Annotated in this window: 52 protein-coding genes and 1 pseudogene (2 of these 53 running past the window's edge); 19 read left to right on the forward strand and 34 right to left on the reverse strand. The window is 63.8% G+C overall.

The genetic code is table 11. The features are described from left to right. The 4 genes in view from AC1RQP_RS06385 to AC1RQP_RS06400 are tightly spaced (at most 54 nt apart) and all read left to right on the forward strand, a layout consistent with a single transcriptional unit that may run on beyond the window. Positions 1-545: the 3' portion of an NAD(P)H-dependent oxidoreductase gene (locus tag AC1RQP_RS06385; RefSeq protein WP_239623032.1), read on the forward strand. It extends 4 nt beyond the left edge of the window; only the last 545 of its 549 coding nucleotides appear in the window; its start codon lies off the left edge, out of view; its stop codon occupies positions 543-545. A gap of 54 nt (positions 546-599) precedes the next feature. Beyond that, entirely contained in the window at positions 600-1,397 is a 798-nt protein-coding gene (locus AC1RQP_RS06390) for an alpha/beta fold hydrolase (RefSeq protein ID WP_492936282.1), read from the forward strand. A gap of 25 nt (positions 1,398-1,422) precedes the next feature. After that, positions 1,423-1,866 carry a cupin domain-containing protein gene (locus tag AC1RQP_RS06395; protein WP_492936283.1) on the forward strand — a complete coding sequence of 148 codons (444 nt, stop codon included), beginning with the start codon at positions 1,423-1,425 and terminating at the stop codon, positions 1,864-1,866. Between the two features lie 48 nt (positions 1,867-1,914). Further along, complete coding sequence (locus AC1RQP_RS06400; RefSeq protein WP_492936284.1) at positions 1,915-3,192, forward strand: MFS transporter; 1,278 nt, start codon at positions 1,915-1,917, stop codon at positions 3,190-3,192. A 90-nt stretch (positions 3,193-3,282) separates the two neighbouring features. Here the strand turns inward: AC1RQP_RS06400 and AC1RQP_RS06405 are convergent, their stop codons facing one another. Genes AC1RQP_RS06405 through AC1RQP_RS06420 form a run of 4 tightly spaced genes read right to left on the reverse strand, consistent with a single transcriptional unit; the run spans position 3,283 to position 5,372 of the window. Then, on the reverse strand, positions 3,283-3,867 hold the full coding sequence (locus AC1RQP_RS06405; protein ID WP_239623028.1) for a TIGR00645 family protein: 585 nt from the start codon (positions 3,865-3,867) through the stop codon (positions 3,283-3,285). A 31-nt stretch (positions 3,868-3,898) separates the two neighbouring features. Beyond that, positions 3,899-4,537, reverse strand: a complete 639-nt coding sequence (locus AC1RQP_RS06410) for a TerC family protein (RefSeq protein WP_239623027.1) — start codon at positions 4,535-4,537, stop codon at positions 3,899-3,901. Beyond that, positions 4,534-4,896 carry a hypothetical protein gene (locus AC1RQP_RS06415; protein ID WP_492936285.1) on the reverse strand — a complete coding sequence of 121 codons (363 nt, stop codon included), beginning with the start codon at positions 4,894-4,896 and terminating at the stop codon, positions 4,534-4,536. The genes AC1RQP_RS06410 and AC1RQP_RS06415 overlap by 4 nt, the downstream gene beginning before the upstream one ends. A gap of 2 nt (positions 4,897-4,898) precedes the next feature. Next, complete coding sequence (locus AC1RQP_RS06420) at positions 4,899-5,372, reverse strand: TerB family tellurite resistance protein (RefSeq protein ID WP_131873294.1); 474 nt, start codon at positions 5,370-5,372, stop codon at positions 4,899-4,901. A gap of 197 nt (positions 5,373-5,569) precedes the next feature. Here AC1RQP_RS06420 and AC1RQP_RS06425 point away from each other — a divergent pair, with 197 nt between their 5' ends. Both AC1RQP_RS06425 and AC1RQP_RS06430 read left to right on the forward strand, forming a co-directional pair. Then, positions 5,570-6,046 carry a hypothetical protein gene (locus tag AC1RQP_RS06425; RefSeq protein WP_492936286.1) on the forward strand — a complete coding sequence of 159 codons (477 nt, stop codon included), beginning with the start codon at positions 5,570-5,572 and terminating at the stop codon, positions 6,044-6,046. Between the two features lie 351 nt (positions 6,047-6,397). Continuing rightward, positions 6,398-7,537 (forward strand): hypothetical protein, encoded by a 1,140-nt coding sequence (locus AC1RQP_RS06430; protein WP_492936287.1) that lies wholly within the window; start codon positions 6,398-6,400, stop codon positions 7,535-7,537. A gap of 9 nt (positions 7,538-7,546) precedes the next feature. On the opposite strand, the gene gor is transcribed toward AC1RQP_RS06430, so the two are convergent. The 3 genes from gor to rpiA are packed head-to-tail and all read right to left on the reverse strand — an operon-like array spanning position 7,547 to position 10,246. Next, entirely contained in the window at positions 7,547-8,935 is a 1,389-nt protein-coding gene (gene gor, locus AC1RQP_RS06435) for a glutathione-disulfide reductase (protein WP_492936288.1), read from the reverse strand. Positions 8,936-8,981: 46 nt separating this feature from the next. Beyond that, on the reverse strand, positions 8,982-9,530 hold the full coding sequence (locus tag AC1RQP_RS06440) for a DUF2059 domain-containing protein (protein ID WP_239623022.1): 549 nt from the start codon (positions 9,528-9,530) through the stop codon (positions 8,982-8,984). Further along, positions 9,527-10,246, reverse strand: coding sequence for a ribose-5-phosphate isomerase RpiA (rpiA, locus tag AC1RQP_RS06445; RefSeq protein WP_492936289.1), 720 nt, complete (start codon positions 10,244-10,246; stop codon positions 9,527-9,529). Before rpiA ends, AC1RQP_RS06440 begins: the two co-directional genes overlap by 4 nt. Before the next feature lie 155 nt (positions 10,247-10,401). Here rpiA and AC1RQP_RS06450 point away from each other — a divergent pair, with 155 nt between their 5' ends. The 5 genes from AC1RQP_RS06450 to AC1RQP_RS06470 all read left to right on the forward strand — a co-directional run bounded on the left by AC1RQP_RS06450 (position 10,402) and on the right by AC1RQP_RS06470 (position 15,281). Then, positions 10,402-11,094, forward strand: coding sequence for an HAD family hydrolase (locus AC1RQP_RS06450; RefSeq protein WP_492936290.1), 693 nt, complete (start codon positions 10,402-10,404; stop codon positions 11,092-11,094). Between the two features lie 138 nt (positions 11,095-11,232). Continuing rightward, positions 11,233-11,703 (forward strand): hypothetical protein, encoded by a 471-nt coding sequence (locus AC1RQP_RS06455; protein ID WP_239623020.1) that lies wholly within the window; start codon positions 11,233-11,235, stop codon positions 11,701-11,703. Between the two features lie 108 nt (positions 11,704-11,811). After that, positions 11,812-12,846, forward strand: a complete 1,035-nt coding sequence (moaA, locus tag AC1RQP_RS06460) for a GTP 3',8-cyclase MoaA (RefSeq protein WP_028179687.1) — start codon at positions 11,812-11,814, stop codon at positions 12,844-12,846. A 171-nt stretch (positions 12,847-13,017) separates the two neighbouring features. Then, the gene (locus AC1RQP_RS06465; protein WP_239623019.1) at positions 13,018-13,599 is read left to right on the forward strand and encodes a TRAP transporter small permease subunit; all 582 of its coding nucleotides are present in this window, start codon (positions 13,018-13,020) and stop codon (positions 13,597-13,599) included. Positions 13,600-13,625: 26 nt separating this feature from the next. Beyond that, the gene (locus AC1RQP_RS06470; protein WP_239623018.1) at positions 13,626-15,281 is read left to right on the forward strand and encodes a TRAP transporter large permease; all 1,656 of its coding nucleotides are present in this window, start codon (positions 13,626-13,628) and stop codon (positions 15,279-15,281) included. Positions 15,282-15,553: 272 nt separating this feature from the next. On the opposite strand, the gene AC1RQP_RS06475 is transcribed toward AC1RQP_RS06470, so the two are convergent. From AC1RQP_RS06475 to AC1RQP_RS06495, 5 genes are all read right to left on the reverse strand, one after another. Beyond that, entirely contained in the window at positions 15,554-16,939 is a 1,386-nt protein-coding gene (locus AC1RQP_RS06475) for a sensor histidine kinase (RefSeq protein ID WP_492936291.1), read from the reverse strand. 1 nt (position 16,940) lies between these two features. Further along, positions 16,941-17,615 (reverse strand): response regulator, encoded by a 675-nt coding sequence (locus AC1RQP_RS06480; protein WP_239623016.1) that lies wholly within the window; start codon positions 17,613-17,615, stop codon positions 16,941-16,943. Positions 17,616-17,818: 203 nt separating this feature from the next. Beyond that, positions 17,819-21,160: a DUF7379 domain-containing protein gene (locus AC1RQP_RS06485; protein ID WP_492936292.1), complete on the reverse strand. Its 3,342-nt coding sequence runs from the start codon at positions 21,158-21,160 to the stop codon at positions 17,819-17,821. Positions 21,161-21,240: 80 nt separating this feature from the next. Continuing rightward, a complete protein-coding gene (locus tag AC1RQP_RS06490; RefSeq protein WP_492936293.1) occupies positions 21,241-22,860 on the reverse strand; it encodes a hypothetical protein in 1,620 nt (539 codons plus the stop codon). Positions 22,861-22,873: 13 nt separating this feature from the next. After that, the gene (locus AC1RQP_RS06495) at positions 22,874-24,100 is read right to left on the reverse strand and encodes a CHAT domain-containing protein (protein WP_492936294.1); all 1,227 of its coding nucleotides are present in this window, start codon (positions 24,098-24,100) and stop codon (positions 22,874-22,876) included. A gap of 608 nt (positions 24,101-24,708) precedes the next feature. Here AC1RQP_RS06495 and AC1RQP_RS06500 point away from each other — a divergent pair. Beyond that, on the forward strand, positions 24,709-24,918 hold the full coding sequence (locus tag AC1RQP_RS06500; RefSeq protein WP_492936295.1) for a hypothetical protein: 210 nt from the start codon (positions 24,709-24,711) through the stop codon (positions 24,916-24,918). A gap of 68 nt (positions 24,919-24,986) precedes the next feature. On the opposite strand, the gene AC1RQP_RS06505 is transcribed toward AC1RQP_RS06500, so the two are convergent. From AC1RQP_RS06505 to AC1RQP_RS06525, 5 genes are all read right to left on the reverse strand, one after another. Beyond that, positions 24,987-25,445, reverse strand: coding sequence for a YunG family protein (locus tag AC1RQP_RS06505; protein WP_492936296.1), 459 nt, complete (start codon positions 25,443-25,445; stop codon positions 24,987-24,989). A gap of 153 nt (positions 25,446-25,598) precedes the next feature. Then, positions 25,599-26,687, reverse strand: a complete 1,089-nt coding sequence (locus AC1RQP_RS06510) for a TRAP transporter substrate-binding protein (RefSeq protein ID WP_239623011.1) — start codon at positions 26,685-26,687, stop codon at positions 25,599-25,601. Between the two features lie 166 nt (positions 26,688-26,853). Further along, complete coding sequence (locus AC1RQP_RS06515) at positions 26,854-27,942, reverse strand: TRAP transporter substrate-binding protein (RefSeq protein WP_239623010.1); 1,089 nt, start codon at positions 27,940-27,942, stop codon at positions 26,854-26,856. 203 nt (positions 27,943-28,145) lie between these two features. Further along, entirely contained in the window at positions 28,146-29,282 is a 1,137-nt protein-coding gene (locus AC1RQP_RS06520) for an Mrp/NBP35 family ATP-binding protein (protein ID WP_492936297.1), read from the reverse strand. Positions 29,283-29,411: 129 nt separating this feature from the next. Next, complete coding sequence (locus AC1RQP_RS06525) at positions 29,412-29,849, reverse strand: VOC family protein (protein WP_492936298.1); 438 nt, start codon at positions 29,847-29,849, stop codon at positions 29,412-29,414. Positions 29,850-30,034: 185 nt separating this feature from the next. On the opposite strand from AC1RQP_RS06525, the gene AC1RQP_RS06530 reads away from it, so the two are divergent. From AC1RQP_RS06530 to AC1RQP_RS06550, 5 genes are all read left to right on the forward strand, one after another. After that, positions 30,035-30,907: an NAD(P)-dependent oxidoreductase gene (locus AC1RQP_RS06530; protein WP_492936299.1), complete on the forward strand. Its 873-nt coding sequence runs from the start codon at positions 30,035-30,037 to the stop codon at positions 30,905-30,907. A gap of 239 nt (positions 30,908-31,146) precedes the next feature. Next, entirely contained in the window at positions 31,147-32,538 is a 1,392-nt protein-coding gene (locus AC1RQP_RS06535) for a sodium:proton antiporter (RefSeq protein ID WP_492936394.1), read from the forward strand. Positions 32,539-32,699: 161 nt separating this feature from the next. Next, entirely contained in the window at positions 32,700-34,295 is a 1,596-nt protein-coding gene (locus tag AC1RQP_RS06540; protein WP_492936300.1) for a sensor histidine kinase, read from the forward strand. A gap of 44 nt (positions 34,296-34,339) precedes the next feature. Further along, on the forward strand, positions 34,340-34,543 hold the full coding sequence (locus AC1RQP_RS06545; RefSeq protein WP_239623005.1) for a DUF1289 domain-containing protein: 204 nt from the start codon (positions 34,340-34,342) through the stop codon (positions 34,541-34,543). A gap of 28 nt (positions 34,544-34,571) precedes the next feature. Further along, the gene (locus tag AC1RQP_RS06550; RefSeq protein WP_239623004.1) at positions 34,572-35,126 is read left to right on the forward strand and encodes a TIGR02281 family clan AA aspartic protease; all 555 of its coding nucleotides are present in this window, start codon (positions 34,572-34,574) and stop codon (positions 35,124-35,126) included. 5 nt (positions 35,127-35,131) lie between these two features. Here the strand turns inward: AC1RQP_RS06550 and dusA are convergent, their stop codons facing one another. Next, positions 35,132-36,124, reverse strand: coding sequence for a tRNA dihydrouridine(20/20a) synthase DusA (gene dusA, locus AC1RQP_RS06555; RefSeq protein WP_492936301.1), 993 nt, complete (start codon positions 36,122-36,124; stop codon positions 35,132-35,134). Between the two features lie 149 nt (positions 36,125-36,273). Here dusA and AC1RQP_RS06560 point away from each other — a divergent pair, with 149 nt between their 5' ends. Continuing rightward, positions 36,274-37,371 (forward strand): site-specific integrase, encoded by a 1,098-nt coding sequence (locus tag AC1RQP_RS06560; protein ID WP_492936302.1) that lies wholly within the window; start codon positions 36,274-36,276, stop codon positions 37,369-37,371. 45 nt (positions 37,372-37,416) lie between these two features. Here AC1RQP_RS06560 and AC1RQP_RS06565 read toward each other — a convergent pair whose 3' ends face one another. The 7 genes and pseudogenes from AC1RQP_RS06565 to mdeB form a co-directional block, all read right to left on the reverse strand. Beyond that, the gene (locus tag AC1RQP_RS06565) at positions 37,417-37,641 is read right to left on the reverse strand and encodes a hypothetical protein (RefSeq protein WP_492936303.1); all 225 of its coding nucleotides are present in this window, start codon (positions 37,639-37,641) and stop codon (positions 37,417-37,419) included. Between the two features lie 33 nt (positions 37,642-37,674). Beyond that, positions 37,675-38,051 (reverse strand): annotated as a pseudogene (locus AC1RQP_RS06570) (methylmalonyl-CoA mutase family protein); the annotation flags it as partial. Positions 38,052-38,114: 63 nt separating this feature from the next. Next, on the reverse strand, positions 38,115-40,130 hold the full coding sequence (locus AC1RQP_RS06575) for an acetyl-CoA carboxylase biotin carboxylase subunit (RefSeq protein WP_492936304.1): 2,016 nt from the start codon (positions 40,128-40,130) through the stop codon (positions 38,115-38,117). An 8-nt stretch (positions 40,131-40,138) separates the two neighbouring features. Next, complete coding sequence (locus AC1RQP_RS06580; protein WP_492936305.1) at positions 40,139-41,668, reverse strand: acyl-CoA carboxylase subunit beta; 1,530 nt, start codon at positions 41,666-41,668, stop codon at positions 40,139-40,141. A 17-nt stretch (positions 41,669-41,685) separates the two neighbouring features. Then, on the reverse strand, positions 41,686-43,401 hold the full coding sequence (gene lpdA / locus AC1RQP_RS06585) for a dihydrolipoyl dehydrogenase (RefSeq protein WP_492936306.1): 1,716 nt from the start codon (positions 43,399-43,401) through the stop codon (positions 41,686-41,688). Between the two features lie 8 nt (positions 43,402-43,409). Next, entirely contained in the window at positions 43,410-44,690 is a 1,281-nt protein-coding gene (locus AC1RQP_RS06590; RefSeq protein WP_492936307.1) for a 2-oxo acid dehydrogenase subunit E2, read from the reverse strand. A gap of 8 nt (positions 44,691-44,698) precedes the next feature. Then, complete coding sequence (mdeB, locus tag AC1RQP_RS06595; protein WP_492936308.1) at positions 44,699-47,377, reverse strand: alpha-ketoglutarate dehydrogenase; 2,679 nt, start codon at positions 47,375-47,377, stop codon at positions 44,699-44,701. A gap of 371 nt (positions 47,378-47,748) precedes the next feature. Between mdeB and AC1RQP_RS06600 the strand changes: the two genes are divergently transcribed. After that, on the forward strand, positions 47,749-48,609 hold the full coding sequence (locus AC1RQP_RS06600; RefSeq protein WP_492936309.1) for an AraC family transcriptional regulator: 861 nt from the start codon (positions 47,749-47,751) through the stop codon (positions 48,607-48,609). A 72-nt stretch (positions 48,610-48,681) separates the two neighbouring features. Here AC1RQP_RS06600 and AC1RQP_RS06605 read toward each other — a convergent pair whose 3' ends face one another. The 9 genes from AC1RQP_RS06605 to AC1RQP_RS06645 form a co-directional block, all read right to left on the reverse strand. After that, a complete protein-coding gene (locus AC1RQP_RS06605) occupies positions 48,682-49,905 on the reverse strand; it encodes an ABC transporter substrate-binding protein (protein WP_036008561.1) in 1,224 nt (407 codons plus the stop codon). Between the two features lie 76 nt (positions 49,906-49,981). Beyond that, positions 49,982-51,847, reverse strand: a complete 1,866-nt coding sequence (locus tag AC1RQP_RS06610; protein ID WP_492936310.1) for an AMP-dependent synthetase/ligase — start codon at positions 51,845-51,847, stop codon at positions 49,982-49,984. Position 51,848: 1 nt separating this feature from the next. Then, the gene (locus AC1RQP_RS06615; RefSeq protein ID WP_492936311.1) at positions 51,849-52,628 is read right to left on the reverse strand and encodes an enoyl-CoA hydratase/isomerase family protein; all 780 of its coding nucleotides are present in this window, start codon (positions 52,626-52,628) and stop codon (positions 51,849-51,851) included. A gap of 16 nt (positions 52,629-52,644) precedes the next feature. Continuing rightward, complete coding sequence (locus AC1RQP_RS06620) at positions 52,645-53,778, reverse strand: LLM class flavin-dependent oxidoreductase (protein ID WP_492936312.1); 1,134 nt, start codon at positions 53,776-53,778, stop codon at positions 52,645-52,647. A 168-nt stretch (positions 53,779-53,946) separates the two neighbouring features. Continuing rightward, positions 53,947-54,741, reverse strand: a complete 795-nt coding sequence (locus tag AC1RQP_RS06625) for a creatininase family protein (protein ID WP_492936313.1) — start codon at positions 54,739-54,741, stop codon at positions 53,947-53,949. Next, positions 54,742-55,506 carry an enoyl-CoA hydratase/isomerase family protein gene (locus tag AC1RQP_RS06630; protein ID WP_492936314.1) on the reverse strand — a complete coding sequence of 255 codons (765 nt, stop codon included), beginning with the start codon at positions 55,504-55,506 and terminating at the stop codon, positions 54,742-54,744. A 104-nt stretch (positions 55,507-55,610) separates the two neighbouring features. Beyond that, positions 55,611-56,330 (reverse strand): ABC transporter ATP-binding protein, encoded by a 720-nt coding sequence (locus AC1RQP_RS06635; protein WP_492936315.1) that lies wholly within the window; start codon positions 56,328-56,330, stop codon positions 55,611-55,613. Beyond that, positions 56,323-57,048, reverse strand: a complete 726-nt coding sequence (locus AC1RQP_RS06640; RefSeq protein ID WP_492936316.1) for an ABC transporter ATP-binding protein — start codon at positions 57,046-57,048, stop codon at positions 56,323-56,325. Before AC1RQP_RS06640 ends, AC1RQP_RS06635 begins: the two co-directional genes overlap by 8 nt. After that, positions 57,045-57,671: the 3' portion of a branched-chain amino acid ABC transporter permease gene (locus tag AC1RQP_RS06645; protein WP_492936317.1), read on the reverse strand. 405 nt of this gene lie beyond the right edge of the window; 627 of the gene's 1,032 nt are visible here — the last part of the coding sequence; its start codon lies off the right edge, out of view; it ends in the stop codon at positions 57,045-57,047. The genes AC1RQP_RS06640 and AC1RQP_RS06645 overlap by 4 nt, the downstream gene beginning before the upstream one ends.

The following is a 57,671-nucleotide window of genomic DNA, read 5'->3' on the forward strand; positions in this document are numbered from 1 at the left end:
ACGGATCCCGCATCGTTGGCTTCTGCGGCAACAGCTGGCGCCCGGCAAAATCGCGCGTGCTCGTTGAAGCCGTTGCGGCCGATCTCCTGACACAACACGCGCTCAAGACCGACATCCTCGACCTCGTCGATGCCGGCCAAGGCATCGCCGCGTTTACCCGCAACGGGCTCGACGACCGCGCGCGCGACCTCGTCGAGGCGATCGAGCATGCCGATGGCCTGGTGATCGGTTGCCCGGTGTTCCAGGGCTCGTATCCCGGCTTGTTCAAGCATGTCTTTGACCTGATCAAGCCCGGCGTGCTGCGCAATCGCCCGGTGCTGCTGACAGCGGTCGGCGGCGGACTGCGCCACTCGCTGGTGGTCGAGCATCAGCTGCGTCCATTGTTCGGGTTCTTCGAGGCCTGCACGGTGTCGACCGCGATCTATGCGAGCAGCGACGAACTGGCGTCGGACAGACCCCTGGCGCCGATGATTGCCGCTCGCCTCGCCAACGCCGTGGAACAATTCGCAGCGCTCGTCGGCGACCGCCGGGCCAACGCCGCATGACCCCTCTTCCGCTGCGGTGCCCAGACAGGCTGCCTTCAACCGGAGACATCCATCATGCTTGAGACCGCCAAACCCTCGCCCGACCTCACCGGCTTTGCTCGCGCGGAATACGACATCAACGGCGTGCGCACCGTCGTTCACACCATCGGAAGCGGCCCCCCGCTGGTGTTCCTGCACGGTACCGGAACGTTTACCGGCTTTGAGATGGCGCGCGACTGGGCGAAGCGGCACACCGTCATCATTCCCTATCAGGCCGGTTTCGGCGACTCCGGCGATGCGGTCTGGATCGATACGATCGAGGATCATGTCCTCCAGACCACGGACTTGCTCGACAAGCTGGGACTGGCGACGTTCGATCTTGCCGGATTTTCGCTCGGCGGGTGGCTCGCCGCCGAGTTCGCCATCCGCCAGCCGCATCGCGTCCGCAAGCTGGTGCTGGTCGCGCCCGCCGGCCTTGTGGTTGCGAGCGCGCCGGCCCCTGGCCTGTTCGAAATCGCGCCACAGGATCTGCCGGCCTATCTCGCGAACGATCCTTCAAACGCGCTCCGTTACTTTCCCAAGTCGCCGGATCCTGCATTCGATGCCCGCCTCGGGCGCGAAGTGACCGGCTTCGCCAAGCTGATCCGCAACGATCCACAAGGAAATCCGAAGCTCGCGCACTGGCTGCACCGGATCACAATGCCGACGCTCGTCTTGTGGGGCGCCTCGGATCGCCTGCGACCAACGGCGCAAGCCGAAGCCTGGAAGGCGGGGCTGCCCGATGCGCGCGTGACGCTGGTGCCGGATACCGGACATCTTGTGTTCGAGGAAACGCCCTCCGCTGCGCACCACGTCACCGATTTTCTTGCCTAGTAGCTCAGACACAGAGGACACCACCATGATCGAGATGCCGCCGGGCGTAACCCCTACCAAGGACGGTTTTGGGAACATCGTCTGGAACATTCTGGGCCAGACATACACGCTCAAGCAGCACTCCGAGGCGTCGATGGCCTGGCATGCCGTGTTCCCCCGCGGCACCTTCGTGCCGCCGCACGTTCATCCGACCCAGGACGAGTTCGTCTACGTGCTGAGCGGCCGCTACGATCTCTGGCTCGACGGCAAGGACTTGGTGGCGACCGCCGGGGACCTCGTGCGCATGCCCAAAGGCATTCCCCACGGCATCTTCAACAAGTCCGGCGAAACCGCGACCAGCCTGTTCTGGGTTGCGCCGACGCGATCGCTCAAGGAGCTGTTCGAGCGCATCCACAACCTGCCCGATCCGCAGGAAGTCGTTCGGCGTGCCGCCGAGCACGAGGTCAATTTCCTGCCGCCCCCGGCCTGATGCTCGTCTCCCGCCGAAAGCCGAAAGCTCCAACCGCGAGGATCGATCGTGACGACCAACTGGACGACCATTTCCGAGAGCGACCGCCGACGGATTGCCGCCTGGCAAAAGGGCATGCTGGCTCTTGCCATTTTCTGCGAGATATTCCTCGCGGCCGACTGGTACGCCTTCGCGGCCGTGCTGCCGTTCGTCTCCGATAGCCTGAAACTCAATCCCGCCGAGGCAGGTCTGGCGCAGGGTATCTTCGCACTGACCTATGGCGTCGGCATGGTGGTGTGGTCACCGGTGAGCCGCTCCATGACGGCGCGCAACATGCTGCTGATTGGCCTTGCCGGCACCGGTCTCGGGATGATGCTTCAGGTGTTCGTCCAGACCTATACCCAGCTCGTGCTGCTGCGGCTCCTCATCGGCTTCTTCGACGCCGGCATTTTCATCGGCAACATGAAGCTGATCTTCGGCTGGTTTCCGCAGAGCCGGCGCGGCTCTGTGGTCGGAATCATCCTTGCGGCCTACAGCCTCGCCATCACATTGGATTTCGCACTCGGCATTCCCCTGACCATTGCGACCGGATGGCGGACCTTCTTCGCAGTACTGGCGGTCGGCACCTTGATCGTCGCCGCGATCGACGCCCTCGTCGTTCGCAATAGCCCGCGCGAGATCGGCATCGCCGACTTCACCTGGGGCAATGAGACGCCTCAGAAGCACCTGCCTCTTGGCGAAATCTTCCGCTCGAAATGGATCGCGGTCGGTGGTTTCGGCATCGTGGCCTGTACCTTCGCAATCGCCGGCTCGGCCACCTGGGTGGTGCCCGCTTTCATCGCCGTGCAGCACATGCCGCCGGAAGCCGGCGCCATAATAGGCACCGTGATGGGGTTGTCGCAGGTTCTGTTCCTGGTGATCGGCGGCTACATGTCCGACCGGCTCGGCAAGCCGTTCATGATCAAGCTCACCGCGGGGCTCGCCTTCCTGACCGCCCTGATGTTCCTCTGGAGTGTCGTCACGCCGATGCCGTTCGGGATGCTCGTGCTGTTCGCAGCCCTCAGCGGCATCGCGCTGCTCGGCGGCGGTGCGATCTTCGCGCTGCTCAGCGAAAAATACTCCGACGCGCTTGCACCGGCGGCGATCGGCTATGCGGAGGTATTCGGCATCTTGTCGGCTTTCGTGGCGCCCTGGATGATGGGAGCCATCATCAACGCCTCTTCCGGCGCGTTCACCGGGGCTTTCGTCGCCTTCGCCGTGATCGAGTTGATCATCGTCAGCCTCCTGCTGATCCTCGCCCGCGAGGACGTCAGGCAGGGAGCGGTCGTCGGCAGTCCAGCCGAATGAATAGCTTGGAGCAGACGGGACCGTACCCCGCGAGCTCCCGGGCAGAAACCATGAACGGACGCCGGCACCTCCCGTCAGAGGGTCGCCCCCTCAGCCGTGGCCGGCCTCCTTGCGATGGCCGCTCTCGCTGAGACGGTCGACCCAGGCGATGCCGATCGCCGAGACGATGAAGGTCATGTGGATCAGGACCTGCCACATCACGCCGGTCTCGGTGAAATTGCTGCGGGTGGTGCCGAGATTGCCGGCCTCGATGAAGGTCCTGAGCAGCGAGATCGAGGAAATGCCGATGATCGCCATCGCGAGCTTGATCTTGAGCACGCTGGCATTGACGTGACCGAGCCATTCCGGCTCGTCGGGATGCCCGCTCAGGTTCAGGCGGGAGACGAAGGTCTCGTAGCCGCCCACGATCACCATGATCAGCAGGTTCGAGATCATGACGACGTCGATCAGCCCGAGCACGACCAGCATGATCTGCTGCTCGCTGGCGTCGAACGAGTGCGCGACCAGGTGCCAGAGCTCCTTCAGGAACAACAGCACATAGACGGCCTGGGCGACGATGAGGCCGACATAGAGCGGCAATTGGAGCCAGCGCGAGCCGAAGATCAGCTTCGGAAGCAGGCCGACCGGCGGCAGTGGCGCGGCCGGCGCCGAAGGTGCCTTGGGTTCAGACGTCATTGATCACTCCGGGTTGCAAGCAGCATGCGCCTCAGAGACTCGCGATGACAGGCGCGAGCTCGAGCGAGCCCCGATAGATCATCTCGAAGGCGACGTAAATGATGATGGCAAGGCCGACATAGGCGACCCAGCGCTGCTTCTGGAGCACGCGGCCGAGCAGATCGGCGGCGACACCCATCATCGCGACGGACAGCAACAGGCCGAAGGCGAGGATGTAGGGATGCTCGCGCGCGGCGCCCGCGACCGCGAGCACATTGTCGAGCGACATCGAGACGTCGGCGGCGACGATCTGCACCGCCGCCTGACCGAAGGTCTTTCGCTGTGCCGGCGCGGCATCCGCGCCGCCGCCATGGCTGAACGCGAGCTGCTCCGAATGCGTGGACTGCTCGCGCAGCTCGCGCCACATCTTCCAGCAGACCCAGAGCAGCAGCACGCCGCCGGCGAGCAGCAGTCCGATGACCTGCAGGAGCTGGGTCGCAACGCCGGCGAAGGCGATGCGCAGCACGGTGGCGGCGGCGATGCCGACGATGATGGCGCGGCGGCGCTGCTGAGCCGGCAGGCCCGCCGCGGCGAGGCCGATGACGACGGCGTTGTCGCCGGCGAGCACGAGATCGATCAGGACGACTTGAAACAGCGCGGTCAGCGCCTCGGCGGTGATGAATTCAGTCATGTTTGATCATTTTTCGATGTCGACGGATCGAGCCAATGCGGCTTGCGGCGCTCGATCCAGTCGAAGACCTTCGAACGGGAGGAGCGCAGCGCCGGCACGTCCTCGGCGAGCAGCGCGAGGCCGAGCGGCAGCATCCAGACGCCGAGCAGCGGCAGGAAGGAGAGCACGCCGCCGGCGACCAGCAGCGTCCCCGAGGGGATCCTGACCCAGCGGCTGGACGGCTTGAGCAGATAGGTGAAGGTGTCGCCCATGCGCGGCGGCAGGCGGTCGACGAGCTTGGCCAGGCGCGGGTCTCCACCGGCGATCTCGCCGGTGGTGCCCACGGCTTCGGTGGTGCGCTCGTCCGAAACTGTGCTCATGCTTACTCCTTCAGGGCGGCCTGGAGCGTGGCGTCCGCTGCACTGGGCACGACCGGCTTCGCGCGCGGCAGCACCAGCGTCAGCAAGCGCAACAACTTGATCGCCTGGACTTCGTGGGGATGGACGTCCTCATCTGCGGCAGCAACGCGCTCCGACAGCTCCATCAAATGGGACGAGAGCGGCAGATTCGAAACCGGCCGCAGCGTGTCGATCACGACGTTGGCAAAATCCGGCTCCTCGAGCCGTTCGGCGAGTTCATCGAACATCGCATAGAGCCGTTCGTCCGAAATGTGCGGCGCCAGCTTGCGGTCCCTGATGAAACGGATCACCTCGTCGCGCTCGACCGGCGAGACGCGCCGGTCGGCAACCGCAACCAGCGCGCCCACGATCACCAACGCGACCGCCGCCTGCTCGTTCAGGCTCGACGGCTCCGTGATCTCGATTTCCATCGGATTTGAAGTTCTGGCGTCAGACATCGTAGCTCCCTTAACTTGCGAAATGGCCGCACGGAGCTGCGATCGGGACGAATAGTCGGAGAGAACGAACAAAGGCCCGACGATCGGCCGATCCATCGCATTCGCGCGGGACAGGTCATCCGACATCACGAGGTTTGCCGACATGGTCGGCGTCCTCGCCAGAGGGGCCCGGATTCTTGTTCTGCTCAGAGATAAAGGTGGCTCTGTCGGAATCAAGGCAATATGACTGCGACCAGCCGCCGCATCGGTTCCATAGCGATGAAACCGCGTCCGCGGCGCGCTGCAACGCTCTTCGCGTTGTGGCGCAAAGCCGGGATCCGGAAGGCGATACGCTCCGCCTATCGCGCAAGCGGCGGCGACATCGCAACCGTGTCACGATTGATCGCTACATCTACATCTCGGGAACGAGCGTCTGCGTCGCCATAGCGCTCGCGCAAGCTTCGGCAGCGAAAATGTCGTCCTTGAATCCGATGAGCGCGGAGAAGCGCATGAATCGCACCACATCCTGCACCGGCTGCGGCCATGCGCTCGTCCCGATGCTGACGGCCAAAGGCCGCGTGGAACCGAGCTGTCTCTGGTGTGAAGGCCTCGACGCCCGCGCGCTGGACATGGCGAAGTGGGCGGATAGCCCGTTCGGCAAGCCCGAGCGGGGCGTCCGTCAGTCGTTCGAATGAACGGCTTGAGACACTGAGCCGCCGGACATTTGCCTGTTGTCGCCGCGAGCTGCCCGGCTGCATGCCCTCGCAGGACATGCCGACAAATTAGACAAGATGCGTCGCTCCACCGAACTTGCGGACCTGCGCGGAAAGGTCAGGCAGGTGGGCGAACCCGTTGTCTAACCTCTGGTGCAATCTCGCTTTTCTTACGCGGCGCGTGCGGGCGGCGAGCCTGTGCGCGCACTGCGCGCCGACTGGCCCAAAATTCGCAAGACAGCATCTGGCCCAATTCCCTGCCCGCCCACGATAGAGCGCGGAAAGTTGCGTGCGCCCAGCTCCGGGATGGACGGCCCCAGATCGGAGAATGCCATGAACGTGCATGCTGCCGGAGATCTCAAATTCACCGGTCTCACCCATCCGAACGGCGCGCGGCTGCGTCTCAACGACCAGGACTTCGTGGCGATCGATCGCGACCGGGATGCGAAATTCGAGGCGACGTACCGGCCGCAGGCCCTCTACAACCGCGCCAACGAAGGCTTTCACGCCAACAACGAGACCTTCCTGCTGCACGAGGTCGCGACCAATCTGCCGATCTACCGGCCCGACACCGGCCCCACCGATTTCCACCTTCATCTTCCGCCGGGTGGCTTTCAGCTCGTGCTGGTCACCTCGGGCGCGTTCACCTTCGACTATGATGGGCGCTTCTACAATGTCGGCCCCGGCGCGGTGATGCTGCAAAGCGCGATCGTCCATCGCCAGCTCTTTTACACCTGGTCGGGACTGTCGACCGAAGAGAACCTGAAGACGCCGCAGACCGTGGTGCCCGACCCGATCTCGATGGGCTATTCGGGCAAGTTCCTCGAAGCCTTCATCACCGATCCGACGACGTTTCCGAACCCGACCATCGTCGGTCCGGACCAGATCAACGAGGCCGAGACGCCGCGCGTGGCCTGGAGCCACCCTCTGCACGACCGGCCGGCCGATGCCGGCTTCTGGCTTCAGGATCCCCTGGCGCTGGACGCGCTGTTCAGGCCGCTCACCGATGGCTCGGTCAAATCGACCATGCCGGTCCACGTGCGCGATATCGGCATCGAGATTCCGAGCGGCCATCTCGTCGCTGGCCACATCATCGCAACCGACCCGCGCGGTCAGTCGCTGCTGCCGAAGAGCACGTCGATCGCCACGGACGCGAGCTGTTTCGCCAAGGCCGAGGTCGTGATCTATCGCGTCATTCGCGGCACGGCCGAGTTCAAGAGAAAGACCGGCGAGAGCTTCGAACTGTCGGCCGGCGATGTGGTGACGGCGGGCAGGGATTCCATCAGCCTCACGGCTGTCGGCGAAAACACCCAGGTGCTGCGGCTCGGCCTGCTCAAGGGCATGAACGAGCTGCGCAGCTGGACGCCGACGCAGCGTGACGAGATCGACGGCCTCGCCGGTCAGATCATCACCCACAAAGACGTCCGACCCCTGCGCACCGAAGGCAAGCCGGTCGGGTATCTCTACGGCTGAGCGCCGAGCTTACTCCGCCGCTTGACGCACGTGGCGCGCGGTCGGCGTGCGCATCGTGACGAGCTCTTCGGCCGCGGTCGGATGCAGCGCGATGGTCGCGTCGAAATCCGCCTTGGTCGTCTTCATCTTCACCGCGATCGCGACAGCTTGCGTGATCTCGGCGGCGGCATCGCCGACGATGTGGCAGCCGAGCACGCGATCGGTTGAGCCGTCGACCACGAGCTTCATCAGCATGCGGGTGTCGCGGCCCGACATCGTCGCCTTGATGGGGCGGAACGTCGTCTTGTAGATGTCGACGTGGCTGAACTGCGCGCGCGCCTCGGTTTCCGTCAGACCGACCGTGCCGACTTCCGGCTGCGAGAACACGGCCGTCGGGATGTTGGCATGATCGACCCTGACCTCGCGCTTGCCGAACACCGTATCGGCAAAGGCATGGCCCTCGCGGATCGCGACCGGCGTCAGGTTGAAGCGGTGGGTGACGTCGCCGATCGCATAGATGCTGTCGACCGAGCTCCTGGAGAAATGGTCGACGGCGATGCCGCCATTGTTCGGGTTGATGGTGACGCCGGCCTTCTCCAGCCCGAGATTGGCGACGTTGGGATGGCGGCCGATGGCGAACATCACCTGGTCGGAGCCGATGCTCGATCCGTTCGACAGATGGGTGGTGAAGCTCTCGCCGTGGCGATCGACCTTGGTCACCGTGCAGCCGGTGAGAATGGTGATGCCCTGCTTCTCCATCTCGCTGCGGACATGGGTCCGGACATCCTCGTCAAAACCGCGAAGGATGTTGTCGCCGCGATAGATCACGGTGACGTCGGAGCCGAAGCCGGCGAAGATGCCGGCGAATTCCAGCGCGATGTAGCCGCCGCCCTGGATCACGATCCGCTTCGGCAGCCGCGCAAGGTGAAACGCCTCGTTGGAGGAGATCACGTGCTCGATGCCGGGAATCGCGGCGCCATGGTTGGGCGCGCCGCCGGTGGCGATCAGGATGTATTTTGCGGTGATCTTCCTGTCGTTCTCGAGCAGGCGGACGGTGTGCTTGTCCTCGATCACCGCGCGGCTCTTGACGATCTGCGCGCCCGACTTCTCGACATTCGTCGTATAGGCCGCCTCCAGCCGCGCGATCTCCTTGTCCTTGTTGGCGATCAGCGTCGGCCAGTCGAAGCTGGCGGGCGGAACGGTCCAGCCGAAACCCGCGGCGTCCTCGAGGTCCTGACGAAAATGCGAGCCGATCACGAACAGCTTCTTCGGCACGCAGCCGCGGATCACGCAGGTGCCGCCCATGCGGTACTCTTCCGCGATCATCACGCGGGCGCCGTGCCCGGCCGCGATGCGGGCGGCACGCACGCCGCCCGAACCACCACCGATGACGAAGAGGTCGACGTCGAATTCAGCCATGGTCCACTCCGCCCCTCTTCAACGATCTCTGATCAAATAGGATCGATCAGATCTCCTTGCCACGCTTGCGCATCTCGGCACGGAAGGCGCCCATCACGGTCTCGGAGAAGTTCTGGGCCCAGGAGTTCATGAAGGCCATGCTGAGCCCGATGGCGCGCGGCTCGGCCTCGATCAGCTTCTTGCCAAGCGGCGACTTGTAGAAGGTGACGAGATCCTTCAGCTCCTGCTCGGTGAACTCGCTGGCATAGATCTGGGCCATGCCTTCGCCGATCTCGTTCTGGCGGCCGTTGAGCTGCTGGGCCACGATCGGGGCAACCTCGTTGAGGTCCTTCTGGTAGTTGAGGTTCTGCTGGATCAGCGCGATCTTGGTCTTCTCGACGACGCCGGGCACGGCGCCCTGATACATCGCCGTGGCGTTCTTGATCTGCAGGATCTCCTTGGCCGCTGCGATCGCCGCCGGCGAGGATTTCGGCTGAGCCGGTGCCGCGGCGGCCTTGGGGGCCGGCGCCGGCTGCTGCGCCATGGCCGGGGCGGCCGATAGGGCCAGTCCCACAGCGAGAGTCGCGGCCGGCAAGAATTTCAACACGTTCTTCATTCCAGATCTCCTTTCGGCTTGCGCCGTTCAATCACGCGAATTCCTTCGCCGCCCGCCAGTACGGCCGAGCTGGCCAAGCCGATGAACAAACCATGCTCGACCACCCCGGGGATGGCGCTCAACGCATTGGCGAGACCGGGGGGATTCACAATACGTCCGAGCTGGGCATCGACGATCCAGTGGCCACCATCGGTGACGAAAACGTGGCCGCCCTTGTCCTTGCGGACCGCCATTTGCCCGGAAACGCCGCATTCGGCAAATGCCTTTTCGATCGCGCGGCGCGTTGCTCCGAGCCCGAACGGGATAACCTCGACCGGCAGCGGAAACTTGCCGAGCGTCGGCACCCATTTGGTGTCGTCCGCAATCACGATCATGCGATCCGAGGCGGCGGCCACGATCTTCTCGCGCAGCAGCGCACCGCCGCCGCCCTTGATCAGATTGAGCTCGGGATCGATCTCGTCGGCGCCGTCCACGGTGATGTCGAGATGGTCGATCTCATCCAAGGTCGTGAGCGGCACGCCGCAACGTTCCGCATCAGCGCGCGTGGCTTCGGAGGTCGGCACGCCGATCACCTTGAGCCCGGCGGCGACGCGCTCACCGAGCAGCTCGACGAAATGTTTGGCGGTCGAGCCGGTACCGAGCCCGAGCTGCATGCCGTCGCGCACCTCCTCGAGGGCGCGCGCAGCAGCCTGCCGCTTCAACTGGTCCATGTTCACGTGTGCGCCTGCCCTGGATTCGGAGGATGAGCCGCCGATCGCGGCCGCTTTCGGCGGCCTATGTAGCCTCGTTTTCCTCGCGGGAACAGGCCTATAAGGTGATCTTATGGGCCCGCCCCTTGCGTGGATGCGACCGGGCCGGTAGCGCTTGGACCATGACCTCCCCTCACACCATCGTCTTCGATCTCGACGGCACGCTTGTGGATACGGCGCCCGACCTGATCACCGCGCTGAACTACGTGCTCGACCGCGAAGGCCTGCCGCCCGTGCCGATGGCCTCCGCCCGCAACATGATCGGCGCCGGCGCCCGCAAGCTGATCGAGCGGGGACTGGAGGCCGAGGGCCGCACGGTCACCCCCAAAGACATGGACCGGATGACCGCGGATTTCATTGCCTATTACGCCGACCATATCGCGGTCGAATCCCGTCCCTTTGAGGGGCTTGAGGCCGCACTCGACCAGTTCGCGGCGCGAGGCCATCGCCTCGCGGTCTGCACCAACAAGCTGGAATGGCTGTCGAGGCGGCTGCTCGACCAGCTCGACCTCAGCCACCGTTTCGCGGCGATCTGCGGGGCGGACACTTTTGGTGTCCAGAAGCCCGATCCGACCATTTTCCGCGAGACCGTGGCCCGCGCCGGCGGAGACGTGAAGGCCAGCATCATGGTCGGCGATGCCGGTACCGACGTCGGGGTCGCCCGGCGGGCCGGAGTGCCCGTGATCGGGGTCAGCTTCGGCTACACCGACGTGCCGATCGCCGAATTGAAGCCGGACCGGCTGATCCATCACATGCGCGATCTGCCGGCGGCCGCGATCAGCCTGATGACGGCTTCACCCGTCGCAACCGGCTGATCCAACTCGGTTATTCTCGCGACGCCCTGCGTTAACCATCAATTATCTATGCGCCACGCGTCAATTGCCTGCCCCAAACGACACTCCTAAGGTCGCCCCGGGGATGTGGCGGTTCGTCGCAATAGAAGTGGATGGTTCATGCGTCGTGTCATCGCGATTGCGCTAGCGGGAGCGAGCCTGGGTGGCTGTTCCTCGATGTCCTGGGACATGTTCAAATCAGCACCGCCGACCGTCCAGGTCAGGCTCGAATCCAATCCGCCCGGTGCTGACGCCACCACCTCACTCGGTCAGGGCTGCAAGACCCCCTGCTCGGTCTCGGTTCCCGCACCCGATGCGCCTTTCACGGTCGCTTTCGCCCTGCCCAAGTACCAGCCGGCGAGCGTCCCGGTGAATGTGGTCAAGAATCCCGGCGATTTCACCACACCCGCCTCCGTCACCACCGATCCGAATCCGGTGTTTGCGGAACTCCAGACGGCGGTGCCGCCGAAACCGGTCCGCAAGCCGCACCGGACGAAAAAGCCCAAACCAGCCGCGCCCGCCGCAGCACCGGCCGATGCGGCACCCGTAGCGGCCTCGCCGTTCCCCGATCCGAATGCGGACAAGCGCTGATCTGCCTATACCACCCGATTGTCCTAGCCGCGTCCGATGCTTAGATTGCTTTCTCAGCACCGCTGAAGCAAAGGTGCGCCCGTCGCCGTAAGTGACAAGGCATTTGGTATGAACGGACTTTCTGCGAGCCCCCGTGCCGCGCTGTCGGGCGCGATGACCGATCCGTTCGGGCGGACCATCAGCTATCTGCGCGTCTCGGTCACCGACCGCTGCGATCTGCGCTGTTTCTACTGCATGTCGGAAGACATGACGTTCCTGCCCAAGGCCGACCTCCTGACGCTGGAGGAACTCGACCGGCTCTGCACGGCCTTCATCGCCAAGGGCGTGAAGAAGCTGCGGCTCACCGGCGGCGAGCCGCTGGTCCGCCGCAACGTGATGACGCTGGTGCGCTCGCTGTCGCGGCATCTTTCGACCGGCGCATTGAACGAGCTGACGCTGACCACCAACGGCACCCAGCTTGCAAAGCACGCGCGCGAGCTCGCCGATTGCGGCGTCCGCCGCATCAACGTCTCCCTCGACACGCTCGACCCCAGGAAGTTTCGCGAGATCACCCGCTGGGGCGAGATCGACAAGGTGCTCGAGGGGATCGAGGCCGCGCGCGCCGCAGGCCTTGCGGTGAAGATCAACGCCGTCGCCCTGAAGAACCTCAACGAGGACGAGCTGCCGGAACTGATGCGCTGGGCCCACGGCAAGGGCATGGGCCTGACGCTGATCGAGGTCATGCCGATGGGCGAGATCGGATCGGGTCGGATCGACCAGTATCTGCCCCTGTCGCTGGTGCGCGCCCGCCTCGCCCAGCAATTCACGCTGACGGATCTGCCCGAGAGCACCGGCGGTCCGGCCCGCTATGTCAGCGTCGCCGAGACCGGCGGCAAGCTCGGTTTCATCACGCCGATGACCCATAATTTCTGCGAATCCTGCAACCGGGTGCGCATCACCTGCACGGGGACGCTGCACACCTGCCTCGGCCACGAGGACGCCTCCGATCTGCGCAAACCTCTGCGTGCATCGAGCGATGACCTGCTGCTTGCGGATGCGATCGACCGCGCCATCGGACTGAAGCCCAAGGGGCACGATTTCATCATCGACCGCCGCCACGACCGCCCCAGCGTGTCCAGGCACATGAGCGTCACCGGCGGCTGACACCGTCGGATTACGGGCCTTATTCCCCTTAACTACCAACAAACTTCCAATTGACTGCCGGCACGCCCGCTGGTTTGGTGCCTGCTGCCTCAAGCCGTTGCGGCGAGACAAGCCGCGCGCCGCGTCGGCGTAATCAAGACGGCTGGGGTGAAATCGGGGGAGGACCTATCGTTGCAAGCGCTCCTTAAGCTGAGCCAAGGGATCGACGCGTTCACACGCTGGACGGGCAAGCGCCTCGCGTGGTTGATCGTGCTCGCCGTGATCATCTCGGCGGTCAATGCAATCATCCGCAAGACGTTCGATACGTCCTCGAATTCATGGCTCGAGCTGCAATGGGTGCTGTTCAGCATCGTCTTCCTGCTCTGCGCGCCCTGGACGCTGCTCGACAACGAACACATCCGCATCGACATCGTGAGCAACGCGCTGCCCAAGAAGGCTCGCAGCGTGATCGACCTGGTCGGTCACGTTTTCTTCCTCTTTCCGATTTGCATCGTCATGATCATTACCGGAGTGCCGTTCTTCCAGCGCTCCTTCCACATCAACGAGCAATCCGGCAACGCCGGCGGCCTGCCGCAATGGCCCGCCAAAGCCCTGATCATGATCGCGTTCGCTTTCCTGCTCGTGCAAGGCATCTCCGAGCTGATCAAGCGCATTGCGGTGATGCGCGGATTGATACCGGACCCGCATGAATCGCAAGTATCGGCGCTGGAGGCGGAAGTCGAGCATCTCGTCGAAGCGATCGAGAAGAAGTAGCCGTTGGCGACGGTGTAGGGGAAATCATGACCGCATTCATCATCGCCAATATGGCGCCCATCATGTTCGCGTCGCTGGTCGTCGTGCTGCTGCTCGGCTATCCCGCGGCATTCTCGCTCGGCGCCGTCGGCCTGTTCTACGCCGTGGTCGGCGTCGAGCTCGGCCAGTTTCACCCCGACTTCCTCCAGGCCCTCCCCGAGCGCGTCTACGGCGTGATGAACAACGACACGCTGCTCGCCATCCCGTTCTTCACCTTCATGGGGCTGGTGCTGGAGCGGTCGGGCATGGCCGAGGACCTGCTCGACACCATCGGCCAGTTGTTCGGCACCATCCGCGGCGGCCTCGCCTATGCCGTGATCTTCGTCGGCGCCCTGCTCGCCGCGACGACGGGCGTGGTGGCAGCTTCCGTGATCTCGATGGGTCTGATCTCGCTGCCGATCATGCTGCGCTATGGCTATGACCGCCGCGTGGCATCGGGCGTCATCGCCGCGTCCGGCACGCTCGCGCAGATCATTCCGCCCTCGCTCGTCCTGATCGTGATGGCCGACCAGCTCGGCAAGTCGGTCGGCGACATGTACGAGGGCGCCTTCATCCCCGGCCTCGTGCTCGCGGGTCTCTACGCCCTCTACGCCTTCCTCGTCAGCGTGATCTTCCCGGCGGCAGCACCCGGCCTGCCGAAGGACGCCATCGGTTTCCGCGAAGACAATGGCGACCGCGGCCTGGTCTCGCTCGGCATGCTGTTCCTCGCGAGCTGCGTGTTCGGATGGTTCATGATGCGCAATTCCGAGACGCATGGCGCCGATTACGTCGTGCTCAGCATGTTCTACGGCATCGTCTTCGCGTTCGCCGTCGCCGTGGTGAACTGGGCGATCGACAAGCTGACCGGCTTCCGCTTCCTCTCGAAAATGGCGCAGCAGACAACTTTCGTCATGGTGCCGCCGCTGTTCCTGATCTTCCTGGTGCTGGGCACCATCTTCATCGGCATCGCGACCCCGACCGAAGGCGGCGCGATGGGTGCCGCCGGCGCCCTCCTCCTCGGCGCCGCGAAGCGGCGGTTGAGCTGGGACCTGATCCGGCAAGCCACGGAATCGACCGCCAAGCTGTCGGCTTTCGTCGTGTTCATCCTGGTCGGCGCCCGCATCTTTTCGCTCACTTTCTATGGCGTCAACGGACACGTCTGGGTCGAGCACCTGCTCACCTCCCTGCCCGGCGGCCAGATCGGCTTCCTGATCTTCGTCAACGCGCTTGTTTTCGTGCTGGCCTTCTTCCTCGACTTCTTCGAGCTGGCCTTCATCGTGATCCCGCTGCTCGGACCTGCCGCCGAGCACCTCGGCATCGACCTGATCTGGTTCGGCGTCATTCTCGGCGTCAACATGCAGACCTCGTTCATGCATCCGCCGTTCGGTTTCGCGCTGTTCTATCTGCGATCGGTCGCGCCGAAGGAGCGATACACCGATCGCCTCACCGGCAAACGGATGGACCCTGTCACCACCGGCCAGATCTATTGGGGCGCGGTCCCATTCGTCGTCATCCAGATCATCATGGTCGGACTGGTGATCGCATTCCCCGCGATGGTGATGCACTACAAGGGCGTCCAGTCGAACATCGACCCCAGCACGATCAAGATCGAGGTGCCGCAGATCGAACTGCCGCCGCTGGATCTCGGCCCGCCGCAGAAGTAGCAAAGGATGGCGCGACTGCTGCCCTCTTACCCTCCCCCTCCAGGGCAGGGCAATCGCATATGATGTGCAGAATGCAGCGGCATAGGCAGTGGGCTCCCTCCCCCGCTTGCGGGGGAGGGTTGGGGAGAGGGTGTCTCGGCGCTGGGATTATTGAGATTAACTGAGGACGTCCCTGTGCGGCGAGAGCCCTCGCCCGCCGCGCTCTGCGAGCGCGTCGGCCTCTCCCGCAAGCGGGAGAGGCGGAGCAAGCCTGCAGACAGTCCCCGTGTAATTCATATGCGATAGCCCTGCCCTCCAGGGGAGGATGAAGAGGCCACCTCGTTCGCCGGCCGAAACCGCAGCGTGAACTCCGCGCCGCCGCCGGGGAGGTTTGCCACCGCAACCGTGGCCGCGTGATCGTCCGCCACCGCGCGCACGATCGAGAGTCCCAGTCCCGCGCCGTCGCTGCGCCGGCGGTCGGCGCGCCAGAAGCGCTGGAAGATCAGCTCGCGCTCGGCTTCCGCGATGCCCGGGCCGCAATCGCGCACGCGCACCGAACCGTCGTCGCGCACCTCGACCTCGACGCAGGTGTCCTTCGCGGTGAACTTGATGGCGTTTTCGGCGAGGTTGAAGATCGCACGCTGCAGCATCTCCGAATTGCCGCGGATCATGACCGGTGCGTCGGTCCCCTTCAGAGCGATGTCCTTGTGCTGCGCGATCGCGAACGGGGCGATCGAACCGACCACCTCGGCGCAGACCGCGCGCAAATCCGCGGTCTCCCCGGGATCGAGCACCAATGTGTCGAGCTCGGCGATCTCCAGCAACTGGGCGACGAGGCGGCTCGTGGCCTCGATGTCGGCAAGCAGCGCCTGCCGTGCGGCGCGGTCGTCGAGCGTCTCGATCCGGGTGCGCAGGATCGCGAGCGGCGTGCGCAGCTGATGGGCGGCATCCGCCGTGAACTGCCGCTGCACGCGAAAGCCGCCCTCGAGGCGATCGAGCGCCTGGTTCACGGCCGTGACCAGCGGCATGATCTCGCGCGGGATCTGCGCCGTCGGCAGGCGGATATCGGTGCGCGCCGGGCCGATATTGCTGGCCTCCTCCGAGGCCCTCCACAGCGGCGCAATCGCGCGGCGGAAGATGATGATGTCGGTGGCAAGCAGGACCAGGAGGATCGGGATGGTGATCCACCCCACCCGCCGGAAGAAGTTCGAGACGATGTCGTCGATGATGACGTCGCGGTGCGCGAGATCCTCGGCAACCTGGATGCGGACCGTCTTGCCGGCAATATCGCGGGTGACGCCTGCGCCGGAGATCGTCTCGGAGAAGCGTGATGCGGCCGCAGCGGCTGAACGCCGGTGCGAGGAGAACAGCAGCCGGCCGTCGGCATCGCGAATGTCGAACTGGTAGCGGCCGTAAGCGTCCGAATAGAGGCCCTTCAGGCTGTCGGGCAGGTTGAAGCTCAACGTGCCGTCCGGCTGCGCGACGATACGCTCCGCCAGCACCTCGGCCTGCGCGCGCATGGCGTCTCGATGCAGCTGGTCGATCTCGGAATTGAGCAGCCAGAACAGCACCAGCGGCAGGAAGATCGCGACCACCGCGACCGCGACGATGTGCAGGAACACGATGCGCGAGATCAGCGATTTGAACGTGAGCGATCTGGCATGGCCCCCCGCGGGCACGCTATTTCTCCTCGGTCATGAGATAGCCGACGCCCCGGATGGTGTGGATCACCACCCTGGCGCCGTGTTCAGCCAGCTGCTTGCGCAGCCGCGAGACGTAGACTTCCACCGCGTTGGAGGCGACCTCGCCTTCGAGCCCGAAGATGTGGTCCTCGACGTTCTTCTTCGGCACCACCCGCCCCTGCCGGCGCAACAGGATCTCGAGCACCGAGCTCTCGCGCGCGGAGATGATCCGCGGCTCGTCGTCGATGAAGATCTGGCGGCTCTCGGTGTCGTAGACGAGGTTGGCGAGGCTGAGCGAGCGGCCGAGCAACTGGCCGGGCCGGCGCAGGATGGCCTCCAGCCGCGCCACCAGCTCCTCCATCGCAAACGGCTTTGCGAGATAGTCGTCGGCGCCGCTGCGCAGGCCGGTCACGCGGTCCTGCAGGCCGCCGCGGGCCGTCAGCACCAGGACCGGCAGCGGCTCCATCTGCCGGCGCAGCTCGCGCAGCACCGACAGGCCGTCGTCGTCGGGCAGGCCGAGGTCGAGGATCATCGCGGCATAGTTGACGCAGCTCACCGCCTCGCGCGCCTCGGCCGCGCTGCCGACGATGTCGCTCTCATAGCCGGCCGCGGCCAGCCCGGCAGCAACGAGCCGCGACAGCTCGGCATTGTCCTCGACGATCAGAAGGCGCATCGATATTCCGGTGTCACCGCACGGCTCGCGCCGAAATCTTCGCCGCTCTTTTCCAGCATTCCGGACGGCCGGGCCAGCGAAAAAATGCGCGGTGAGCCGATCGCCCCGATGTCAGGCTCGTGTAAGCCGATCGGACTCGCGCTGACGAGGGCCTGGAACGGCGGGCCGGCATCCGGCGCTGGATCGAATACTCCCTGCTCGATCTAAGCGTCGCCTTCGACGCGCGCAAACGGATTGCCGTATACGGAATAGGCCAGCCAGGTCAGTTCCTTCCGGCTTTTGGCTGCCTCGCGAGCCGTTCGGACGGCTTCCACCAGCACGTTTCCGTCCTTGAGCGAGCGATAGAACGCCTCGGCAAAACTGTAGGCGAGCTTGTCGTCCACCGACCAGAGCGCCCCGACCAGCGCGCCCGCGCCGAGTTCGGAATACGGCCGCAGGAATGCATCGACGAAACCGGCGACACCTCCGCCGATACCGCGTCCCGAGCGCCCGGTCTGGCAGGCATTGATGAAAATGGTTGGCCTCGGTCCGCTTTCCGCGAAGCGGGCAAAAGCCTTGACCTGATCCGCCGATAGCGAATCCTGCGCAAAGCTGCCGTCCACCGTGGACCCCGTCATCAACAGGTCGGCCGTCATGACCGCCCGCTGCGCCGCCTCGCCGTGGCAGGCAAAGTGCAGAACGTCGCACTCCCTTGCATTGTGCTGGAGGAAGCCCGTCACCGAGATGCTGTCGGCCGGGACCTCGCGGGGATTGCCGAACAGCTTGGCCAGCATCTCGCGTTCGGCGCCGGCGCCTTCGAGCTGCAGGGCGGGATCGAGATAGGCCGGGATCACGTAGTTGACGCGATCGCTGCGCATCGCAAGTTTCGGACCGGGCCATGGCGTGCTGTGCAGCCAGCGGACCAGCCCCCATTCGGCGAGGAATCCCTTGCCGGCCTGCCCGGACTTCCGATCATTGATGTAAAGCAGCTCCCAGGGAATGAACGGCTCCTCCGAGATGACCTGGATCGCACGGATCGCGTCGCGATGGGTCCACAACGCCTCGCGGACCTTGTCCGGCAACAACTCGTTCGCCATGACAATTCCGTTTGCCTGGAGGCGCGCCAGGAACTGGTCATACAACCGGTTGGTCGCGAGCCAGGACGTCTCGATGCCCTTGAAGATCTCCGCAACGTAGACGTCGCGCGAGAAGCCGCCGGGAAGAGTGCGCGATTCCGAAACTGCGATGTTGGGGTCGACGCAGGCAAGGTCGAAACGCAGCGTCACCTTGCCGCTCTCCACGATCTCGTAGATCCTCAACACCGCTGGCTCGTGCGGGCGTGCCGCCATGGCCAGCCCGACCTGGCTCCGGCGCAAGGTCTTACTGTCTGCATCGACGAATACGGGAGCCAAGGTGAAGGACGCCAGAATGCGCGGACCCTGCCGCGCTTCGACGAGGATGTCCGCTGCGCCCTCTGCGGTACCTTCCACGACGAACCGCAGCGCCTCCGCCCGTCGTTCCCGCGGCGTGTCGATCTCTGCGCTGGATTCGCCGAGGACCCGGCAGTTTCTGCGCGCGATGACTTCAACGACGATGGCGCGGGACGCATCGATGTTGACCGGGGTATCCGAGGCGCTGGACGTTTGCGTTTCCGCAGCCTGGATCCTCTCGCGCGAAACCGTGACAAACAGCGGGACCGGCTTCCTGGGCGGCGGATGAGACTCGATCTCTGCCGCAAAATAGCACGCGGCAGTCCTTGGATCAGGAGAAGGTGCCAAGGGCGCCATCTCGGCAGCGACAGGCGCCTGGCTCGGCACGGGCGGTGCAGCCGCAGGTGCCGCACGTGTTGGCACTCGTCGCAGCGTCGTTGTGTCCGACATCGAGTCTACTTCGAGGCTCTCCAGATGGGGAGAGGGCAAAACGGCTCCCAGCGAGTGTTCACCGCGGGACGCCGCTCGCCGCGTCGCCCGGCGCGATACTGTCCGCGGCAGGTCCAATTGCTCGCCGAGGCGAGCTGCGCCGACACCCAGCCATTCACTCAACTTCAGCGGAACGACATCCGCCGCAAAGTAAGTGGTGTGAAAGACGTCGTCCGTATTGCCGAAGGCAAAGGTCGCGTCGCTGGCAAGGCGCGAGCCGCGGGTCCCGAACGAGGTCATCGACGAGGTATCCACCACCAGATCGTTGTCGAGCCGGAACAGGCGATTTGTCACGCGATCGGCAATGAACTCGGCGAACTCCCTCGTCACCCCCTTGCTGGGTTCGACCTGCGCGACGAAATTCGAAGTGATCGCATAATAGGTCGCGAGCTTGTCGAGAGGACCGGCCGCCCCGTTCAATTCCCTGACGAGGTCGCTCGTGGGCCGCATCGCGGCAAGTCCCGGCACCCTTTGCTCGTCGATGGCGACTTCCGAGAACGCCTGGACGAAGCGACCGACGGTCTTGATCCCCTGCGCCACGATGGGGCTCAACGCAGCTCCGCCCGCCAAGTATGAAACCGCACGGACGCCGGCCATGATCCCGTTGGTGTAGAGATCGATCATCGCCGCCCAGTTCTCGGGCTCGGCAAGATGCGTCCCGGCGTTCGTGCAGCCGACGAAGATGGCCTTGCCGAGCCGGATGTCCGGTCGTTGCTCCGCAAGCCGATTTTCCACCACGCGATAGACAAGTCCGCCACGGCTGTGGACCACCGCGTCGATCGACGACTTCTCCGGGATTCCCAGTTCCTGCAACGCCGCAACAAGAGCGGCCGCATTCTGGCCGGGCGTTGCGGTCAGGGTCTTGTGGTCGAAGCCGAGCACGGCGTCGTAGTGCTGGTTGGCTCTCGAAAGAAATGCCTTCCCGCTCTCGGAACCGGCAAGCTGCGCGAAGCCACCCGCGGTCGACGAGAACGTGCCGTGCACCATGAGCAGGATCTTGAGCGGGCGATCTTGCGGCAAGCGCGGCCGCTCCGATCGCGACGGGGTCCATGCCGCCGGATCGAGCCCGGTCATCATCACGATCCCCTCCTCCCGGTCTCCCTCGATATAGTCGGTCGCCGCATCGACGGCCGTTCTGGCGACGAACTTCAGCACATAGGCGCGGACCGGATCGATCAGCTTGTCGGAGACCCAGTCGAGAACCGGGCCACGCTTGCCGCGTGCCGTGGAGATTCCACGGGTGCCGCTGGTTTCCGCCGTCAGCGGGAACACCAGAACCTGTCTGCCGCCGCGTTGCCGCGATGGACGGGCAACCTGCTGCGGGTAGCTCCAGGCATAGACGCCGCCTGCCCCTTCGATCAGCACCATCGCCCGTTCGGACGGGCCGACCTCGACCTCGATCTGCGTCGGCGTCTGCGCGTCCCGTCGCAGGGCGCGCGTACCGGGGCGCGTCGGCGCCATCTCAACTTCGGCCGCGATCGTGAAGTCGGACGCCGACAGCGCCCTCTTGAGGTCATCGGCGCCCCTCATCTGGCTGGCGGAGGCCCGGCGCAATCCCCGGCGGGAAGCGTTGTCCTGAACCAACCTGACCTCGACATCGTCGGGACTTTGAACCACGATCCCGTTTGCTATCTCGATTGCAGCCATGTCCTTCCCCCTGTGCAGATGCGTTCTTCGTTACGTCCTTCACATGCCGCGGGGCGCGTGCCCCCTCCGACAGCGCGAGGTCAAGGCTTGACAGTCGACTGCGACGCAGGCGCGGCCCAACCGAGCAGATTGCCATCGAGCGCCGACGACTTCCGGATCAGCTTGTTGGATTCGATGTAGGCTTCCGCCGTCGAGGGCACGAGGTATCCGACCACGAAGCCGAGAATTCCGAAGGACGCGACGATGCCGGCGTACCACGACAACGGGATGCTCGGCATTTCCAGACCAAAGGCCCTGGTAACCAATACGAAGCTGACGAGAAGGCTGAACATCAGCGACGCCATGACCACCGCATGGGCCGCGCCGTCCTTCAGCCTCGCCTCGTGATAATCCAGCCGATCCGCCCTCAGCCGCACGTCGAGAAGAATGCTCAGGACCAGCGTGTTGACCAGGAAGATCAGGGAGAACAGCGAGCTCGCCGCAAACGGATGATTCTTCGCCAGCCAGCCTTCAGCGATCGGAATCGTGCTGTAAGTCAACCATAGTATGAAGTTGCCCGCCAGATACGAGCACGCCCCGAAGACCACATAAGAGCTCCAGGGCAACGCGTATAGCGAGGGGCGCGCGAAGTTCGTCGCGGCCTTCGGATAGATTGCAAAGAAGATCGAGATCGTCAGCGCTACCGCGTGCGCGAGGGACGAGAGGCCTCCGGCCAGCGAACCAACCGCAAACTTCTTCGGCAGATCGAGGAAGAACAGCGGCGCGACAGAGACCGCGAAGTCGAGGACGAAGATCGTCACCAGGGGTGCAAACGGCAATGGCTGGGGCAGAACGGTCTGATACCCGAAGCTGGATATCAGCTCCGTCCGGGAATCGCGCCTGTCGACGACCGACAAGGTCGCCTCGGCCAGACGACGCTGGTACGCGACCCGCAAATCCTCACACTCTTCCGCAATGAAATCGGAGATCTCGAGCACCAGCTCCCGCGCGTCGACATCCGACACCATGATGTCTTCCGTCAGCAGGAGGGCCCGCGCCGACCGTCGCAACATGCGCCGATACTGCCGCTCCAGCTCGTCAAAAGCGGCTTTCCGCGCGCGGAAGAACTTCTCGAAGCGCGGGTTGCCGCGCAGATCGACGAAACTGGTGTGAAGCGAAGCCACCTGCATGATCATGGCCGTCGCGCCGACGGCAAGCACTTCGTCATCCTGATTGAGCGCCTTCTCGATCAGCCTCGCGGGAACGCCATATCCTTCGAGCTCGCGCTGCAACTCCGGCTTTGCCCGCTCCGTCACCCGGATGGGCGAACGCGCGATGGCCACGATGACGGTCTCCACGGCCTGCGGGTAGCGCGCCAGCGTCTGCATCATGGTTCTCAGCAGTCCGATCACCCGAGATAGGATCGGCAGGTGCGGCGCCAGCACCATGAATGCGATCGTCGCCGGTACGGCAACGAGCAGGCCGGCGTCCCGTCCGGGATAGAGCTGATTGGTCAGCCAGCGGACTTGGATGACCATGAACACATAGAAGACCACGGCGATCGTGACGTAGGCGAGGACCGCGAAATAGTAGCGGTCGCGCATCACGGCATAGCGGATCTCCACGGTTTCGAAAGGAGCGTGAAAGTCGATCGCGCTGACGATGCAGATTGCGATCGCACCGAGGCCGAGAGCAACGACGGACGGGTCAAAGCCGTACATTGATGAACATCCGCTAGGGTCCTGCCCGGTCCACGAAGATTTCACCATCGAGGCCGCGCATGTAGAGAACCGGAGAAATCCATTCGGCGAAGTGGCGCGCCTTCAATTCGGCCCTCGTATGCGCCAGGGCGGCCTGAATCGAGACGTTGTCGGCGAGATAAGTGTAGAACGTATCGGCGAACGCGAGCCCCATGTTGTCGCTGATCTCGAACTGCATGGCGATCACCGCAGGGACGCCGCCCTGAATGAGCTCGGCAGCGGTGCTCGAGAACAGGGAACCGTCGGATTGCGCTCCGCTGCAGGAGTTCAGCACGACGAGGCTCGGCGTTTGGCCGGGCTGGGTGAGGAACACTCTCAACGTATCGGCGTACAGTCGAGTCCCGCTCGATCCGCCCTCTTCCTGCACCACGATGAAGCCCATCTGCCGATCCGGATCGTGTCCGCCGTGACCGATGAAGTGAAACAGATCCCACCGTTTGCCATCATCTCCCCTCAGGAAACGACGGTTGAGATCGCGCGCCTTTGCCGAAGGAATCCAGGACAGCTTCAGCCTCTTGCCGTCGTTCAGTTCGTTCAGTGCCCTCTTGATCGCGACCTGCTCGGCGTCGACCTCGATCTCATCCAGGGGGAATCCGTTCAGAACCTTGACCCTCGCCGCCATGCCCAACACCCGTATCGGCCTTGCCGCGCTCATCCGACGTTCTTCGCCATAGTCGTCGACGGCACGCGTGAACGGTGTGCTCTGGGAGGTCGTCACATAGAAGCGGTGCTTCTTGTCGTACATCGTTTCCCAGGGCACGTAGGCGAGCGCTGGATCGTTGACTCGCAAGCGGATCAGGAACGGCTCGTCGTCTCTTCGCGCCGCCTGGAAACATTCCTGATAGAGTTCGAGGATCTTTCGCTGAAAGATGAAGTCGAACAGTTGCGAACCGATTTCCTGGACAATTCGCTCGTCCGATCCCGAAGTCAGAGCTCCGGCAGCATCACGTATGGCTGGTCTTGCTTCATTGCCGCCATTTGCCGCGGCCGCATCCGGGTTTCGCGGCCGTAGCGCGGCCTCGGCGCTGCGCGCGGCAGGGCTCTGGAGAATCGCTTCCTGCAGCGGTCTCAGGTTCTGGCGAAAACTCGGCTTGAGCTTCTCGACCTCGATCTCGCGGCTCGACGAATTGTATTCCGCAACGATGCGGCAATGGTCTTCGCCACAATCTTCGATGGTCAGATTGAAAACGACCTTCGCCACGACGCAATCCTCAGCCGCGCATTGTCAGCGCAAAAAGGCGCCTTGCAAGAAAGTCCCTGGCGGCCAGCAAGGCCCAAACGGCATGTGGCGGGCGTCGTGCCGCGGCATTCCCGCGCTCCGCACCTGAGAAGCGGTGGCCGCAACCCGTAATTTTGGCCGCCGGCTTTCTGCCGGCCCAGGACGCACACGCCGAGTTCGGGCGGGCTTTCGTCTTGGCCTGCGCGGCCTGCTCGCAGCGGCGCACCGCACGGCATCGGTCGGCGCAATCAAGGAAAGCTCGCTAGCTTCCCGGAATTTCTAGCGAATTTCTCTCGACGTGACTGTGAACCGCTTCACACCTCTCGCTTTGGTGATCACTGTGAAGGACCGGCAGCGGCTCCATCTGCCGGCGCAGCACCGACAGGGCAGTTGTCATTGCATTCCCGATAACGGTGACTGGGCTGCTCGACGCGCCCACGAAAGTGGACCTGGACAAGATCAAGATCGAGATCCCGGACATCGAGCTGCCACCGCCACTCGATTTCGGCCAGCCGAAGAATTGACCCCCGGAACATTCGCTTCTGTACGTGGTTGAATCCGGGCTGAGGATCAGCGCCTGGAGGAGCCGGATGCCTTACTTCCCTTCTGGCCAAGACCAAGACTTCCGCATCTGCAAGGTGCTTGCCGACGTCTTTTGCGCGATCTTGCTCGGCACCTTCTCCATCGTCTTTTTCGGCTGGCTCGGCGGCATTGTCGCCGTCGTGATCCTCGAAGCCGGCCTGCTCGGGCTCGATTGGCTCATGCCAAGCACGAAAGACGCGGCAGGCGTCGTTCGCTGACGGTTTTGCCCAATGCTTGGAAACCGGCCGGTAGCGGACCTCGACAAGAGCAAGCTCGGCCGCTGAAGCTAGCCTCGTCCGGTGAAGTGCTCCTGAAACGCCGCTCTGAGCTCATCCAGCTGGTCGTTCGTCGCCCCTGACCGTGCGTCGGCCCTGTTCGCAGGCACGTCCATGTATGCGATCGGCTGAGCGAACTGGCACGCCGTGAAGTCGTATCTCTTGCCTCCGATCCGGTTGTAGAAATGATCGCCGGCCGGAAGAGGCGTCTTCAGCAAGACACCACCGAAGAGTTCGTGAACGAGCAGCGACGTGACGTTGCATTGCCCTGCCGCCGGATTGTTCGTCGTCCATTGGCTGCTCGTCGACGACGACCATGCCTTGCGCAGCGCGTCCTGGATTTGATCGGGGTCGAAGCTCAGTGGATTTTCTCGGGTGCGGCCCCGAGGCCGAATTCGGATTATGCGACGATGAGCTTCTACCACTGTTTTGCCCGACGCATCAAGGAGCTTCCGTATTTCCGCAAGCATTGGCGGTACACCGCCAAGTCATTGATAACGCTGTCCTCGCCTACTGTGCATGGGGTTGTTTTCGATGTTTTTGTTCTGGACGACCTTCGAGCGCTGCAACGACAACGCCCCGGAGCCTTCGCTCCGGGGCGCTGCCTGCGACGGATAGCGCGATCAGCTCTGCGAGCGCCGCGCCATGAAGATGTCGTAGCCGACCTCTGCGACCTGGAACCATGAGTAGCCGTCGCTCGTGAACTTGGCGAGCGAGTCGTGCACCTTCTTGAAGTTGGGGTTGGTCGCGGCGACTTCAGCGTGCAGCTCCTTGGCGGCCTTGTAGCAGGCATCCATGATCGACGGCGAGAAAGCATGCAGCTTGGTGCCGCCCGCGAGCAGCTTCTTCAGCGCCAGCGGATTGGCATTGTCATAGCGTGCCATCATGTAGTTGTTGGCGTAGTGGCCGGCCTGCTCCAGCACGCTCTGGTAATATTTCGGCAGCGCGTTCCACTTGTCGAGGTTGACGAAGGCCATCAGCATCGGTCCGCCTTCCCACCAGCCGGGATAGTAGTAGTGCGGCGCGATCTTGTAGAAGCCGAGCTTCTCGTCGTCATAGGGGCCGACCCATTCGGCGGCATCGATGGTGCCCTTCTCCAGCGCGGGGTAGATGTCGCCGCCGGCGAGTTGCTGCGGCACGACGCCGAGCTTCTGGAGCACGCGGCCGGTGAAACCACCAATGCGGAATTTCATGCCCTTGAGATCGTCGGGCGTGTTGACCTCTTTCCTGAACCAGCCGCCCATCTGGCAACCGGTGTTGCCCGCGAGCAGCGAGACGACGTTGTAGCTCTTGTAAAATTCGTTGAGCACGTCGCGGCCGCCGCCAAGCATGTACCAGGCCTGGTTGATGCGCATGTTGGGACCGAACGGCACGGCCGAGCCGAAGGTGAAGGTCGGGTCCTTGCCGAAATAATAGTAGGACGCCGTGTGGCCGATTTCGCAGGTGCCGTTCTGCACGGCGTCGAGCACCTGGAGGCCCGGCACGATCTCGCCGGCCGCGAAGATCTGGATCTGGAATTTGTTGTCGGTCGCCTCCGCGACCATCTTGCACATCATCTCGGCGCCGCCAAACAGCGTGTCGAGCGATTTCGGCCAGCTCGTCGGCATGCGCCATTTGATTTCCGGCATCGACTGCGCGATCGCGGGAGCCGCGAGCGTGGCGGCGCCGGCCGCACCAAGTCCTGTGACCTTGATGAAGTCTCTTCTCTTCATGATTTCCTGCCCTGATGTACCAGTGATTGTGGGCCTTCTTGTCGAGGCTTGCCGCCAGCATGACGCAAGCCACGGCCGAATGCCATCCCGATCGCACTGCGGCAAAGAAAAAGCCCGGCCTCGCGAGCGAGGCCGGGCGATTTGGTCCTGCGACTTGAGCCGCAGATCAGCCGCGCGTGCGCGAGCGGATCATGAAGCTGTCGTAGGTATATTCAGCGACCTGCCACCACAGATATTCGTCGGAGCGGTAGGCCTGCATTGCGTCGATCGACTTCTTGAAGTCGGCGTTCTTGGCCGAAATCTCGGCCCACAGCTCGTTGGTCGACTTGAGGCAGGCTTCCAGCACTTCGTTGGTGAACGGGCGAAGCTGGGTGCCGCCGGCGACCAGGCGCTTCAGCGCGGCCGGGTTCTGCATGTCGTAACGCGCAGCCATCCAGGTGTTGGCGTTGGCCGTCGCGTTGGTGAGGATCGCCTGGTAGCTCTTCGGCAGCGCATTGAACTTTTCCAGGTTGGCGAAGGCATGGACGGTCGGACCGCCTTCCCAGAAGCCAGGATAGTAGTAGTACTTGGCGACCTTGGCGAAGCCGAGCTTCTCGTCATCGTAGGGGCCGACCCATTCGGCCGCGTCGATGGTGCCCTTCTCCAGCGCCGGATAGATGTCGCCGCCGGCGAGCTGCTGCGGCACCACGCCGACCTTCTGGAGCACCTGGCCGGCGATGCCGCCGATGCGCATCTTGAGGCCGGACAGGTCGGCAACGGTCTTGATCTCCTTGCGGAACCAGCCGCCCATCTGGGTGCCGGTGTTGCCGCAGGGGAAGCCGATCACGTTCGACTTCTTGAAGAACTCGTTGGCGAGCTCGTTGCCGCCGCCCTGATAGAGCCAGGAATTCTGCTGGCGCGCATTGAGGCCGAACGGCACCGAGGCGAAGATCGCAAAGGTCGGGTCCTTGCCGACGTAGTAGTAGGAGACGGTGTGGCACATGTCGACAGTGCCATTCGAGGTCGCATCGAGCGCCTGGAGGCCGGGCACGATTTCGCCGGCGGCGAACACCTGGATCTGGAACTTGTTGTCAGTCATCTCGGCGACGTACTTCGCCACCTGCTCGGCGCCGCCATAGATGGTGTCGAGCGACTTCGGGAAGCTCGAAGTCAGGCGCCACTTCACCTCGGGCGAGGACTGCGCGATCGCCGGCGAGGCCACTGCGGTCGCCGCCGCGCCTGCTGCCGACACTTTCAGAAAATCACGACGCTTCATCTTCTAGTCTCTCCTTGCTGGGGCGTTTCCCCTTAACTTCTCTTATGCCGCCGCTCATCCCGGCGACGCGTCGATGTCGCGTCGAACCGAAGGGGCTTGACTGCCGTGCGCGTTTAACACGGACCGCGCGGTTACGGAACGCGACAATGGCATGACGGGGCTCTACAAAAGTCGCATGTCCCAGGGGCCCGCGGCCCGCCGGTTCAGGCTGCGGCAATGACGCCCTTCAGCTGGTCCCGGACCTGCCCTGCGATGGCGCGGTAGATCGCCGCATGAGGGCCGTCCGGCTCGCTGTCGACCACGGGATTACCGGCATCCGAAGTGGCACGAATCGCCATGTGCAGGGGGATCTCGCCCAGGAATGGCACCTTGAGCTTTTCGGCCTCGTGCCGCGCCCCGCCATGGCCGAAAATGTCCGACTTGGTCCCGCAATGCGGGCACTGGAAGTAGCTCATATTCTCGACGATGCCGAGAACGGGCACGTTGACCTTCTTGAACATGGCAAGGCCCCGCCGCGCGTCGATCAGGGACAGGTCCTGGGGGGTCGAGACGATCACGGCGCCCTTGAGCGGCACGTTTTGGGCCAGCGTGAGCTGGGCATCGCCGGTGCCCGGTGGCATGTCGACAACCAGCACGTCGAGCTTGCCCCATTCGACGTCGCGCAGCATCTGCGTCACCGCCGACATCACCATGGGACCGCGCCAGATCATCGCGGTCTCTTCCTCGACCAGGAAGCCGATCGACATGATGGCGAGGCCGAAACGCCGAAGCGGAATCATCTTGCGTTCGCCGTTCAGCTCCGGCTTGTCGCGCAGACCGGTCAGGCGCGGCACCGACGGGCCATAGATGTCGGCGTCGAGCAGCCCGACCTTGAGGCCGAGGTCGCGCAGGCCCAGCGCCAGATTGAGCGCGGTGGTCGACTTGCCGACGCCGCCCTTGCCGGAGGCGACCGCAATCACGGCTGCAACGCCCGGGATTTCCGATTGCCGCGCCATCGGCGACTGGCCGCCCTGCGGCGGCTTGTGGGCATGGGCCGGCTGCACGCCAGGCGTGCCGCGGCTCGGCTGCGGCGGTGGCGGCGGCGCGGAGCCCGGCTTGCGCTCGGCGGTCAGCGCCACCATGACGGTGGTGACGCCGGGGATGGCGCGCACCGCGGCCTCCGCTTCGGCCCGGATGGATTCCCAGGCCCTTGCCTCGGCGGCATCGACATTGATCGAGAAGAACACCTTGCCGTCGGACGCGCTGATCGCGCTCAGCACATTGGCATGGGCGAGCGCGACCCCGCGGGGCGACTTGATCCTGGCGAGGCTGTCGAGAACCTGTTGCTGCGTCACGCTCAAAGCGCATCTCCTGAACTGAGCCTGATCCGGCCCCGGAGGGCCGCGCCAGCGCAAAGCGGGAAGCGGCTTTCCGGCCAGGCCAGGCTCGAGACTTTAGGATGCCCCATTAGAGCGGAAACGCCCAAAAGGCTACTGCCTGCCGATATCGTCAGCCTTTTCCGCGGGCGCCGCCCCCTGCTCCGTGGCGGCCTCGTAATTCAGCTCGATCATGACGCCGTTGGGGTCGTGGACGAAGATCTGCCAGAGATCGCCGCCGGGCACCTGGCGGGCCTCGAACTTCATCCCCTTGGATGCCAGCCGCTGTTTCATGCCGTCAAAGCCGCGACTGACGAAGGCGACGTGGTGGACGACGCCGGAATCCGGCTTTTGTGGCTCCGCGGTCGCAGAAATGTCGACGAGGTGCACCACCGGTTTACCCTCGCTGTACATCCAGGCGCCCGGGAAGGCGAAATTCGGCCGTGCGCCTTTTTCCAGGCCCAGCACGTCCGCGTAGAAGCGGACGGTCTCGGCCAGATTCCGGGTCCGGATGTTGAAATGATCGAGGACGCCAACGCTCACGCCGCCCATGCTCTCGCTCCCTTTTTTTGAAGTCCTTGGGTCCGCCATCCTAGCACAGGGGGCCGCCAAACGAAGCCGTTGCCCTCCGGCCTCAAGGGTTTATGGTGCGCCTCCAATCCGCCCTCACCGCGGAACCCAGGCGCCCCTCGCCTGGCAAGAACCGTAAAACCCAAACTACGGACAAGGTACCACAGATGGCTAAAGTCGCTTTCCTCGGTCTCGGCGTGATGGGCTTCCCCATGGCCGGACACCTCGTGAAAAAAGGGGGCCATGAGGTCACCGTCTACAACCGCACCGCGGCCAAGGCGAAGGAATGGGCGGACAAGTTCGGCGGCAAGACCGCAGCGACCCCGAAGGCCGCCGCCGAGGGCCAGGATTTCGTGATGTGCTGCGTCGGCAACGACAACGATCTGCGCGCGGTCACGATCGGCGCCGACGGCGCGTTCGCCGGCATGAAGAAGGGTGCGACCTTCGTCGACCACACCACCGCCTCCGCCGAGGTCGCGCGTGAGCTGGACGCAGCCGCCACCAAGGCTGGCTTCAAATTCGTCGACGCCCCGGTCTCCGGCGGCCAGGCCGGCGCCGAGAACGGCGTGCTGACGGTGATGTGCGGTGGCGCGCAGGACGCGTATTCGGGTGCCGAGCCGATCATCACAGGCGCCTATGCGCGGATGTGCAAACTGCTCGGGCCCGCCGGAAGCGGCCAGCTGACGAAGATGGTCAACCAGATCTGCATCGCCGGTCTGGTGCAGGGTCTTTCCGAGGGTATCCACTTCGCCAAGAAGAGCGGCCTCGACGTCGCCGCAGTGATCGAGACCATCTCGAAAGGGGCCGCGCAGTCCTGGCAGATGGAAAATCGCTACAAGACCATGAACGAGGACAAGTACGATTTCGGCTTCGCGGTCGAATGGATGCGCAAGGACCTCTCGATCGCGATCGCTGAAGCCCGCCGCAGCGGCGCCAACCTGCCTGTCACCGCGCTGGTCGACCAGTTCTATTCCGAGGTCGAGAAGATGGGCGGCAAGCGCTGGGATACGTCGAGCCTGCTCGCACGCCTGCAACGCTGAGGCTCTGTGGCGGCCTCGTCTACGTCCAGGGCCGTACAACATCGTATGTCGTCGCGACCCGGCCGCGGCGACGTTCAAAACGCGCTAACCGAGATTATCATAAACTACTGGGGTTGCTTAGCGTGATCGCCGCCATCCTCCTCGTTGCCTGCGCCGGCGTCGCGCCGGAGCTCCGACCCGGAATCGCCGGGATCGCCGCGGGTGGTGCCTGCCGGCGAGGATCCCGCCTCATTGCTCGCCTGCTCCCGGTCGCGCTCCTGATCCTGCTTGCATCACCGTCGCAGGCGCTCGCCGCATCGCTCGACGGCGCGGGCATTCGGCCGCAATGGGCGCTCCCCTTCGCCGGCATGCTGCTGTCGATCGCGATATTTCCGCTGGCGGCGCCTCACTTCTGGGAGCACCACCAGGGCAAGATTGCTGCAATGTGGGCGGCCCTGATCGTGCTGCCGCTAGCCGTCTGGTACGGCCCGCTTCCAACCGTCCAGACACTCGTCCATACCGCGCTGCTCGAATACATCCCCTTCATTCTGCTGCTCCTCGCTCTGTTCACCGTGGCCGGCGGAATCGTGGTGCGCGGCAATCTTCACGGCTCCCCGGTTCTGAATACGCTGCTGCTCGCTCTGGGCACTCTGATTGCGAGCGTCATCGGCACGACCGGCGCGTCGATGGTCATGATCCGGCCGGTCCTCCGCGCCAATGACGACCGGCGGCACAACGCGCACGTCGTCATCTTCTTCATCTTTCTGGTGTCCAACATCGGCGGCTCGCTCTCACCCCTGGGAGATCCGCCGTTGTTCCTGGGGTTCCTGCGCGGCGTGGACTTCTTCTGGACGACGACGCACCTGTTCCCCCAGACCACGTTCGTGGCCTGGATTCTGCTCGCCCTGTTCTTTTGCATCGATACTTATCTTTATCGCAAGGAAGGCCGCGTCAAACCGGACCCAACTCCCGACAATCCCTTGCGGATCAGCGGCGGCCTCAACTTCGCTCTGATGGGAGTCATCATTGCTGCGATCCTCTTGAGCGCCAAGCTCGACCTCGGCGGATTTGAGGTTCTCGGCACGCACCTCCAGCTGCAGAATCTTCTGCGCGATGCCGTAATGATCGGCGTCGTGTTCGCATCTCTTGCCGTCACGCCGAAGGAGGACCACGACGCGAACGGCTTCTCTTGGGGCCCCATGATCGAAGTGGCCAAGCTGTTCGCCGCCATCTTCATCACCATCATTCCCGTGCTTGCGATCCTCAACGCCGGCAAATCCGGCGCGTTTGCCTTCGTCGTAAACATGGTCACCAACGCCGACGGCACGCCGAACAATGCCGCCTATTTCTGGTTGAGCGGCCTGCTCTCATCCTTTCTCGACAATGCGCCGACCTATCTGGTCTTCTTTGAGCTTGCTGGAGGCGACGCCAAGCATCTGATGACGAACGGCGCCGTCACCCTGGCCGCGATCTCCACAGGTGCGGTGTTCATGGGCGCAAACTCTTACATCGGCAACGCGCCCAACTTCATGGTGTACGCGATCGCGCGAGCTGGCGGCGTCGCAATGCCGGGCTTCTTCGGGTACATGGCCTGGACCTCCGTCCTGCTGCTGCCTGTGTTCGCGTTGGTCACGCTCGTTTTCTTCAGGTGAAGGGGCTGCGGGTTCCGCGAGCCGAGGTCGGAACCGGGCATTGGATTAACGCCGGGTTAACGTAATTCTTTAGCTCCTTAAGTCAGCTCTTAAGGATTTCTTGCCAGAGATAGACAACGCAGAAGTCCCGCGCCCGGCGTGGGCAGGAATTGTGTTGTTTGATGAGTAACCCCGCTGAAAAGCCCGAGGTTGTGCAGCTGCCGGCCGAGCCGGTGAGCGCGCCATCGGCGAGCAGCCGAAGGGCTGCGGCGCAGCGGGTACGCGAGGCGCGGGACAAGTTAACGTCGACCAGTGGAACCCGGCCGGCTTTCGACGCCGAGATGCTGCGGCAATACGCCCAGACGCGGCTGTCCGCCTCCTATGTCGTGATGCTGCTGGTGGTTGCCACCGGCGTGCTGTTCGGGCTGTGGATGCAGCCGGTCCCGGCCGCGGCCTGGACCGTCGGCATGCTCTGCATCCACAGCGCCATGATCCGCAGTTGCCGGCGCTTCCTGACCGAGCCCGCCTCGCCCGCGGCGACGCGCGCGTGGCGGACGCGCTTCGTCGTGCTCGACCTGCTCTATGGCCTGTGCTGGATGGCGATCCTGATCCATCCCGTGCTCGACATGGTCACGGAAACGCTGATGATGTTCCTGATGCTGCTGGTGATCGCAGTATCGAGCATGCTCGCCGCCAACCTGCCGATCGCAGCCCTTGCCGCCACGGCGCCGGTCGCGGTCGCGATGGCGCTGAGCTTTGCGGTGACCGGTTCGCTGGACAATTACATCCTGGCGGCGCTCGCGCTTGCCGCCGAAGGCTATTTCGTCCTGCTGGCGCACCGCCTCCACTCCTCGACCTTCGCCACGCTGGAAGCGCGCGCAGAGAAGGACGCGCTGATCGGCGAGCTGGAACAGGCCAAGGCGATCTCGGACGAAGCGCGCCACCGTGCCGAAGCCGCCAACGTCGCCAAGTCGCGCTTTCTCGCGCAGATGAGCCACGAGCTGCGCACGCCGCTGAATGCCATCCTCGGCTTCTCCGAGGTGATGAAGAGCGAGATTTTCGGCCCGCATCAGGTCGCCGTCTACAAGGAATATTCCGCCGACATCCATAATTCCGGCGTGCACCTGCTCAACCTCATCAACGAGATCCTCGATCTGTCGCGGATCGAGGCCGGCCGCTACGAACTCAACGAGGAAGCGGTGTCGCTGGTCGGCATCGTCGCCGACTGCCATCATTTGATGAAGCTGCGTGCCTCGAGCCGTGGCATCACCATCCACGAAGTGTTCGAGCAGGCCATGCCGCGGCTCTGGGCCGACGAGCGCGCGATCCGGCAGGTCGTGCTCAATCTGCTCTCCAACTCGATCAAGTTCACCCCGCAGGGCGGCGAGATCTGGCTCAAGGCGGGATGGACCGCCTCGGGCGGGCAATATCTCTCGGTGAAGGATTCCGGCTCCGGCATCCCCGAGGACGAGATTCCGGTCGTGCTCGCCTCGTTCGGCCAGGGCTCCAATTCGATCAAGTCGGCTGAACAGGGCGCCGGCCTCGGCCTGCCGATCGCCAAGAATCTGATCGACCTGCATGGCGGCACGTTCACGCTGAAATCGAAGCTGCGGATCGGCACCGAGGTGATCGTCACCTTCCCGCCGGAGCGTGTGATGAGTGCGCTTGCCCCGCTGTCGGATGATTCTCCGCCGCTCCAGCCGGAGAATTCCGGCCTGCCCGACGAGAAACGCCGGCCGCGCCACAAGCCGATCATGAGTGCGGGGACAGGCTCTTAACGAGATGCTTGCAGAGATGTCCGACGATCCCTCAGAATGTCCGAATGAGCAAAGAAACACCGTGCGTCGCCGTCTGCATGATCGATCCCAAGACCAGGCTTTGCTTCGGGTGCGGCCGGACCTTGCCCGAGATCGCGCGCTGGCATGCCATGGAAAGCGCGGACCGGCTCGCGATCATGGCCCTCTTGCCGGCGCGCATGACGGAAGCTGGACTTGCGCCGATCGCGGGATCGCCGAAACGCATCTGATCCGCCCGTGGGCCGTCGGAGGCGCGCGATGATCCGCTTCCTGCTCGTTCTGGTCATGCTCGCCGGCACGGCAGGTGCCGTGGTCGCCTATGGCGACGCCGACCAAATCGCGCGGGCCAGCCACAAGGTCTCGCACATTTTCCGCGGACAGACCCCCTCCCCTGCGCCGGCCGTACAGATCCCGCGCGGCCAGGGCGGCGAATTCACGTTGCGTGCGAAGATCAATGGCGTCACCGCGCCGATGGTGATCGATACCGGCGCGACATCGGTGGTGCTGACCTGGGAAACCGCGAAAGCAATCGGGCTGCCGCTCGAGATGCTCGAATATGACGTCGACCTGGAGACCGCGGGCGGCCACACCAAGGCGGCCCGGCTCACGCTCGACCGTCTCGCCGTCGGCCATCTCGTGGAGAAGTCGGTGCCGGCCCTCGTCGTGCAGCGCGGCCAGATGAAGACCAATCTGCTCGGCATGAGTTTCCTCGACCGCCTCGAGAGCTGGGGGGTGCGCGCCGACACGTTGATGCTCACCGGGTATCCGGAACTCCAGCGTGGACATCGCCGCTCGCGCATGGCAGTCGACTAACTGACCTACGCCGCCTCCGCCGGCGCGCGCGCGGCGACGTGCGCAATCGCATCGCGCAACACCTCGAGGCCAGCGCCCGGCTTCACCCCTTGCTCGGCCAAATGACGGCGGAAGGCCCGCGCACCCGGCACGGCATGGAATGCGCCGACGAAATGCCGCGTGATCGCATGCAGTCGCGTTCCGCGAACGAGCTGCTGCTCGATGTAAGGCATCATCGCCTCGAGCGCATCCTGCATGGTCGCATGCGGCGCCGCTTCGCCGAAGATCTCCCGATCCACGGAGAGCAGCCGCCACGGCTCCTGATAGGCAGCGCGGCCGAGCATCACGCCGTCGACGTGTTCGAGATGTGCTTTCGCGTCTTCGATGCCGGGAATGCCGCCGTTGATGATGACGGTCACACGAGGCATTGCGCGCTTGAGGCGATAGACGCGGTCATAATCGAGCGGGGGAACGTCGCGATTCTCCTTCGGAGACAACCCGTTGAGCCAAGCCTTGCGGGCATGCACGATCAGCGCATCGCAGCCGGAGGCGACCACCGCATGTGCAAGCGCATCGAGCGCGACCTCAGGGTCCTGCTCATCGATGCCGATGCGGCACTTCACGGTGACGGGAATCGCGACGATGCGTTTCATCGCGTCGACGCCCCTCGCGACCAGATCCGGCTCCGCCATGAGGCAGGCGCCGAAGCGGCCATCCTTTACGCGATCGGACGGACAGCCGACATTGAGGTTGATCTCGTCATAGCCAAACGCCTCGCCGATCCGCGCAGCCTCGGCCAGTTCGCGTGGATCTGAGCCGCCGAGTTGAAGCGCCACCGGATGCTCGCACCGATCGAACCCGAGCAGCCGTTGCCGATCGCCATGGATGACGGCGCCCGTGGTGAGCATCTCCGTATACAGCAGCGCCCGCCGCGTCAGGTGACGATGGAACACCCGGCAATGCCGGTCCGTCCAGTCCATCATGGGCGCCACGGAAAAGCGATAATCTTGATCTTTCAACAAGTTACCCTACACTATCAAAGGACTAGAAGAGGAACATACACCCAGTGTGTGCACTCCAAACTAGCCAAAATTGCACCCGTTTGTACCGCATTTGATCTCGCGGTGCACACGTAGCGCACACGAAATCGGAGTGGAGTGCACACGCAATGGCGACCTTCACAAAGCTTAATTCGGGGAGCTGGCGGGTCCAGGTACGGCGCAAGCGGCAGTATGTGGCCAACACATTTCTACGGCGGCATGACGCTGAAGAATGGGCCCGTGACGTGGAGCGGGCGATCGATCGCGGGATCCCAGTTAGACGGGCTCGTCCCCACGAACCACCGCGGATCTTTTCCGACTTGATCACGCTTCACATCGACGATCTGACCGAAGTCGGAAAGTCTATCGGACGGTCCAAGGCCGCCGTAATGGAGGCATTGAAGGTCTCCCTCGGAAGAGTAAAGATTCAGGATCTAACGCGCGAGCGATTGATCGAATTTGGGAAAAGGCGAGCGAAGCAAGGCGCAGGCCCACCGACGTTATCGATCGATTTCTCTTTCATCCGAACCATTCTTACACACGCCGCCGCCATTCATGGAATTGATGTGTCCGCCGAAAACGTTCGCTTGGCGAGGGTGGCGCTCAAACGCCTCGACCTGATCGGCAAGGGTAACGAACGCGACCGCCGCCCATCGCAGGATGAACTAAGCCAATTGACGGAGTACACCGAGAACAATCCTCGTCAATTTATCCCGCTAGGCAGGATCGTTCGCTTCGCCGTAGCGACTGCAATGCGTCAGGCAGAGATCTGTCGAATAGAATGGTCGGACGTCGACATGCAGAAGCGAACGGTCAAGATACGAGACCGGAAAGATCCTCGGCGCAAGGATGGGAATCATCAGACGATCCCCCTCCTCAACGTGACCGGCTATGACGCCTGGCAGCTGGTACTAGAACAGCGGATTGTAACTCGTGGCAGAGGACGAGTGTTTCCTCACCACTCCAAATCGGTGGGTGCGGCCTTCCGCCGGTCGTGTAAGGCTCTCGATATCGATGACCTGCGGTTTCACGACCTTCGCCACGAAGGCACAAGTCGACTTTTTGAGGCGGGCTTTCCAATCGAGAAAGTCGCCATGGTGACTGGCCACAAAGATTGGCGACAGTTGCGACGCTACACCAATCTTAAGCCGGAAGACCTTCACAAGCTGCAGAAGGCTTCGCAGCCTTCAATGGAAGAACTCATCGAAACGTTGGCTGCCTCGTGACGCGTGCTGTTTCGTTAGAGCGGCTGATGAGTGACATCGTGCCGGTCACTCGCCTACCTGGCTGAATCCGCAAGGCTCCGCGCCGCGGCGGTGATCGTATTTAGCTTGGAAGTCTTCGAATTTCTGCTGCGCTTTCAACAGGCATTCCGACAATTCGCAGCCTTTTTGCTTGTTGAAATCACTACAGAATTCGTTCTTGTCGGAATGATGCTCGAGCTCGCTGTCGACTGGCGGCACGGCACCCGGACTGCCCATTGGCTCGACAGCCACCTCACCTCAGCTCTTCAATTTCAGAAGCGAGCGCTTCCCGACATCACCTAGGACGCGAGGATTATCAGAATCATAGCCGCGGTGGGTCGCCAAATCGAATGCAACCGACAAGCCCTTCTGTCCTGAGGAGAGGACGGAACGATAGAATGCGTTTGAGCCTCTGCAGTCGAGAATCCCGCATACTGGCGGACTGTCCACGGTCTACCAGTATACATCGTCGCCTTAGGACCACGAACGAACGGCGACATGCCAGGTAACGTGTCCAGATGCTCGATCCCATCTAAATCAGACGCCGTATAGATCGGTTTGACTTCAATGCCCACCGGAGCTTTCCGCACGAGCGCGATGGGATCGCCTTTTACTTCCTTCTCGGCAATCCTCTTCCATTCATCTGGTAATGACATCGACATTCTTGATCTCGCAGCGGTTACCGGCCTAATTGTCAACCACGCATCGCGGGCTACATTGCCTGCTTACGCAAATTCCAAAATCAGCGCGTCCACCGCGAGTGTCGCACCCGCGCTGGCATGGATCTTCTTCACGGTGCCGTCCTGCTCGGCGCGCAGCACGTTCTGCATCTTCATGGCTTCGACCACCGCCAGCGTCTCGCCGGCCTTGACCTCCTGCCCTTCGGTCACCGCGATCGAGACCACGAGGCCGGGCATCGGACACAGCAGCTTCTTGCCGGTGTCGGAGGCCGTCGTCACCGGCATCAGCCGCGCGGAAGCCGCCTCGGCCTCGGTCCAGACATAGACCGGCACCTCGACGCCCTGATGCGCGAGGCGGATGCCGTTGGCGATCGGACGCGCCTGCACCGCGACGAGGTGACCGTCGATGGTGCCCTGCCAGACCGGATCGCCCGGCTTCCATGGCGACTGCAAGAGATGCGCATTGCCGGCCTTGCCGTCGGGATCGATGAAGCGGATCGCGATCGCCTCGCCCTCGCGCCCGACCTCGAGCAGGATCTCCTGGCGGTCGAGCCAGACCGAGCGGCGGCGCTCTCGCTGCACGATGCGGCCGCCCATCTGGCCCGAGATCTGCCGCTTGCGCTCACCGAGCACGTGATCGATGGCGGCGCCGACCGCGGCGATCCGCCGCGCGACCTCGCCTTCGGGAACGCGCACCGCAAAGCCCTTGGGGAATTCCTCGGCGATGAAGCCGGTCGAGAGCCGTCCCTCGCGCCAGCGCGGATGGTGCATCAGCGCCGACAGGAACGGGATGTTGTGCCTGATGCCGTCGACGTAGAACGAATCCAGCGCAGTGGCCTGAGCCTCGATCGCAGCCGCGCGCGACGGCGCATGGGTGACGAGCTTGGCGATCATCGGATCGTAGTGGATCGAGATCTCGCCCCCCTCCTGCACGCCGGTGTCGTTGCGGATGGTGATGCCGTCCTTGCTGGCTTCCGCCGGCGGGCGATACTTCACGAGCCGCCCGATCGAGGGCAGGAAGTTGCGGAACGGGTCCTCGGCGTAGAGGCGGGACTCCACCGCCCAGCCCGTCAGCGTGACGTCCTTCTGCGCGATGGCGAGCTTCTCGCCGGCGGCGACACGGATCATCTGCTCGACGAGGTCGATGCCGGTGACGAGTTCCGTGACGGGATGCTCGACCTGGAGGCGCGTGTTCATCTCCAGGAAGTAAAAGCTCTTGTCCTGGCCGGCGACGAACTCGACGGTGCCGGCGGAGTCGTAATTCACGGCCTTGGCCAGCGCGACCGCCTGCTCGCCCATCTTGCGGCGGGTGGCCTCGTCGAGCAGCGGCGACGGCGCTTCCTCGATGACCTTCTGGTTGCGGCGCTGGATCGAGCATTCGCGCTCGCCGAGATAGATCACGTTGCCGTGCTTGTCGCCCAGCACCTGGATCTCGATGTGGCGGGGATCGACGATGAACTTTTCGATGAAGACGCGGTCGTCGCCGAACGAGGCCTTGGCCTCCGCCTTGGCGAGATTGAAACCCTCGGCAACTTCGGCCCTGGAATGCGCAATGCGCATGCCCTTGCCGCCGCCGCCGGCGGACGCCTTGATCATCACGGGATAGCCGATCGCATCGGCGATCTTGACCGCGTGCTTGTCGTCCTCGATCACGCCGAGATAGCCGGGCACGGTCGAAACCTTGGCCTTGGCGGCCGCCTTCTTCGATTCGATCTTGTCGCCCATCGCGGCGATGGCGCCGGGGTTCGGGCCGATGAAGACGATGCCGGCGGCTTCCAGCGCGCGCGGGAACGCCTCGCGTTCGGACAGGAAGCCGTAACCGGGATGCACGGCCTCTGCGCCCGTCTTGCGGCAGGCCTCGACGATCTTCTCGATCACCAGATAGCTCTCGGCCGCTGCCGGCGGACCGATCAGGACGGCTTCGTCGGCCATCTCGACATGGAGGGCATCGCGGTCGGCCTCGGAATAGACCGCAACCGTCTGAATTCCCATCTTGCGGGCGGTCTTGATGACCCGGCAGGCGATTTCGCCGCGATTGGCGATCAGAATCCGTTTGAACACTGCTCTACTCACAACGGCAAATTGTCGTGCTTCTTCGCCGGCGCTTCGACCTTCTTGTCCTTCAGCATTGCCAGCGCCCTTGCGATCCGCTTCCTCGTCGAGTGCGGCATGATGACGTCGTCGATGTAGCCGCGCTCGGCGGCGATGAACGGGGACAGGAAGCGGTCTTCGTATTCCTTGGTGCGGGCCGCGATCTTGTCGGGGTCGCCGATGTCAGAGCGGAAGATGATCTCGACCGCGCCCTTGGCGCCCATCACCGCGATCTGGGCGGTCGGCCAGGCGTAGTTCATGTCGGCGCCGATCTCCTTGGAGGCCATGACGTCGAAGGCGCCGCCATAGGCCTTGCGGGTGATGATGGTGACCAGCGGCACGGTGCACTGCGAATAGGCGAACAGCAGTTTTGCGCCGTGCTTGATCAGGCCGCCATATTCCTGCGCGGTGCCGGGCAGGAAGCCCGGCACGTCAACGAAGGTGACGATCGGGATGTTGAAGGCGTCGCAGAAGCGGACGAAGCGCGCGGCCTTGCGTGAGGCATCGCTGTCGAGCACGCCGGCCAGCACCATCGGCTGGTTGGCGACGAAGCCGACGGCGCGGCCCGCGATGCGGCCGAATCCCGTGACGATGTTCTTGGCGAAGCTTTCCGCGATCTCGAAGAAGTCGCCCTCGTCGACGACCTTCAGGATCAGCTCCTTCATGTCGTAGGGCTTGTTCGGATTGTCGGGGATCAGTGTGTCCAGGGACATGTCGACCCGCTCGATGTTGTCGAAGCTCGGCCATTCCGGCACGCCGTCAGTGTTGTTGGACGGCAGGAAGTCGATCAGGCGGCGCATCTGCAACAGCGTCTCGACGTCGTTCTCGAACGCGCCGTCGGCGATCGAAGAGCGCGTGGCGTGCACCGAGGCACCGCCCAGCTCTTCCGCCGTGACGACCTCGTTGGTGACGGTCTTCACCACGTCGGGGCCGGTGACGAACATGTAGCTGGTGTTCTTCACCATGAAGATAAAGTCGGTCATCGCAGGTGAATAGACGTCGCCCCCGGCGCAGGGGCCCATGATGACGGAGATCTGCGGGATCACGCCGGAGGCCAGCACGTTGCGGCGGAACACGTAGGAATAGCCGGCGAGCGCGGCAACGCCCTCCTGGATGCGGGCGCCGCCCGCGTCATAGAGGCCGATGATGGGCGCCCTCGCCTTCATCGCCATATCCTGGAGTTTCGTGATTTTCAGCGCGTGCGTTTCCGAGAGGGAACCGCCGAACACGGTGAAATCCTTGGCGAAGACGAAGGTCTTGCGGCCGTTGACGGTGCCCCAGCCGGTGACGACGCCGTCGCCAGGCACCTTGGTCTTCTCCATCCCGAACTCGGTGGAGCGGTGCTCGACGAACATGTCGAACTCCTCGAACGACCCCTTGTCGAGCAAGAGCTCGATGCGCTCGCGCGCGGTCAGCTTGCCGCGGGCGTGCTGCGCCTCGATGCGCTTCTCCCCGCCGCCGAGTTTGGCACCGGCGCGACGTTGTTCAAGGGCTTCGATAACGGACATCGATTGGGCCAACTGATCTACCGGTTTCTGGCGATTGGAGGCAGGTCGGTGCAAATGCCCTCATAGACTTCGGCAGCCATGCCGATCGTCTCGCCGAGGGTCGGATGCGGGTGAATGGTCTTGCCGATATCGATCGCGTCAGCCCCCATTTCGATCGCGAGACAGATTTCCCCGATCATATCGCCGGCATGCGGTCCGACGATCACGCCCCCGACGATGCGACCGGTTTCGACGTCGAACAACAGCTTCGTCATGCCATAGGACGCGCCCGACGCGATAGCCCGGCCGGACGCGGCCCATGGGAATTTTGCCGAACGGATCTTCCCTCCGGATTCGGCGACATCACGCTCGGACTTGCCGACCCAGGCGATCTCAGGATCGGTGTAGGCGACATTGGGGACGATCTTCGCCGTAAAGGCCGCCGGCTTCCCGGCGGCTATTTCCGCGGCGACGTGCCCCTCGTGAACGGCCTTGTGGGCCAACATCGAACCGCCGACGACGTCGCCGATGGCGAAGACGTTGCGCACCGTCGTTCTCATCTGCTCGTCGACCTGAATGAAGCCGTTCGGATCGATTGCAACGCCGATCCGTTCGAGGCCGAGTTCGCCGCTGTTAGGAATGCGGCCCGCAGATTGCAGTACGAGATCGTAGGATCGCGTCTCAACTGACGCGCCCGTGATAGCAACCGTTACGCCATCGGGCGTCACCACGGCAGTTGATACGCTGCTTTCAAGGTCGATATGCTCGAAGCGATGCGCGTTGCGCGAACGCCAGATCTTCACCGCATCGGCATCCACGCCCGCCAGAATATCGGGAAGCCTTTCGACAAGATCGATCTTGGCGCCGAGCGCGCTGTAGACGGTCGCCATCTCCAGCCCGACGATCCCCGCTCCGATCACGAGCATGCGGCCCGGACTGCTTCGCAGCGCGAGCGCGCCGGTCGAGGTCACGACCCGCTCGTCCTTGGGAAGCACCGCCAACTGCACCGCGCGCGAGCCCGTCGCGATGATACAATGTCCGAAATCGATCTGCTGCGAGCTTGCCCCCTCGCCGGCAATCTCGAGCCGCGTGGCGGAGGCGAATTTCGCGGTGCCGCGGATCACCGTGACGCGGCGCGCCGCCGCCATCTGGCGCAACCCATCCGTCAGCTTCGTGACGGTGCCGTCCTTGAAGGCGCGCAGCGCCTGCAGATCGATCTGCGGCGCGCCGAAGCGAATGCCCAGGTCGGCGATCCGCTCGGCTTCCTCTTTGACCGCCGCAACATGAAGCAGCGCCTTCGACGGGATACATCCGACATTCAGGCAGACTCCGCCCAGGGTGCCGTAGCGTTCGACGATCGCGGTCCTCAAACCAAGATCTGCGGCCCGAAACGCTGCTGAATAGCCGCCCGGCCCGCCTCCGATCACGACAAGATCGTAGCGTGCATGATCTGTTGCACGCTGGCCAGCATCGGCCTGATCCGCCGAGACCGCCTCGCCTTGCGCGCCCGCTTTGTCCGACCCCGACGCCGTGCCAATCATGGAGCCTTGAGACACCTTGTCCCCAACACGCAGCGAAACGCTGGTGATCACCCCTGCAATCGGCGACGGAATCTCCAGCGTCGCCTTGTCGGATTCCACGGTGATCAACGCCTGCTCTCGCGCGACGACGTCGCCCGCCCTGACGTGGACCTCGACGACTTCGACGTCTCGGAAATCCCCGATGTCGGGGACCCGAATCTCCTCTGTCCGCATCTGCGTCCTCACAATGCGAAGCGCCGCAGATCGGAGAGCACCGACGCGACGAAACCTAGGAACCGGGCCCCGGCCACGCCGTCGACGACCCGGTGATCCCACGACAGACTCAGGAAAAGGACGAGCCGCGGTTCGAATTCGCGCCCATTCCAGACTGCCTCGGTGGCGGCACGACCGGCTCCGAGGATTGCCACCTCGGGCGCGTTGATGATGGGCGTAAATCCCTGACCGCCGACGCCTCCCAGAGACGACACCGAGAAACAGCCGCCCTGCATGTCGCCCGACGCGAGCTGCCCCGCGAGCGCCTTGTCGGCGAGCGAGCGCATCTCCGCGGCGATCTGCCGGAGGCCCTTCTTATCGCAGTCCCGGATCACCGGCACGACCAGACCCTTCGGCGTGTCGACGGCGAAGCCGACGTGGACGTAGTGCTTGAGGATCAGCTCGTCGCCATCGAGCGACGAATTGAAGCGCGGGTATTTTTGCAGCGCCAAGGCCGCGGCCTTGATCAGCAGCGACACCATGGTGAGCTTCGCCGTGTCCTTCGCGGCCTCGGCATTGGCGAGCTGGCGGAAGGCTTCGGCGTCGGTCACATCCGCTTTGTCGAAATTCGTCACATGGGGAATGACGTTCCAGTTGCGCGAGAGGTTCGCGCCGGTCAGCTTCTGGATCCGCGTCAGCGGCAGGCGCTCGACCGCGCCGTACCTCTCGAAATCCACCTTGGGCCAATCGACCGGCGCCTCGGGCGCGGGCGCCATCGCCGGCCCCGATCGCACCATTCCATTGACGAAGGCCGCCACATCCTCGCGCAGAATCCGGCCCTTGGGGCCGGTGGGCACGACAGAGTCCAGCGCCACGCCGAGCTCACGCGCCAAAGCGCGAACCGACGGCGACGCATGCGCATCCCCGCTGGGCCGGGGCTGCTGTGCACGTGCTCGCGAACCATCGACTGGAGCGGCGGGCGCCGGCTGTGACCGCGCCTCCTGCTGCGAGGACCGTTGCTCCACCTGTGGCGCCGACGCAGCCGCCGGCGAAGGCGCGGTGGATTCACCGCGACCTTCGAGGATCATCAGAACCGAACCTTGAGAAACCCGCGCCCCGACGTCGATCATCAATTTGGCCACCGTGCCTGCGGCCGGGGATGGCACCTCCATCGTCGCCTTGTCGGACTCGATCGACAGCAACGGCATGTCGATCGTGACCTCGTCACCGACCGACACATTGATTTCGACGACCGGAACATCCTTGTAGTCCCCGATATCCGGCAGAACGACTTCAAGTGATTGAGACATGCGCCCTCTCAGCGAGACCAAGGTGATGCAACGCCGGTCAGCAATCCGTAGCTAGCGATGGCCTCGGCGACCTGCTCGCGCGCCACTTCACCCGATTTTGCCAGCGCCGATAGCGCCGCAACGACGATCTGCTTGCGATCGACCTCAAAGAAGCACCTCAGCGCGGCGCGTGTATCGCTGCGCCCGAAGCCGTCGGTGCCCAGCACCGTATAGGGTGCCTCGATGTAAGAACCGATCAGTTGCGGATACGCCCGGACATAATCCGATGCCGCGACGATCGGCACCTTGCCGCCGAGGCATTGTGCGACGTGGCTCTCGACCGGGGGCGACAGCGGCGAGAGCCGATTCGTTCGCTCCACCTCACGGGCCTCACGCGCCAGCTCGGAAAAGCTCGTTGCCGACCAGACTTCACTGGGCACCTTCCATTCGCTTTGCAGCATCGCCGCGGCGGCGAGCGCCTCCGGAAGAATGGCGCCCGAGCCGACCAGCCTGACCTTCGCCGGCCCGTCAGCGCTCGGCAGAACCCGATAGAGACCCTTGATGATACCGTCGCGCGCATCGTCGGGTATCGAGGGCTGCGCATAGTTTTCGTTCATCGCCGTGAGGTAATAGAACTCGTCGTTGCCCTGCTCGAGCATCGACCGCATGCCGTAATCGACGATGACGGCCACCTCGTAGGAGAATGCCGGATCGTAGGCCCGGCAGTTCGGAACGGTCGCCGCCATCAGATGGCTGGACCCGTCCTGATGCTGCAAGCCTTCGCCGCCGAGCGTCGTCCGGCCGGCCGTCGCCCCGATCAGAAAGCCACGCGCGCGCTGGTCCGCTGCCGCCCAGATCAGATCGCCGACCCGCTGAAAGCCGAACATCGAATAATAGATATAGAACGGCAGCAACGGGAAGTTATGAATGCTGTAGGAGGTCGCCGCCGCGGTCCAGGACGAAATCGCTCCCGCCTCGGTGATCCCTTCCTCCAGCAATTGACCGTCGATCGCTTCCTTGTAGTACAGCATCGAGCCGGCATCTTCCGGCTCGTAGAGCTGCCCCGCCGGCGAGTAGATGCCGACCTGCCTGAACAGGTTCGCCATTCCGAAGGTACGGGCTTCGTCGGCGACGATCGGAACGATGCGCGGGCCGAGCGTCTTGTCCTTGAGCAAATTGGTGAACAGCCGCACGATCGTCATCGTGGTCGACGTCGCCTTGCCGTCGCCGCGCAGCGCGAACTCCGCGTAGGATTGCAGCGGCGGCACTGGCAGGGCCACCGAAGCGCGTCGCCGCACCGGCATGTAGCCGCCGAGTGCCGCGCGACGGGCGCGCAGATACTGAATTTCCGCGCTGTCTTCCGCAGGCCTGAAGAATTCCAGATTCTCGACTTGCTCGTTGCTGAGCGGCAGGGCGAACCGGTCGCGGAACGCATACAGCGCGTCGACGTCTAGCTTCTTGGCCTGGTGCGACGTCATGCGCGACTCGCCGGCGCCGCCCATGCCGTAGCCCTTCTTGGTCTTCGCCAGAATGACGGTCGGCCGACCCTTGATGTCCTTCGCGGCGGCAAAGGCCGCGAACAGCTTCTTGAAGTCGTGGCCACCGCGCTTCAGGCCGTCGATATCCGCGTCCGACATGTGCGCAACCAGCGCCCGGACCTCGGGGTCCTCGCTGAAGAAGTTGGCGAGGTTGTAGGCCCCATCCTTGGCGCCGAGCGTCTGATATTTGCCATCGACGGTGTCGGCGAATTTGCGCAGCAGCGCATGGTTGCTGTCGCGCGCGAAGATATCGTCCCAGTCCGATCCCCACAGCACCTTGATGACGTTCCAGCCGGCGCCCTGGAAGAGAGATTCGAGTTCCTGAATCACCTGCCCGTTGCCGCGGACCGGCCCGTCCAGGCGCTGCAGGTTGCAATTGACGACGAAGGTGAGGTTGTCGAGATTTTCCCGCGCCGCCAGGGCGAGCCCGGCGATCGATTCCGGCTCGTCCATCTCACCGTCGCCGAACACACCCCAGACGTGGCGACCAGCCGTCTGCACCAGGCCGCGATGCTGCAGATACCTCATGAACCGCGCCTGGTAGATCGCGCTGATCGGGCCGAGGCCCATCGACGCCGACGGCACCTGCCAGAACTCCGGCATCAGCCAGGGATGCGGATAGGACGACAGACCGGGGCCGCTCAGTTCCCTGCGATACAGCTTCAGATTTACGTCCGACAGTCGGCCTTCGAGATACGCTCGTGCATAGACTCCGGGGGACGAATGCGGCTGGAAATACACCAAGTCCCCCTCCGACTCGGAGCTTGACGCACGAAAGAAATGATTGAAACCGACTTCGAAAATCTCCGCGGCCGAGGCGTAGCTGGCGACGTGCCCGCCGAGTTCCCCATAGGCCTTGTTGGCACGGACCACCATCGCGAGCGCGTTCCAGCGAATGATCGCCGTCAGGCGGGTCTCGATCGCGATGTCGCCGGGGTAGGTCTTCTGCTGCTCGAGCGGAATGGAATTGCGATAGGGCGAAAACGGCGGAGAGTCCGGCAGAACGCCGAGCTCCTTCGCACGCCGATCGAGCGCAGCCAGGATGTATCGCACGCGCTCGGCACCGGCGTTGTGGTGGAGCGATCCAAGCGAGGCGAGCCAATCGGCGGTTTCGACCGCGTCCTGATCGGCGTTGACGGCCTTGCGTGGCGGATCGATGTGTGCAGTCATGCGTCGGGCTCCCAGAAAGCCCGCACTTGGTAGCATCGGGTGCTGTGGCACGTGCTGCCGAATACGGCCGCCTTCCGACGGATTACCCGGCTCCGGAGGGACGCCGATGCTCGCATCGCAGCATTGTCTGCTGTTGGTTTAATCAGGCGAGTGATCGAGCCGTGGGCCGCCTGATAGGTGCTTCCGCTTGGTCACGGCGCAACATGCCGCATCACTAAGCGCTCAGGCCGCAGTAGCGGGCATCTTGTCGCAGATCAGCGAACTCGACGGCTCGCCCCGACTAGTGACCTGACCTTTCAAAACAGCTAACCTCGGTTAGCAGCAGGATCTGCATCAAGGCTTGACTGACTTGACGAATTGGCAGGATTGAAATGCCGCCCGAGCCCGAGTTCGATCGCGATTTTGCGCGAATGGATCTGCCCGATCTTCGGATCAACTATGATCCGGTCGATCCGGATCAGTTCGATCGTCCCGTCACTTCATTCTGTCTCGAAACCAGCAAAGACAACGACGACCTGCCGCTGCACTCACACCGCAAAGGCCAATTGGTCGTCGCATCTCATGGCTCGGTGATGTGCCGGGCGCCTGGCGGCTTGTGGATCGTGCCTCCGCAAGGCGCGGTATGGATCCCGGCCGGCGTGCAGCACAGCAATTGCGTGGCCGATTTCGGCAAACTCTACACCGTGTTCATCGATCCACAGGTCAGCATGCTGCCGCGGACCTGCTGCACGCTGATGATCACGTCGCTGGTGCGCGAATTGATCCACCGCCTCTCGGTGTTCCCACCGCTCTATCCGCTGGAAGGACCGACCAGCCGTCTCGGCCGGGTTTTGCTCGACGAACTCGTGCAGATGCCGACGACGGATGAAATGTATCTGCCGATCTCCCCCGACGCCCGTCTTCAACACCTCGCGACCTCCTTGTTGAATAATCCGGGCGACCGCAGTACAATGGACGAAGTCGCCTCGCGCTACGCGATGAGCGACAGTACGTTCGCACGCTTCATCGCCAAGGAAACAGGGATGACCTTCGGGCGCTGGCGCCAGCGTCTCCACATTCTGATCGCCATGCAACGTCTCACGGCGGGGAGTTCGGTCCAGGCCGTGTCGCTGGAACTGGGCTACGAAACGCCCAGCGCGTTCATCACGATGTTCAAGAAGACGATGGGACAGAGCCCCCGCCGCTTCCTTGCCGAGCGATCGCGCCTGATACATTCGGACAGTTTGCCCTAGCTCGCACGTCCCTGCCTCGGCATTTGACGACAGCGCCCCCACGACGCTTTCGCGGGGCCGCACGGAACGACGTCAGCGTTTGCTGTAAGGCGCAAGCGGATATTCGAGCGACGCTTCCGCGATGGCCTTTGGAGCCACCACCCGCGGCCTGCCTTTCAAACCCTGCAGCATCACCATCGAACAGTGGATGTTCTGGCCGGTCTCGTCGAACTTGGTGTTGTCGCCGTACATCAGGAAAGGCTTCATGTCGGTCGTCTTGAGCGCGCCGTGAATCGCCGGCGACTCCGGCGACGCCGCCCGCGTCACGGCGTCTGCGACGATCTGAACTGCCTCGAACGCGCAGCCCGCATTGGCGTCGAACCAGTCGTTCGGGTAGTCGGCCGCGAACATCTTCATGATCTTGTCGGTCTCGGCGCCCTTCGGATTGAGCCACAACGCCGACAGAACCGGACCGTCACCGTACTTTCCGAGCGCGTCGTGATACGCCTTGTCCGACACGCCGTTGGAGTTGGGCGAAAATACCATCTTGGGATCCCAACCCTGCTTGATGCATTCGCGCGCGATCATGATCGCGTCGTTGACGCGCGTGACCGAGATCAAGGCATCGGCACCCGACGCTTTCGCCTTGGCGACCTCCACCGACAGGTCCTTGGCCTTCTCGTCATAGGCAACGTACTGCGCGATCTTGAGCGGAACACCCACTTCCTTCCACGCCTGATCAATGCTGGCTGCCGTCGACTGCCCCATCGTGTTGTTGAGATGGAGAACGACGGCGCTGCTCGGCGGATCCTTCAGCGTGCCGAGCACGGACTTCAGCTCGGCCAGCGATTGCCGCACGATGGTCAGCGACGTGGGGTAATAGCGGAACACTTGGGTGAAGCCCTGCGAAGTCACCTGGGTGGCGCTCGCGATGTGGACCACCATCGGCACCTTCGCGGCCTCGCAGGCCTGCAGCGCTGAAATCGTGGCACCGGAATCCCACGCGCCGATCAGCACGGTGCAGCCCTGCCGGATCAGGCTCTCGGCGGCAATCCGGCCGTTCTCCGGACGGCTTTGCGTATCGGCGTGAACGATCTCGATGTCGAGGCCGAACTTCTCACGCGCGAATTTGGCGCCGAGATCGATGCCGCGCACGCAGGCCTGACCGGGAAACGCCAGCACGCCGCTGCTGGGCATGATCGCTCCGACCTTCACCTTCGTGGTCGCCGCAAACGATGGCCTCGATACCAGGCCTGCCGCAATTCCCAATCCGCTTCCGACAATCGTCCGCCGCGTGATTCCGCTTCGCTTGGTCATCTCGATGTCCTGTTGCTGAAGGAGTGAACTGTATCTTGACTGGTAGCTTCGTAGGTCTGGGGAGCGACCGCCGACGTCAAAGGCCCATCTCGGCCTTGATCAGCTTTTCCTCGGTTTCGTCGTAGAGAGATGCGATCAGCGACTGATAGCGCTCGTTGATCTGCTTGCGACGCTTTTTCCGCGTCGGCGTCATCACGCCGTTCTCGAGCGACAGCTCCTCCGGCAGAATGCGGAACGCCTTGATCTGCTCGGCTCGCGCCAGCCTTCCGTTGGCCTTGCCAATCTCCGCCTCGATCAGCCGGTTGACGATCTCGGAGGCTGCCAGGTCGGCGTAACTCGTGATCTTGTCGTCGCGCGACTTCGCCCAGTCCATTGTGGCAGTGGCATCCACTTCGATCAGGGCGGTGAGATATTTTCGCCCCTCGCCGATGACCGCCGCCTCGGAGATGAAGGGGCTGTGCCTCAGCTCGTTTTCGATCTGAGTTGGGCTGATTGATTTGCCGTTCGACGTGTTGATGATCTCCTTCTTCCGGTCGACCAGCTTGAAGATTCCTTCCGGCGACACTTCGACGATGTCGCCGGTGTAGAGCCAGCCGTCGCGCAGCGCCGCCTTCGTTTCGTCCGGCTTGTTCCAATAGCCCGCGAACAATCCCGGTCCACGGACGATCATCTCACCGTCCTGGAGCACGGCGGTTTCCCAAGCCGGATCCGGCAACGGGACCCCGACATTGCCGGCCTTCGGCCACTCCGCCATCTGCACCAGGTTGGCACCGACCAATTCGGTCTGGCCGTAGCACTCCTTGAGCTGCAAGCCCCACAGCTGCCACAGCGACATCAGCTCGGACGGCATCGCCGCCGACGAAGTGAACGCGACCTTCAGCTCGTCGAAACCGACCTCCGCGAGCAGCGGCAGGAACACTTGCTCGCGGCAGGCCGCGAATAGTTTCGAGACGAAGGCGTCTTCGTGGCCGCCCTGGCGGTCTTCGAGCGCCCTGCGCGCGATCGTCATGGCGAGCGCGTAGTTCTGATCTCCCGCGCCGCCGGCAGGATGCACCTTGCTGAGAATTTGCGTCGCAAAACGCTGGTAGAACCGCGGCGGCGCCATGTAGTAGGTGGGCTTCACCTCTTTGATCGTCTGGGCGAAGTCCGCGGTCGTCTCGCCGAAATAAGGAACTGCGTCGGCGATCAGCGGCAACGTCGTCGCCTGCCCGCGCGCGACGGTATGCGACATCGGCAAATGCACGACCACCCGGTGTTCCTCCTCGCGCATGCTGGGGCCGAACAGGGTGATGCAATGAACGCCGGCGAGAATGGAAAGGTGCGTCAACATGGCGCCTTTGGGGTTCCCGGTCGTCCCGGACGTATAACCGATGCTGACGACATCGGACGCCTTTGCTGTCGCGCTCTCCTTCTGCAGATAATCATGCGCATCGACATCGGGTGCTCCGACAAAGTCGGACAGCGACTTGATCGACGCCGTGGCCTCGCCGGTCCAGTCCGGGTCGAGCACGATGATGCCGCGGAGCAGCTCGGCCTGATTGGAGGCGATCACGATGCGAAGCTGCTGCTCCCCGCCGACGAACGCGAACCTCGCGCCTGAATCCGTGAGACAGTAAGCCACCTCTTCCGGTGACGAGGTGAAGTACACGCCCACCATGACGCCCCCGGCGCACATCGTGGCCATGTCGGCGATCAGCCATTCCTCGGACGAATCGCCCATGATCGCGACCCGATCGCCTCGCTCGAGACCAGCACGCCGGAGCGCGCTAGCCAGGTTCACGACACGCCGCGCATAGGCGCCCCACGTCATGGCGGTCCAGGCGCCGTGACGCTTTTGTTGCACGGCGATCTTGTCGGGCCGCTCCGCAAGTCGCGCAGCCAAAAGTTGCGCGACGGTCGTATCGGCCAACTGGGCGCCGGATGTAATCGCACCGACGTTCATCTCAGCGCTCCGCGAAACGCTTGCGCTTGGCCGCGAAGGCGGCTACCGCCTCGGCCCGCTCGGGCGACTTGAAGGTCAACATCTCCAGCGCCGCAGAGGTGTCGAGCAGCAGGTGTGCGTACTGCTTGATGATCTTGTTGACGCTGTACTTGGTCCACACGATTGATTCCTTCGGCCCGCTTGCCAGCAGTTCGGCGTATTCGATCGCGGCATCGAGAACGTTGCCGTCCGCGACCACCTCGTTGATCATGCCGATAGCAGCTGCCTTCTCGGCGGAGATGAATTCGCCGGTCATCAGATAGTGCTTCGCGCGCACCGGCCCCATCAGCAGCGGCCAGATCACCGCGCCGCCATCGCCCGCGACGACGCCGGCATTGACGTGCGTGTCGGCGAAACGAGCTGTCGAGCTCGCATAGATCACGTCGCAGAACAGCGCGAGCGTGGCACCCAGGCCGACCGCGACACCGTTGACGGCGGCGACGATCGGCACTTCGACTTCCAGCACGTTGCGGATGAGGTGGCGACCGCTGCGCGTCGGAGACGGCAGCGTCCCCTTATCCAGCGACTTCTGATCACCACCGGAGCAAAATCCGCGGCCCGCACCGGTGAGAACGATCGCGTTGACAGAACTGTCGTGATCCAGCTTGACGAAGACGTCTTCGAGCTCCTCGTGCATCTCCCAGTTGATCGCGTTGAGGATCTCCGGTCGGTTCATCGTGACGATCGCGACGCCTGTGGCGCGCTGTTCGACGATCAGGTACTTGTAGCCGTATTGCGACATTGATTTCACCGCTGGATTACTTGTTCTGGGTCCGCATCAGCCGGATCTGCCCGAGGATCTCCTCGGTCGGCCGCACGACGTTGTTTCTGTCGTTGAAATGCGGGATGACGTAGCGACCGACCATGTCGATCGCCTCCATGATCTTCGCGTGCGGCACGGAGTCCATGTGCAGCAGCACTTCGTCGATCCCCATGGCCTCGAACTTCTCGATCTGACGAATGACCGTATCGGGGCTGCCGCACACCGTCGTGGCCGATTCGTTGACCAGATAGTCCCAGTCGTTGGCGGCACGCTCCATCGACGGCACGCTCTCTCCCATGTACTTGTAGTCGTCGGCAATCGCCGCGAGACGCGGATAGGCATCGGTCGAGATCTTGGCATAGTGCATCAGCGGGCCGGCATAATCCGCTTTGGCCTGCTCGTCCGTTTTCCCGATGCCGATGAACAGCGGAATGCCGATACGCGGGCGCTGCAGCGGTCCCCCCTCGTCGCGCTTCCAGTTTTTTTGATAGGCGCCGATCAGCTTCTGCTGCGCTTCCCAGCCCTGATAGATGTTGCTGCTCATCACGGCGAAGCCCTGCGAGGCGGCCCAGACGTGACTGCGCTCGCTGGTCGCCGCGATCCCGATCACCGGATGCGGCTTCTGTATCGGCTTCGGAACCAGCTGGCGCGGAGGGATCTGGTAGTACTTGCCGTCAAACGTGAAAATGTCCTGGCGCATCGCCGTTTTCAGCAGCGCCAGTCCTTCTTCCATCTGCGCCAGCGTTTCGTTCGGATCGACATTGAACGCCCGCATCGCGATGGTGGTGTTGGCGCGGCCGCCGTAGAATTCCATGCGGCCGTTGGACAGGATGTCGGTCACCGCAAGCCGCTCGGCCGAACGCAACGCGTGGTTGATGCGCTGCGGCATCAGCGTCACGGCCGCGCGCAGCTTGACGCGCGACGTCACCGCGGCCAGATAGCCGAATACCACTTCGGGCGCCGAGCTCGAGATCCCGCCCAGTGCCACGTGCTGCTCGGAGAGCGCGACACAGTCGAAGCCGACCTTCTCGGCCAGGCGGACTTCGTCGACGAGTTCGTGAAGCCGGCGCGAGTAACTGTGGCCGACCTGGGTTTCCTGTTCAGACCAGAACCCGAACGTTAGTGCCATGTCTCAATCCTCTTAGCTTTCGAGATGCCAGAGGGTTTCATAGGCGGGGCGATATTTTCGCCCGAAAGCCGCGTTGCTTAGTAAAGCTTTCCGAATTTTATGCTGTCAGTATTCGCAACATGGCAGACGCCGTTGGGAAGCTTCGCCGCTCAGCGGGCGGGCTGACCGTCAACGGCTGGCGCCGTCGTCTCCGGCCTCGCTATCGAAGGTCTTGATCAGCAACTCGGCGACCGCCGCGAGGCACGCTTCGCCGATGTTGTGGCTCGAACCGAACGGACTTCCGATCACGCCGTTATGCGAAACCGATCGGATGCCGTTCTTCCACATCAGCTCGAGATCAGCCTCCGACAAGCCGCCAAGATGGCCCACCTCGAAGCGGTCTTGTCTGACGCTGTCGGGCCGAATGACCATCATTAGCGACGTCTCGGCGATATCGGCGTGGCCGCCGACGGCTAATACGTCTCCTCCGGCTTCACGCACCGCATCGCGCCACGTGTCGATCCATTTCGTCGAGTCGACGAACGCCTGGATCGCAACATCCGAGGGGACGGCCCCGCGCAGGCGACCGAGCATGTCCTTCAGGACCGGAAAATTGCCGATGTGGCCCGAGTGAATCAGGATGCGTTTGAAGCCGTGCCGCGCCAGGCTTGTGCAATAATCGACACAAATCGCTTCCAGCGTCTCCGGCCGTAGCGAGATCGTGCCCGGGAATGGCAGATGATGAGACGAGCAGCCGACCCTGATGGTCGGCGCCACCAGCGTGTTTCCGCGGCTGCGCGCGATCCGCTCGGCCAGAGCATCGGCATGATCCGCATCCATGCCCAAAGACAAATGCGGTCCATGCTGCTCGACGGCCCCCAACGGAATCACCACCGTCGTGCACCCATCGGCCAGCGCCGCGGCGACTTCCTCGTGGCTCATCTGCTCCAGATAGATCTGATCGGGATATCCGCGCGCCATCATTCAGCCCTTACTGCTCTTTGACAGAAACCTCGCACGCACATTAATTGAGCTCTCGTCTGTGACATAGGCGTCGAGGTCGGCCACGGTCATTTCTTCGAGCGCCTGATCGCTCATTTGCGCGGTGAGGTTGAGCGATCTTTTGATGGCGTGGAACAGCTTGCGGTCTTTCTGCCGCAACGCGCTGCACACGTCTCGCGCTCGGGACGCGACCTCCTCGGTCGCGACGATCTCGTTCACGGCGCCGATCGCCACGGCGCGTTCCGCGCCGACGAGCTCGCCCCAATACAGCAGCTCTTGCGCCGCCCGCACGCCGAGCTTCTCGACGGCCCGGCGCATGCCTTTGGTCACCGGCAGCAGGCCGTGGTTGATTTCCGGGAACCCGATCTTGCACGCAGCATCGGCCACGACATAGTCCGTATGCAGCAGAAACTCCAGGGCGCCTCCGACCGCATAGCCGCGGACGGCGCAGACGATCGGACCCGGATAGTTCTCCATCGCCACAAGGAGTTCGTGGAAGAACCGGATGCGCGGCCTCGCGACATCGATCCCGACGACTTCCTTGATGTCGCCGCCTGCGCTGAAGAAGCGGTCGCCGCCTCCGGTGAGCACGATGCCGGGCGGATTCTCGTCGTCGGCAAAGCGCCGAATCGCCTCCAGCAACTCGACGATGAGTTGAGCATTCAGCGCATTGGCCGGCGGCCGGTTCATCGTGATCGTGACCAGGTCTTGATCACGCTCGATCAGGAGAGAAGTGGCAGTGTTCATAAGTGAGACCCAAGCGAGAGCGGCTACAACAGACGGGGAGCGGTGGACCACACGGCGGCGCGACGAGAGCGGCAATGCCCGACGCCTCGCCGAGACGGCGCACCTCACAACCCCAAATAGGCGCGCTGGACATCGGGGTTCTCGAGCAGATCGCGGCTCGATCCGTGCAACACCACGGAGCCGTTCTCGAGCACATAGCCGCGGCTGCTCAGCGCGAGCGACTTGGCGACATTCTGCTCGACGAGAAGGACCGTGATACCCTGCTCGTTGAGGGATTTGACGACGCCGAACATTACGTCGGTCAGCGCCGGCGACAGCCCGATCGACGGCTCGTCGAACATCACGATTTTTGGCTTCGACATGATCGCGCGACCGATCGCCAGCATCTGTTGCTCGCCGCCGGAGAGCGTGCCGGCGAGCTGGTCGCGGCGCTCGCGAAGTCGCCCGAACAGCTGATAGACGGAATCAAGCGTGTTTGCCCGGTCGTGCCTGGCCCGCTTCAGCGAGCCTCCGATCAGCAGATTGTCCTCGACAGAGAGCGCACCGAAGATCTGGCGGCCCTCGGCGACCTGAGCGATGCCCATTTCGCAGATGTCCCACGGCGGTCGCCGCGAGATATCGACTCCGTTGAACCTGACGGAACCGCGCGACGACGGCACGATCCCCGCGATTGATCGGATCAGAGAGGTCTTGCCGGCGCCGTTGGCGCCGACCACGCAGATCAGTTCACCCTTGCCGATGCGGAGCGACACGCCGTTCAGCGCATTGGAGCCGTCATAGGCCACGCTCAGGTCGTCGATGGCGAGAAGCGCGTCGTCAGGCATGGAAGCCGGCCCCCAGATAACTTTCCAGCACCGCAGGATCCGCCACCACCTCTGACGGCTTGCCCTCGGCGATCTTGGCGCCGTGGTGAAGCACCACCACGGTCGACGCCACCTCCATCACGATCCGCATCACGTGCTCGACCAGCAGGATCGTCAATCCGCCCTCGGCGAGCCTGTGCAGCACGCCGACGACGCCGGCCGCTTCGGTCGGACGCAGCCCCGCCATCACTTCGTCGAGCAGCAGCAGCTTGGGGCGAGTCGAGAGCGCCTTCGCCATCTCCAGCATCTTGCGATCGGGTAAGGTCAACTGATCCGTCCGGGCATTCGCCTTGCCGGCGAGCCCGACATTTTCGAGCGACTCATGCGCCTTGTCCCGCGCCTCCTTGACGCTCGTCGTCCAGCTGAAAGCGCCCACCATGGCATTCTCGAGCACCGACATATCTTTCATCGGCCGGACGATCTGGAAGGTGCGCGCAATGCCCATGCGGCACACCGCTTCGGGCGGCTCGCGCTCGAGCGAACGCCCCTCGAACAGCACCTGCCCGGCGGTCGGTCTCAGCGCCCCGGCGACGAGATTGAAGCAGGTGGTTTTGCCGGCGCCGTTCGGTCCGATCAGGGCGGTGATGCGGCCTGCCTGCAGTGAGAAGCTGACGTCATTGACCGCGACCAATCCAACGAACGCTTTGGTCAGGTCCTTCACTTCGAGCAGCGCGGTCATTCCTCGACCTTCCGCAGTTGTGGGATCCGGCCGCGCGCCGGCACCTGGATCGCCCCGTAGAGCCGAACGATCGACGGCCAGATGCCGTCGGGCAGAAACCACACGACCAGGATCAGCACCGCCCCGTAGGCGACGCTGTTCAGTCCGGGGAGCCCCAGGGCGTCGCCGAGAGCCCCCATGGCGTGATGCAGCGGGATTGCGGCCATCGAGCCGACCAGCGGGCCGAACGCAGTGCCCAATCCGCCGACCACGGGGCCGATCAGTACGTCGACCGAGATCGCCATGCCCATGATTGAATCCGGAAAGATAGCGCCCTGCACCAGGCCCAGCACGCCGCCGCCGATCGCGGCCGTCGCGGCCGATATCGAGACCACCAGCACCTTGTGGCGAAACGTCCGCACCCCCAGCGCGCGGGCGGCCTCGTCGTCATCCCGCATCGCCCGCCAGACATAGCCCCAATAGGACCGCGAGATCAGCTCCGTTCCCGCGACGCCGATGGCCGCAAGCGCGAGCGCGACGAAGTAGTAGAACCGCGCGTCACCGCGCAGCATCCCGAGGTCCATCGCGCCGCTCGGCGCCTGATAGAACAGGCCCTGCATGCCGCCGACATAATCCCACCCGCC

It is taken from the genome of Bradyrhizobium sp. GW821-FHT13H06, from assembly GCF_058803975.1.

What these genes read in the sequence shown, in the direction of transcription:
- AC1RQP_RS06410 (WP_239623027.1), bottom strand. Translation starts at nt 4,537, where the DNA reads ATGACTGAATTCATCACCGCCGAGGCGCTGACCGCGCTGTTTCAAGTC.
- AC1RQP_RS06450 (WP_492936290.1), top strand. Translation starts at nt 10,402, where the DNA reads ATGACCTCCCCTCACACCATCGTCTTCGATCTCGACGGCACGCTTGTG.
- AC1RQP_RS06415 (WP_492936285.1), bottom strand. Translation starts at nt 4,896, where the DNA reads ATGAGCACAGTTTCGGACGAGCGCACCACCGAAGCCGTGGGCACCACC.
- AC1RQP_RS06635 (WP_492936315.1), bottom strand. Translation starts at nt 56,330, where the DNA reads ATGCCTGACGACGCGCTTCTCGCCATCGACGACCTGAGCGTGGCCTAT.
- moaA (WP_028179687.1), top strand. Translation starts at nt 11,812, where the DNA reads ATGAACGGACTTTCTGCGAGCCCCCGTGCCGCGCTGTCGGGCGCGATG.
- AC1RQP_RS06530 (WP_492936299.1), top strand. Translation starts at nt 30,035, where the DNA reads ATGGCTAAAGTCGCTTTCCTCGGTCTCGGCGTGATGGGCTTCCCCATG.
- AC1RQP_RS06500 (WP_492936295.1), top strand. Translation starts at nt 24,709, where the DNA reads ATGCCTTACTTCCCTTCTGGCCAAGACCAAGACTTCCGCATCTGCAAG.
- AC1RQP_RS06620 (WP_492936312.1), bottom strand. Translation starts at nt 53,778, where the DNA reads ATGGCACTAACGTTCGGGTTCTGGTCTGAACAGGAAACCCAGGTCGGC.
- AC1RQP_RS06390 (WP_492936282.1), top strand. Translation starts at nt 600, where the DNA reads ATGCTTGAGACCGCCAAACCCTCGCCCGACCTCACCGGCTTTGCTCGC.
- AC1RQP_RS06545 (WP_239623005.1), top strand. Translation starts at nt 34,340, where the DNA reads ATGAGCAAAGAAACACCGTGCGTCGCCGTCTGCATGATCGATCCCAAG.
- AC1RQP_RS06395 (WP_492936283.1), top strand. Translation starts at nt 1,423, where the DNA reads ATGATCGAGATGCCGCCGGGCGTAACCCCTACCAAGGACGGTTTTGGG.
- AC1RQP_RS06480 (WP_239623016.1), bottom strand. Translation starts at nt 17,615, where the DNA reads ATGCGCCTTCTGATCGTCGAGGACAATGCCGAGCTGTCGCGGCTCGTT.
- AC1RQP_RS06615 (WP_492936311.1), bottom strand. Translation starts at nt 52,628, where the DNA reads ATGTCGCAATACGGCTACAAGTACCTGATCGTCGAACAGCGCGCCACA.
- AC1RQP_RS06630 (WP_492936314.1), bottom strand. Translation starts at nt 55,506, where the DNA reads ATGAACACTGCCACTTCTCTCCTGATCGAGCGTGATCAAGACCTGGTC.
- AC1RQP_RS06540 (WP_492936300.1), top strand. Translation starts at nt 32,700, where the DNA reads ATGAGTAACCCCGCTGAAAAGCCCGAGGTTGTGCAGCTGCCGGCCGAG.
- AC1RQP_RS06600 (WP_492936309.1), top strand. Translation starts at nt 47,749, where the DNA reads ATGCCGCCCGAGCCCGAGTTCGATCGCGATTTTGCGCGAATGGATCTG.
- AC1RQP_RS06605 (WP_036008561.1), bottom strand. Translation starts at nt 49,905, where the DNA reads ATGACCAAGCGAAGCGGAATCACGCGGCGGACGATTGTCGGAAGCGGA.
- AC1RQP_RS06580 (WP_492936305.1), bottom strand. Translation starts at nt 41,668, where the DNA reads ATGTCCGTTATCGAAGCCCTTGAACAACGTCGCGCCGGTGCCAAACTC.
- AC1RQP_RS06430 (WP_492936287.1), top strand. Translation starts at nt 6,398, where the DNA reads ATGAACGTGCATGCTGCCGGAGATCTCAAATTCACCGGTCTCACCCAT.
- AC1RQP_RS06525 (WP_492936298.1), bottom strand. Translation starts at nt 29,849, where the DNA reads ATGGGCGGCGTGAGCGTTGGCGTCCTCGATCATTTCAACATCCGGACC.
- AC1RQP_RS06590 (WP_492936307.1), bottom strand. Translation starts at nt 44,690, where the DNA reads ATGTCTCAATCACTTGAAGTCGTTCTGCCGGATATCGGGGACTACAAG.
- AC1RQP_RS06610 (WP_492936310.1), bottom strand. Translation starts at nt 51,847, where the DNA reads ATGAACGTCGGTGCGATTACATCCGGCGCCCAGTTGGCCGATACGACC.
- mdeB (WP_492936308.1), bottom strand. Translation starts at nt 47,377, where the DNA reads ATGACTGCACACATCGATCCGCCACGCAAGGCCGTCAACGCCGATCAG.
- AC1RQP_RS06420 (WP_131873294.1), bottom strand. Translation starts at nt 5,372, where the DNA reads ATGTCTGACGCCAGAACTTCAAATCCGATGGAAATCGAGATCACGGAG.
- AC1RQP_RS06560 (WP_492936302.1), top strand. Translation starts at nt 36,274, where the DNA reads ATGGCGACCTTCACAAAGCTTAATTCGGGGAGCTGGCGGGTCCAGGTA.
- AC1RQP_RS06485 (WP_492936292.1), bottom strand. Translation starts at nt 21,160, where the DNA reads ATGGCTGCAATCGAGATAGCAAACGGGATCGTGGTTCAAAGTCCCGAC.
- lpdA (WP_492936306.1), bottom strand. Translation starts at nt 43,401, where the DNA reads ATGCGGACAGAGGAGATTCGGGTCCCCGACATCGGGGATTTCCGAGAC.
- AC1RQP_RS06515 (WP_239623010.1), bottom strand. Translation starts at nt 27,942, where the DNA reads ATGAAGCGTCGTGATTTTCTGAAAGTGTCGGCAGCAGGCGCGGCGGCG.
- AC1RQP_RS06505 (WP_492936296.1), bottom strand. Translation starts at nt 25,445, where the DNA reads ATGCTTGCGGAAATACGGAAGCTCCTTGATGCGTCGGGCAAAACAGTG.
- AC1RQP_RS06510 (WP_239623011.1), bottom strand. Translation starts at nt 26,687, where the DNA reads ATGAAGAGAAGAGACTTCATCAAGGTCACAGGACTTGGTGCGGCCGGC.
- AC1RQP_RS06440 (WP_239623022.1), bottom strand. Translation starts at nt 9,530, where the DNA reads ATGAAGAACGTGTTGAAATTCTTGCCGGCCGCGACTCTCGCTGTGGGA.
- AC1RQP_RS06640 (WP_492936316.1), bottom strand. Translation starts at nt 57,048, where the DNA reads ATGACCGCGCTGCTCGAAGTGAAGGACCTGACCAAAGCGTTCGTTGGA.
- AC1RQP_RS06550 (WP_239623004.1), top strand. Translation starts at nt 34,572, where the DNA reads ATGATCCGCTTCCTGCTCGTTCTGGTCATGCTCGCCGGCACGGCAGGT.
- AC1RQP_RS06490 (WP_492936293.1), bottom strand. Translation starts at nt 22,860, where the DNA reads ATGTACGGCTTTGACCCGTCCGTCGTTGCTCTCGGCCTCGGTGCGATC.
- AC1RQP_RS06405 (WP_239623028.1), bottom strand. Translation starts at nt 3,867, where the DNA reads ATGACGTCTGAACCCAAGGCACCTTCGGCGCCGGCCGCGCCACTGCCG.
- AC1RQP_RS06455 (WP_239623020.1), top strand. Translation starts at nt 11,233, where the DNA reads ATGCGTCGTGTCATCGCGATTGCGCTAGCGGGAGCGAGCCTGGGTGGC.
- AC1RQP_RS06625 (WP_492936313.1), bottom strand. Translation starts at nt 54,741, where the DNA reads ATGATGGCGCGCGGATATCCCGATCAGATCTATCTGGAGCAGATGAGC.
- AC1RQP_RS06470 (WP_239623018.1), top strand. Translation starts at nt 13,626, where the DNA reads ATGACCGCATTCATCATCGCCAATATGGCGCCCATCATGTTCGCGTCG.
- gor (WP_492936288.1), bottom strand. Translation starts at nt 8,935, where the DNA reads ATGGCTGAATTCGACGTCGACCTCTTCGTCATCGGTGGTGGTTCGGGC.